Source organism: Nostoc edaphicum CCNP1411 (assembly GCF_014023275.1).
In the GTDB taxonomy this organism is placed as follows: domain Bacteria; phylum Cyanobacteriota; class Cyanobacteriia; order Cyanobacteriales; family Nostocaceae; genus Nostoc; species Nostoc edaphicum_A.
Genome location: NZ_CP054698.1, coordinates 2,767,098 through 2,824,768, shown reverse-complemented (window position 1 = coordinate 2,824,768; position 57,671 = coordinate 2,767,098). Strand labels below are relative to the sequence as shown.

Here is a 57,671-nt window from a genome sequence, read left to right as displayed (position 1 = left end):
GACCCGCGTCTTGCAGATACTGGATAACGTTATGAGAAGACAGTGATAATACCATGTATTATTTCCTACTTCATTAAATTACTTAAACTTATCTCTGTCAAATTTGCTTGGTTTTAGCAGCTTTCCGTAGATAGGAACTAGTGCAAGAAGGCAGGGGGCAGAAGGAATACTGGTGATTTCACCTATTTTTAGCCTTTTTCAACTGGATAGTTATTTATGCCAAGCTGCACTAATGTGTGAATAACAATAAAGATTTGTACAATCTACTAATATCCCATCTTTTGGATAAAAACCTGCCAAAATGGCACCAACTCCTTTATAATTGCTTTAAAATTTGCTCCCAAATCCAGTGACATCTTTACACTTTATCAGCATAGTTACTTAGACACTCTAGAGTAAGTTTTGTGGTAGAGCCGTTTGATGTAGCTCCATCCCCTTTTTGTGGCGGAGAAGCATCCCCAGCAAAAAACTGATTGGCAACAGATGTTGTTTGATGTTCAGTAGCCATTCTAAAAGCAGCGAAGAATTTCAGTAATCCTTCGCAGGACAAAGCATGGCATTCAACGCTATTACTTTTATTTATCATCACCAAGCCAAAAAAACCGGACTTTTTGGGCGGTTAGTAATTATTTTTTTATTTAAATTTGAGAATTTGTGCCTGAAATCCTTGTTATGACGTTATTTGTGTGACCTACAAATTGTAGATGACTATGAGCGATCGCAAACAAAGGCTACATGAGCGCATCTTATGGAACTGCACTTTTGTCAATGACTAATGAATAAATCGGTAGACGGCTATTCTCAGCCACTCTTTTTGTTGGGATGGTATTCTTGTTGATTTTCTTCGAGAATGCTGGAAGTTATCAGGCAAGGGTAACAAGTCATAGTAATATAAATGTACTAGTATAATTCAAGGCAAAGAAAGTCATGCCATGTCAAAAAAACAGGAGGGTGGTTATTACTTAGAGACTGATGCTACCTTAAAGCCACAATTTGATGCACCATCACCGCCAATGCCAGCATACCCAAAATCGTCATTAATCCCGCAGGCATAAACTTACGTGTTTTTGCAAGTCTAAATGCAAAGAATACTACTAAAACGGCAGTAACCAATACTGCTAAAATTGAACCCCAGGCTTGCCCTTGGAGTTGAAAGTAAGCGGCAAATATCAGTAATAAACCACTAATGCTGCCACTTAGGAGTGAAACTTTACTAGTAGCTTGAATGTATCCAATAATGCCACCAATAATCGATAATATGCCGTAGGCAAAAGCAGCAACTATACTTAAATTCATTGTTAAAACATCTATAGACTTTGACTTTACTGCCAGGGTCAGCAGACAATTTACCATAGCTATTTAGCTATACCACACAGTTGATTGATGGATAATCAAGCGATGCCAATGGCAAGTACTTCCTCATATACAAAGGTTCAATATCTCCAGCGCCAAGCAGCCTCACTTTTACTGCACCAATCTGTTCTGCAAGGCGAAGTGGGGGTGGCATTTCTGGAACTATTGCAATCTATACGTTACACTAACGTCGATGCACGAGGTTGTCTCCAAGCTTACGGAACTTACTTTCACGCTTTAGCCGCTAGAAATCAAAACTGGGAAGATTATTTAATTACTCAACTTCTCTTCTGTGAGAATCCTTTTACAAGGCTGGCTGGAGTGCGAGAATTTGAAGATTTACCCCCAGCTTTAGTAGCAGCAGTTCAGCATGATTTACAAATATTGCAAAGTCTCTACGAATGTAGTAGCGCTTCTTTGAGTGAGTGGGTACAAGGCGTTACTCAGATGCCGATTTCACCAGTAGTGTGGTATAAAGAGCAAGAATTTGTAGGAGTAGAGACAAAGTTCGCTAAATATCTACAAGAGTTAGATAATTGGGCTGATGCTGTAGAAGAGTTAGCAGCTTATTATCGGCAATGTGGCTCTGGTTTATTTGCAGAATATCGCGCTTTACGCTGGCAAGCTGGCCAGTTTATTGGTATTCGTTATTCTGACCCGGTTAAACTGAGTGCGCTTGTCGGTTACGAGTCTCAAAAAGATGCTTTGCTGAAAAATACAGAGTTTTTATTATCAGGAGAGATGGCACTGCACGTATTACTTTACGGTAGTCGCGGTTCTGGCAAATCTTCTTTGGTGAAATCTTTGTTGAATGAATATAGCAATCGCAGTCTTCGCTTGTTGGAAGTAGCAAAATCTGACTTAAAAGAACTACCAGAAATTGTGGAACATTTACGGGGCGTGTCACAAAAATTTATTATCTTTGTCGATGACCTTTCATTTGAAGAAGATGATGATGCTTTTAAAGCACTCAAGGTAGTTTTAGAAGGTAATTTAACCGCGCGGCCTCAAAATGTAGTGGTGTACGCTACTTCTAATCGCCGTCATTTGATTCGGGAGTTTTTTGTGGATAGACCTGCACCCAAGGATAACGAGGAAATCCATGCTTGGGATACGATGCAGGAGAAGCTTTCGTTTAGCGATCGCTTTGGTTTAACCTTGACCTTTGAACCAGCCAATCAGAAAACTTATTTAAAAATTGTACAACATCTAGCCGCACAAGCTGAAATTGATATTACCCAAGAAGATTTGGAATTTCAAGCATTACAATGGGCAACTCGCCATAATGGTCGTTCTGGACGGACAGCACGGCAGTTTGTTGATTTTTTAAAAGCAGATTTAAAACTTTTTAATGCAAATAACAATACATCCAACACCTAGTATTAAAATTATTTTATTAATGATTGCACTTTTTTATTATTTACACAACAATGTTATGTAATAGTAACTAGAACTACAGATTTCAGAACGACTATGTTACCAAATTTTGAAATTATTTCTTATTTCACAAAACAGAAAAACAGATTAAAAAGCATTTTTGTTAAGTATTTAATCTGGATGCATTTTTTTAATTACGAATTAGTATGAGAGCTACTTATTCTGATAATTTAACTACGTTAAAAAACAGCAATATGCAATCAGTAATGATCAGCAATCGATTTATACTAGTGATAGTTGCCTTTAGTGTGAGTTTTGGTCTTAGCCTTGTCCCAAGCTGGGATTTTAATAAAGCTTTTCTCACAGGTGTAATTACTGCCGCTACTATCTATACTACAGCATTATTCATAGATAAGCGACGCAGAAATTATGAAATGTTTGTCTTAGGTTCTCTCCGCAAGCGAATTAAAGATATGGAGGGATTAAAGGCTCGTATTGTCAGGGAAGTCAATCAAATCGAAGAACATCATAATTTATTGTACGCTGAATCACAACAACTGCAAAATCAAGTTATAGAAAGCCGCAACCAAAGGGATAGTCTACATCGAGAATTAAGAACATTTGCAGGACAAAAAAAGCAGTTAGAAACCGAAATTAGTAGCCTGCAAACTGAAATTAATAATTTGCAGAACAATCAAACAGAATTGAACAATGCTTTTTCTGTACTCACAGCTGAGAAGCGCCGTCTAGAGTCAAATTGTAATGTATCTCGCGCTGAAATCGCCCAGTTACAAAGTCAAATTTCCCAACTCCAACAGGAGAAACAAGAAGTTGAAAGCAATTTAACTCTTTTAGGCAGACTAAAACCCCAATTAGAAGAAAAACTATACGAACTACGAATTGCAATTCAAGAGCTAGAAGTTGAGACAACCCAAAAAAATCAATTGCTGATAGCGACAAAAACCGAAAGAGAAAATATCCAAGTTATCCTGAACTCTTCACAGACCCTAATAGCAGAACAAAAAACTGAATTACAGCAGTTGCAAGGGCAAATTTCATTATTGCAAGAAGAACGAGATTCATTGCAAAATCAAGTATGGGAATTACTCCAACAACTAGAAACCTTCAATCCAGAACCTTTGGCGGATAATTCCCAAGAAGAAGATACTGAATTGTTTCCTTTTTCTGAAATAATGGAAACTTCAGCAATCATAGAAAATTCGGATGTTGATACATCAGAGAATATACCTGAAGAATGGACTAATTTTTTAGAAAATCTCCCAGGATACGAACTACAAGTATTAAAAGCTATAGTCGATCAAGATAATCCCAATGCTGCTATTAAAAAAATTGCCGAAGCAAACATCACTATGCCAAATCTCTTAATCGATTCTATAAATGAACGAGCAAATGATACTATTGGTGAATTAATAATTAACACAGATTCGGAAAGTCTAGAGGTTTATCCTGAGAATATTATCCATGTCAAAAAAATGATTGCAATGCATGAAAGTCTCATGGCTAGACATGCTTCGTCAAATTAAATTATTATTGCCGTCGTCAGATTAGTATAAGGTGAATATGTATCTTATCTATCTACTGCGTGCTTCTGCGTTTAGAATAAAGTGAAATTTAAGACATGGCAAAGCTCAAAATCTCGAAAAAAATCTCCACTGCTTTAATCAATTCCCTTGGTGCGGGGGTAGTACCAAGAGTGGGAGTTGAATATATAGCAGTAGGTCGAGAAAAAGAACTAAAAAGCCTATTACAAAATCTTGATGATATTGCAGAAGGTGTCGCAGCATTTCGCTTCATAATTGGTAACTACGGTTCTGGGAAAAGTTTTTTACTACAACTAATTCGTAACCGAGCGATGGAGCAAGGTTTTGTAGTAGCTGATGCTGATTTATCCCCTGAACGCCGATTAGCTGGAAGCAACAATGAAGGTGTAGCTACCTATCGAGAATTAATGAGCCACCTAGCTACAAAAACTCGTCCTGATGGTGGTGCTTTAGTCTCGATTTTAGAAGGATGGATTAATAAAATTCAACAAGAAGTGGTTAAAGAAACTGAAATGCGTCCAAATGACGATGGTTTTGATGACCAAGTTGAATCGAAAATTAGGGAAGTAGTTCAGTATATTGAAGATTTAGTTCACGGTTTTGATTTTGGTAGCGTGATTATCGCTTATTGGCGTGGCTATCGAATGGATGATGATAATTTAAAAAATGCAGCGATGCGCTGGTTGCGGGGAGAATTTACTACTAAAGTTGAGGCGAAAGCAGCTTTAGGAGTGCGGGTCATTATTGATGATGATAGTTGGTATGACTATATAAAACTGTTTGCAAAGTTTGTCGCTGAGATTGGCTATAAAGGACTGTTAATTTTAGTTGATGAAGCTGTACACATATATCAAATATCTACTACAGTCACACGGGAAAAGAACTATAATCGACTCCTCGCAATGTTTAACGATACCATGCAATGTAAAGCAGAACATCTGGGTATTGTTGTTGGTGGAACAACTAAGTTTTTAGAAGACCCCAAACGGGGACTTTTTGCAGACCAAGCTTGGCAAAGACGCACAAAAGAAAGTCGTTTCGTAACACAAGCTAATGTTCAAGAACATTTAGGGCCAGTGATTCGGCTAAATCCGTTAAGTGAAGGAGAAATCTTGACGCTTCTGCAACGTTTAGCTGAGATTCATGCACTCAATTTTGGCTATGAACAGACTTTGACAAATCGTGAGTTGAAAGAGTTTGTGCAAGAAATTATTAATCGCTTGGGTGCAGAAGCATTAATGACACCAGGGGAAATTGTGCGAGATTTTATGAGTGTGCTGAATATTCTTCACCAAAATCCAGGGATTGTGTTTGGTGAATTAATTCACGGCTCTAAATTTAAACCTACTGCTATGGGTAAAGATGCAGATGTGGATGAGGATGGTGCAGCCGAATTTAGTCTGTAATTAATAATGAAGACACTAAGCCAAAAGAACAAGCAGATTGAAAAACTTTCTTGAGAATATTATTTAAATCTTTAGTTTTGGGTGACACTTTGCAAAGTTGGTAAGTTCTTCCACATTTAACTTGAGAGGGTTAACACGATTAAACTCTGGAAACTCGATACTACTTTGCTGATAACTCTAGCGACTAATATCGTCATCTGTGTGATGCCATTTCAAATACTAATGAGTAAAGCTTTAAAAAAAGTCGAAATTTCTCATCAAATTCATCTGTTTTCAGGATTGGTTAAAATAGCTTTTGGTTGATTAGCATTAAATAGAGAAGCAGACAACAGAATAATCGGTTTGTTTGTTTGGTTTTCTCCATAATGAACCATTCCGGCAGATTCACCTAAAGCATCTCCCACTGTAAGCTGTATAGTTTTCCCTTTTTGAAGAATGAATTCTGTGCCGTTAGCTTTCGTTACTTTAGCTTCTCCTTCCACAACAGCATAAGTTAAAGTTCCCGCCTCTACTCGTTCAATCTGCATTCCCGGATGAGTATGAGTAGGGAGTTTTGCCCTTGGTGCGATGGTATAGCGTACAAGCTCAAGAATCTGCTTTTTATCTTGAGTAGGATAACCACTCGCTAAAACTTCACGGGTAACAGATTGAGTGTAAGTATTGGGTGAGAACGTTTCTTGGTTATTAACAACTACACTGCCAAAAGCTAGAATAGCTAAGGGGAAAATCAGCGACAGTTTTCTCATATTAAAAGTTTTTTATTTGGGTAATACCTTTAATCAAATCATAATTTGGGATGAGTTAAACCGTGCAGATGGTACTCTGGTTGAGATTAAACTGACTGCGTTGTTTACCGCCGCAGGCATCGCAACAACTTAAATATTCATAAGTAACGTTAAAGCTATGAATTTTTGTAAGAAATCTATTGCAAACCAGTTGCGATCGCCTCAAATTGCTGCCAACAAAGGTACAATGCACGCGGTACGTGAAAACATCCTTTCCATTTGCCGCCTTTGAGGTTCAACAATACTTCCCCACGCCGATTGAGATAGCCAAACCATTCACCGTATTCTGCATCGGCAAAGTGTGACCAGGTGTAATCGTGCATTTTTTGATACCATTCCCAACACACCTCACGCCCGGTCAGGCGATAGCCCATTGCTAATGCAACCAATGACTCTAGATGAACCCACCACAGCTTTTGATCCCATTCCAGTTGTTGTGGAGGATGACCGTCTGCATCCATAAAGTAATACAATCCGCCGTACTCGCTATCCCAAGCAAAATTCAGGATATTTAGCACCACATCCACGGCTTGGTTAATAGTTTTGGTATCGTTTTTCCGACGCGCAATGTCCATGATAAACCACATAGCTTCGATACCGTGACCTGGATTAATCAGCCTTCCCTCAAAACAATCTATGTGGGAACCATCAGGGGCAACGTTTTCGTACATTAGTCCCCGTTTTGAGTCGAGAAAATCGGTCATCACTTCGTGGACAGTCTCAGCCAGGACATTTTCTAGTGTTTCCTTTGGCAGCAACCATTCCATTTCTAGAGTCAGGTTGGCTAAAATCATCGGTACAGCCAATGATTTCATAGGGCGTGTGTCAGGATAAGTTTTATTATATTTGCCTTTCGGGTTATCTTTGCGGCGTAATACGTTGTTATATGCTTGCATCGCCACATCCTTTGCCCATTCTTCGCCGCCAGCAAGTGCATATTGACTAAATGCCATCGCTGCAAAGCAGTCAGAAAAGATATTATAAGGTTGAACCAGTGGTTTTCCTTCACAAGTGAGGGCAAAGTACCAGTTACCATCACTATCTCTGCCATGTTGGGCGAGAAAATTAGCGCCGTTGCTGGCAATTTTTAGCCAGTTTTCGCGTTTTTCTAGCTGGTTGCAAAGCATAGAAAAAGTCCACACCTGGCGGTTTTGCAGCCAGATGAATTTGTCTGTATCATAAATTTTGCCTTCGCGATCGAGGCAGGTGAAATAGCCGCCTTGCTGCCAATCGAGAGAATATTTTTCCCAAAATGGGAGTACGTCGTTGAGGAGAGCGTTTTTGTAAAGTTCAGCGTAGGCGTAGCCAGCTGGAGGCATCGCTTGAAAGTCCTTCTCCATAAATTTCCTCCTCTTTTGTGCCAAAACCAACAGCTTAACAGTTATCACATTTTGGCTCAAACATGAAGCGTAGGCGTAGCCCGTCGTAGATATCGCCTCAGTCTCTTACAAGATTTAGCCAGCAGAAGCTATACTTCTATCTTGCGCCATTCTCAATAACCGTAGGGTAAGCATTATAGTATCAGCTCTACAAGTTTTTTAGATATGAGGTTGTTATGAGTCAGATTGAACGAGTTGCGATCGTTGGAGGAAACCACGGTAATGAGTTAACAGGAGTATATCTAGTCAAAAAGTTTCAGCAGTATCCTAATTTAATTAACAGAGGAAGTTTTGAAACTCTGGCATTACTTGGCAATCTCAAAGCTATTGAAGAAGGCAAGCGATACATTGAGAAAGATTTAAATCGTTGCTTCACTAATCAAAGCTTACAAAATACCCAACTCTCAAGTTACGAAGATACGCGGGCAAAAGAAATTCAACAGATATTGCAACCGCAAAATCTGCCTTTTGTGGATGTAATTATTGATTTGCACAGCACAACTGCCAACATGGGTTTAAGTCTGATTTTTTGTGATATGCACCCTTTCTTACTTCGGTTAGGCGCTTATTTGACTTCGATAAATCCGATGGTAAAGATTTTTATTAATCAACAATCTAGAGAAGGTGGTTTTCTCCGTTCTTTGTGCGAATTGGGTTTTGTGATAGAAGTTGGTGCTGTAGCTCAAAATATCTTAAACGCCGAATTATTTCAGCAAACAGAGCAACTTATGTATGCAATTTTAGACTATTTTGAAGGTTGCAACCAAGGTAATATTCCGCAGTCAAATAGTACGATTACATTCTATCAATACATTGAGACGATCGATTATCCTAGAAGCGATGCCTACGACGGGCTGCACCTACATGGAGAGATTCAAGCCATGATTCATCCCCAGCTTCAGTTTCGGGATTATGAACCTCTGCATCCAGGCGATCCAATGTTTCTGACTTTTGCAGGAAAAGATATTTTCTATGAGGGAGCGTCTACTGTTTATCCTGTTTTTATTAATGAAGCAGCTTACTACGAGAAAGGAATTGCGATGTATCTAAGCCAAAAACATCAAGAGGTAGTTTAATTTGTTCGCCCTTCTAACCAAGATTGCAAATCAGCCAAAGTAGTAAAATCAAGCAATGCCTCGCTCAAATCTACGAGAACAGGCAAAGATAAACCAGAAATGGAGGATCGCATTTCCTCAGACAGTTTTCCAAGCCGCTTAGTTAATTGTCGGGAAATAGCATTAGCCATCGCTTCTCGTCCTTCTTCTCGCCCTTCTTCTCGTCCTTCTTCTCGTCCTTCTTCTCGTCCTTCTTCCTTGATTTCTCGATAAACTCTCGTTTGCTGTAGTGTTATTCCTAGCATAGACTCTACCTCCGCTTGGCTCAATTGTTCAAATCTGTACATCATTATTGTCGTCACTATTTCTATTATGACGCGACCCTCTGCTAATGGTACTTCTTGATCAGTTCTTGTTAACAAATACCTTGCTTCTTCAGGTGCTTCTTCTTCCTCTATCGTAGTTAGTACCATCAGTGCTACCCATAAAGGTAATTGGCGAATATCCCCCAATTCATCCAAATACACCCGATGCACTTGGTTACTATTGAGCAATCCTCGATGAGGATAAATGTTACTTTGTTCGGTATTGCGAGATGGATAAATTACAACTGCTTGCCAGTCGTTAAATCTGGTGCGGTTGCGGTAGAAATATAGTGAAGATTCAGCAAATACTCTTTCATAAAGCTGTTCATCCTTTTGAAACTGTACTTCACAAAAATATACAACTCCAGGAGTCTCGCTTTCTGGTAGGAGAAATACCCCATCAATTTCAAATTTGGGTTCCTTGACAGCTACCGAATCAAATCGATAAGCATCTGCATTTGTTGGTGGATTTGTCAAGAGTTCAAATAAGAGAGTGGGGGATTGTTGAAACAGTTTGTAAAAAATTGAGTCTCGACGCATGGAGCATTTTATCTGATTAAATCTGCGATACATTTAATCACATATTCTTGTACATATAGCAATCCTGAATAAACAAGATCCCCGACTTCTTTTAGAAGTCGGGGATCTGTGGCTTGGTTAAGCTTACAGGTAATTGCTGTAAATACTCACCCCGCCAGCCGATACATAATCACTTTTCCTTTCCAATTTTCTTCCACAAATACTAAATACTCACCATTTGAACGACGAAAAGCCCGGATACCGTATGGTATATCAATCCAGCCACTTTCGCTGCCAACTTCTGGGCCTGGTTTTAACAGTTGTACTTGCACTCCCGTCTTGGCATTGTAGACATATACCTCTGCGGTTTTGACTGTCACGGCAAATACATAGTCTCCCGCCACACTCATAGCCGCCGTAGATACTTCGCGTTGGCCAGTGGTGTCGTAGGGAATCACAATTCGCCACTTGGGAGTACGATTTCCTTTACTCCAGTTGTCAAAACGGGCAATCTCAGATCCAGCAACTCCAGCATCGTCACCGAATGCAGGGTGATCTACTGTAAAGCCTGACAAATACATACTATCTGTTTCGGGGAAATATTCGATTCGCCGCAAGTCGTTAAATATGTTGGGAGTAGTTTGCTTTTCTATCGAACTATAGCTATAGATGGGGTTGCCTTTAGGATCTATTCCCTGTAAAGGATAGTGTCGAATGCCATCTTCGGTTCGCAAAGCTTTCCAAACATCTCCTTTGCTGTCTACCCACCAGCCGCCGATATAGGGATAATCTTTGCTGGTATCATATTCGTCCTTTTCAAATTTGCCATTTCCGTTGCGATCGCGCCAGATCCATTCCCCTTTTTCTGGTTGATGCGGTGGCCAATTTCCCTTGATAAATGGTTTATCGGCGCTATTTGTACCAACAAACATTCCGGCTGGGATGGCTACTTTGCCATCTGTGTCTGGGTTAAAACGATATATTTGCAGAAAGCTGTTATACATATCTGTGAGAAACAAAAACGGCTTCCCTTGGATGCGGCGAACAAAGGTTCCATCTGGCGATGTATGCAGACGTGGATCTTGAGGATATTTGAAAGCATTTAAAGTGTAGGCTTTGTAAGTCCATTGCTTACCAGCAGCCTTACTGTAATCCATCAGATAGTGTTCTTGTTTGGTGAATACATCTACACCATCAGTTTTAGGATCGGCATCTGCATTATCGACGAATATCAATCCTAGCGATCGCCACATGAGTTTTCCTGATGGCGAAAATTTCCGCAAATCTGTTCCTGATTTGTTGAAACCATTACTATTTATATAGATATTACCGGAAGCATCTACACCGACTCCGGTAAGTCCATAAAGTTTCAAATCTCGAACTTCACCAGCAACTCCTGCATAGATACCGCCTTTACAGCCGAAACTACCTGTTTGTACTGGCTGATCTTTGATGTCATAAATCAACATCTGCTGACGCGGCCCATTTTCTGCCACTAACAGCTTACCTTGATGATTAATTGCGATCGCAGATGGTTCAATGATATCTGCAATCTCTTGGGGTAATTGCTTTCCACTCTGGGAATAATGTAAAATTTTCGCAGGCTTACCACCATTTTTACTTTGAATAATCCACAGATTTTTTTGTGGATCAATAGTTATTGCTCCGGGATTCGCAACGGTAAAGCTGCGGAGTTCCTTCATCGTATCAGTATCATAAACACGAATCCGGTTAGCAGCAAAATCACTCACATACAACTCGCTTCCCAAAGTTGCTAATCCAGTAACTTCACTTTTAGTACTGGTAATCAACATACTTTTATCCCAACCACGCCCATTCGGAAACGGCGCAGGTTTTCCTGTCAAGTCATAACGCCTAACGGAATACCAAGTTGTTCCTTCTGGTGGGTAATCTTCTTTTGTATTGCCCCTCGAACCTTGAGTCATGGCAATGTAAATATATTTACTATTTGCTGTTACAGCTTTGCCACCACCACGACTCCAGCCGTGAGTATCCCCAAGAGCACCAATAACTTTACCATCTTTATAGATTCCTGCTTCTGTTCCTGCTTCATCCCAATGGCTGTTGGTATAAACTGTGCCATCAGGAGTAACATACATGCCCTCAATATTGTTTTGTATCCGCAGATTTCCACTGCCAATAGTATTACCTATCCACGATGTTTTATAGGTAAGCGTGGGTGTTCCGGTTGTTGCCCAATCTGTTGTAATACCAATGGTAGTAACAATGACTCCAACAGTCAGGCTGAGTAAAAAATTAAAAGTTTTACTTCTTTGTAAATATCTAGGTTTAGATAATTTTTTGATGTGCTGATTGAGCTTGCGACGGAGTTTTTCTAACTTCGTCAGTAATTTATTTATCATATATTTTTTCAGCTTTTAATTATTTATATACAATCAGTATTTATAAAATCCGTACAAAAATATAACTATTTTTAACTGGGTAAGATATAGATTATGTAAGGATATCGCATCTAAAAGTTTTGAATTAATCATTAATATTTATTCTTCGTATTATTTTTTACTTCTTTACAAGTAAAAATGGTAAACATTAATACAAAATTATTTGATATTAATTTATTCTAAGTGGTTTTTCCTTTCCCTATATACCTCTGACCTTCCTTGACTTCCAGGTATCATATATGTTGTAGTCGGTATTCTCTAGTTAATAAAAATACAGGCTTTAATTCCTTGTTGACGTTGGGATATAAATAGTTTATAAATTGGTGTTCTATAAAAAATATTATTGGTAATGTGGATTTGGAAGTTATTGTGATTTAGATTTTGATAAAAACTACTGTAGAGAAACATATCAATTTTTCTCTCTGCATCGAAAGTGTAAAGTTTTCATATTGTTATTCAAAAATGCTCAAGAATTATAGGATACAGATTAATGGAAAATAAGAAAGAGGATTTGGGTTCGGCATCTATTCTTACCCTTGGATTAGGCTGGTTTCCCAAAAGTCCTGGAGGATTAGAAAGGTATATTTATGAACTAACTCATAAATTAGCAGCAAATAAAGACCAGGTTGAATTATGTGGGGTCGGTTTACCAGAGGATGAAATAAATTCGCCAATTAAGCTGACTAACTTAGCTTCTGTTGATAGTCCTATTTGGCAAAGATTATGGTCAATTCGCAGTAATTTTCAGAAAACAAGAATAAGCAAACCAGATGCTATTAATTTGCACTTTGCATTATATAGCTTTCCTATTTTAGATATTTTGCCAAAGGGAGTACCAGTTACTTTTAACTTTCATGGCCCTTGGGCTTCTGAGAGTCAGCAAGAGGTTGTTAATAAAAACCTCAGTCTTTTGATCAAACACTGGCTAATAGAACAAAAGACTTATAATCGCTGCGATCGCTTCATAGTTTTGAGCAAAGCATTTGGTAAAATTCTACATGATAAATATCAAGTACCGTGGAGCAAAATTAATATTATTCCTGGTGGAGTTGATATTAACTGGTTTCAGCCAAATTTATCACCCCCGGAGGCTTGTACAAAGCTAGGCTGGCCAACTAATCGCCGGATAATATTTACATCCCGCCGCTTAGTACATCGAACCGGAGTTGACAAATTATTGCAAGCACTGGCTATAATTAAGCCCAGAATACCAGATGTTTGGCTAGCGATCGCAGGTCGTGGTCACATTCAAACCGCACTACAACAACAGGCTACAGAATTAGGACTAGATGACAACGTTAAATTTTTAGGTTTTCTACCTGATGAGCAATTACCTATAGCTTACCAAGCTGCTGAATTGACTATTATGCCTAGTCAATCTTTTGAAGGATTTGGATTAGTAATAGTTGAGTCTCTAGCCTGTGGTACTCCTGTTTTATGTACCCCAGTTGGAGGAATGCCAGAAATTTTATCAGAATTTTCACCAGATTTAATTACTACTTCAACAGAAGCCTCAGCTATTGCTGAAAAATTAGAGCAAGCACTTTTGGGAAATATCTCTATCCCTTCACGATCAGCCTGTCGCCAGTACGCAACTACACACTACGACTGGAATCAAATTGCCAAACAAGTACGCAATATTTTATTAGCTTAAACAAGTGATGGTAATAACTGACTTTTTAAGTTATGTGGAAAAATCCACGAAAAACCTAACCCCCTTCCCGACGCGGGAAAGGGGAAAATTCAAAGTCTCTCTCCTTTTAGGAGAGAGATTTAGAGAGAGGTTTTCCAGATGCCAGATTGTAATAGATATTAGCAACACTACGTGGATCAAACTAGATAAAATAGAGGTTAAATGAAAATTTTTTTCCTAGACCAAAGCGGTAAACCAGGCGGTGCCGAATTATGCTTAATAGATATTGCTAAACCTTATGGCGATCGCGCTTTAGTAGGTTTATTTGCAGATGGCCCATTTAAACATTTACTACAGCAAAATCATATTCCAGTAGAAGTTATCGCTACTCAAGTAATCCAAGTTCGCAAAGAAAGCAGTTTGGTACAAGGATTAAAGAGTTTGAGACAACTTGCACCTCTGATTACTAAGGTAGTCAAAAAAGCCCGTGAATACGATTTAATCTATGCCAATACTCAAAAAGCGTTAGTTGTAGGAGCATTAGCAAGTTTTTTCAGTCGTCGTCCTCTGGTTTATCATTTACATGATATTCTTTCCAAAGAACATTTTAGCCAAACTAATCTTCGCATTGCTGTTAACTTAGCTAATCGTTTTGCATCATTAATAATTGCTAATTCCCAAGCTAGTAAGATAGCCTTTGTGCAAGCAGGAGGACGCCCAGATATTATTGAGGTTGTCTATAACGGCTTTAATCCAAAAACTTATCAAACTGATGAGTCTGAAATTAAGCAACTACAGCAACAATTAGGATTACAAGGAAAATTTGTAGTCGGACACTTTAGCCGTCTTGCACCTTGGAAAGGGCAGCATATTTTAATTGATGCTCTTGCTAAATGCCCGTCAGAAGTGACAGCAATTTTAGTCGGTGATGCACTGTTTGGTGAACAAGATTACGTCCAAAAGTTACACCAACAAGTTGCCCAATTGGGATTAGAACACCGCGTCAAATTTTTAGGATTTCGTTCTGATATTCCCCAGCTAATGACAGCTTGTGACTTGGTGGCACATACTTCTACTTCGCCAGAACCCTTTGGTAGAGTGATTGTAGAGGCGATGCTATGTGGAAAACCTGTAGTTGCAGCAAAAGCTGGGGGTGCAACGGAATTGGTAGAACATGGACTTAATGGTTTTCTAGTGACACCAGGAGAACCCCAGGAACTTGCACAAGTAATTATCACCTGTCTTCAAGAGACAGAAATAACTGCAACTATAGCCAATAATGCTCGTACTATGGCTAGTGGGCGTTTTGATGTGGCAATTATTAATCAGCAAATTTCCCAACTGCTGTCCCACAGATTCTAGTGGTCTATCGCATTAATTTTGCTGGGCTAAGAACCCCGACTTCTTAAAGAAGTCGGGGTTCTGACCACCCTAAGCACTTCAGTGCTTAAAAATTCAGGACTGAAGTCCTGACTACGAACTTAGTAATGCAGATATTCTAGGCGATCGCATGCATCGCATCAAGCCGCTTCCCGCAGTTGTGGTTGTGACGGCACACTCACCTCTGGAAATGAAAGCGAGAGTTGTTCGGCTTGAGGTACTGCGGCTTGCTGCAAAACTTGAACTTCGATATTCACGCTCACCAAATAACTACCTGTATCAGCACCAACTGCTTCGGCAATTAGTTTAGCAATGTCTGGGCGTTTGGCAGTCAACGGGTCACGTAAAATACACCGATCCCATTCATGCTTGGCAGTCGGATTGAGGTTGAGAATATAATGCTTCATCATCGAACTAACCCTTGAATCCATCTTCCAGAAGGTTTTCACAGAGCCATTATGCATTTGGCTAGGCTTTGTGGACGCTCTCTCTATTATAGTATATTTGTACTAAGATGGGCGATATCTGAGTGAGAAAGTAGGGGATATAGACCAAAACACTTGTAGAGACGGAGATAAATCGCGTCTCGAAAACCCAAAATTTTTGCCAGTAGCCCTACACCATATTGGGAATAGACCATTAGTAGTAGTACAGAGGGGTGCATTAGCGATATTCCCGTGCTAGATCCCATCCCATTGTTTTGGAGGCTGTGTTTGAATTCAGAGGCGAATAATCAAAGCGCATCCTCTCCAACTTGGTAGCCAATTCCCAATCCCTAAAAATCTGCCCATAGGTAATTCCTAATAAAAAGCTATTGCAACTAAGCTTACAAAGCAACGCCTAATTTTTATATAAATCGCTATATGGTAGATATCTATATTATTGACCTATTTGTGATTGGTCTACTTTTGTTGATAGTCACATTAGCGTCAGGTTTAATTGCTCGCTTACCTCTTTCTTTTGCAATTATCTACCTACTTGTTGGCATTTTTCTAGGCCCTTATAGTTTAGGTCTAATTCAATTACGTCAAGATGAAGCTTTCAACGCCGAATTACTAGAGAAAATAACAGAACTTGTAGTAATTATTTCTGTATTTAGCTGCGGCTTAAAAATTGTTCGCCCATTAAGGTTAAAGGTTTGGGATATTACGGTGCGATTGATTGTCTTTCTGATGCCAATTTCAATTTTTGCTTTGGCTGGTGTAGGTAAATTGTTTTTAGGAATGAATTGGGGAGAAGCAATTTTATTAGGAGCAATTCTCGCACCAACAGATCCAGTCTTAGCATCAGAAGTACAACTGACCAATACAAGCGACCAAGATGAATTGAGATTTGGTTTAACTTCTGAAGGTGGGTTAAATGATGCTTTAGCTTTTCCCTTCGTTTATTTTGGCATTCATGCGTTAGAAGATGATAACTGGAGTAACTGGTTTAAACAGTGGATTACGGTTGATTTAATTTGGGCGATCGCAGTTGGTATTATTATGGGAATTGCTGTTGCTAAACCAATAGTTTGGATTGACGAAAAAATTCAAAAGCGTCTCCCTTCCGATAAAATAATGGAAGATTTTATTGCCATCAGCATAATTTTGCTAACTTATTCATTAACAGAAGTAGTTAATGGCTATGGATTTCTGGCAGTATTTGTAGCTGGGTTAGTCGTTCAACGCAGTTACAAAAATCCTGAAAAACCGCTAGCACAATTAGAATTTATAGAACGACTTGAAAAGCTGCTAGAAGTTGGAACAATTTTACTGTTGGGTTCAATATTATTATTGCAACCAATGCTCAATTATGCTGTGCAATCTTTGATAGTGATAATTTCATTATTTTTGATCATCAGACCTTTAGGAGTTTGGATTAGCACAATCGGTAAAAGCCCTCTAGAATCACGCCGTAGAAGTATGCATCCAGGAACTCGTTTGTTATTTGGATGGTTTGGGATTCGCGGTGTTGGCTCTTTATACTATCTCGCCTATGCCTTTGGTCATGGCTTAAAAGGTGAGGCTGCCGAAAAAATTGCTTGGATAACTTATACTACGATTGTAGTCTCTGTGATTGTGCATGGAATTAGTGCAACTCCATTAATGCAGTGGTATGAGCGCAATCTTTCCAATCAAACAAAAACCACTTCATAAATGTAGGGTGTGTTATGCCAATAACACACCCTACATTTATGTGGCCTACTATCGGCGATTACACAACCGACAATTTAATTTTATTAACTATTTACCTGTCACTTTTTCAATCACTTCTTTCGCTTTTTCACCAAAACTTTCTGGAGGATTTTGTTCTTTCTCAGCCTTCAAATTCCTTTCGTAAGCCTTCTCAATAGTATTAAGGTTGGTTGAATCTTTTTTTGCTTGCTCATAAGCTTTTTGTCGATCTTCTTCTCGAACGCCAACACCTGGGTCATATTCATAAGCACGATTAACTTTTTCTTCAGAATTTGGTTTGTAGTCTGGAGGTATTAGCTTCAATTCTTCAAGAGTAGTTGCATGACTAGCTTGCTGACCGACAATAAATGAACCTGACAAGCTGATGAAAACCATCAAGCCAACAACCAAAATACTAGAAAATGCTTGTTTGAAAGTTAATACAATTTTTTGCATTGAGAAATTCTCCTATTTTATTTTATGAGTCTTTTTAGTGTATAAATAGATTCGATACTCAAGACTCACAGGCATACTAAATGTTTGAGTACAGTTATTACTTCTACCGCAGGATATATTAATTTTTAGTTATAGTTCCTTTATTTTAGTTTAGTGGGATTTTACACCAATACGGTTCAGTTAGGCATGAAAACCTTAAGCTGCGTAAGTTGGGTTTCGCTATTGCTCAACCCAACCTACTATTTTTCTTAATCGGAGCGTATTAAGCTATAACCAACTGTAATTAATTTTAATGCCTCGGCTTTGCATTGCCTCTTCAAATAAATTTGTTGGTAGTGCTTCTTCCACAGCAAAAACACCTGGTTTATTGAGTTTGCCTTCTAGCAATAATTGGGCAATACTACCTGTACCGCAACCAGAAGCCATCGCTGTATTTTCATGCACTATAGTTGAACAATAAACAGCAGTTTTACCATTTTTTTGCCCTGTAACTTCTGAACGAACTGCTACACCAATTCCACTAAAATTATTAGTGACATCTGTCATTGAATGGCTGACATGAGACAGAAATTCAATCATGTAACGTCGCTGCATTAACCACTTGGGAAAAATGTGTGCTGCAATCCAAGTTAGATGATTGTAAAAATCGGGAACAGAGCCAAACTTAGTAATTACAGTTTTTACTGATGGGAAAGCATGGGGCAGTGTAAAGGTTTCTGGCATATCAAACCAGTAAACTCCGCTACGTCTATATGGGGATGGAAACTCAACTACTTCCCTTTCACTGTAAGGCTTGACTATTTCCCATTTTCCATCTATCCAAGCCTCAAAAGGATACTGCAACCCTAGAAAAGTTGTCCGCATCACTGTAATGCCAGCACCGCCAGAACCAGAAACTAAATAACTTAAATGGATCTTTTCTGGTTGATCAAATTGTTCAACTCCCTGACGTACCATGCTATTAGAAATACCAGGGAAAATACCAGTATTAATAATTGCTGTCACACCAGCAGCAGCAGCTTGTTCATGATAACTGAGAGCCTTGCTGGTATAGGAGCGATGATCGCTGACATCTAGATAATTAACGCCTTGAGCAATACAGGTTTCGAGAACATTAGTATCTCGATAGTGAAATGGACCAGCACAATGGATGACTAAGTTAGAGTTTGCGATCGCATCTCGCAGCTTGTCAACTTCTACTAAGTCCAATATCAAAAACTGTACTTGTCCTCCCGAAGACAAGCTAACAGCCCTTCCAAACTCCGCAGAACGTCCAGTAATTGTAATTTTTGCCTGCGTATGGGTAGCTAGATCCTGAGCAACACTGCTACCAATCCGCCCTCGTCCACCAAGAATTAAAACGCTGTCTGTCATTACTCCAAATTCGCAAGACTAACCTTATTTCATCAGTTTTGTGTCCTGTTTGCCATCGGTTATAAGTATGATTTATACAAGTTAACGAAATTTCTGCTACAAAGATGTTACCAAAGACGTACATTCAGTAAATCGCAAAGTTTTCCTCAAGAGCGATACTTGGAAAATGTTGTTTTTTAACTCTTAACTTTTTTGATAGCGCATTCCTGGTAGTTGCGAAACGAAACCCATAAGTTCCAGCTGTAACAAAGCACTGGAAACTGAGCCAGCAGCCATACTGGTTTGTTGGACAATAAAATCGAAGGGTAAAGCTTCACTTGCGATCGCATCCATTACCCTTTGTAGTTCTGGTGATAAAGTTGGCAAACTTAACTGTTCTGGTGTTGTGGAAACCTCGACTCCATCAAGTTGTGGTATTGCTCCTAGCATTGTTAACAGTTCATCTAGTTCCTTAAGAATGAAAGAAGCTCCCTGACTCAGTAACTTTAAGCACCCTTGCGAGGGGTAATCATCAAGTCTTCCAGGTAACGCATAGACATCTCTACCAAATTCATTTGCGTATGTGGCTGTTATTAAGGCACCAGATTTTAACGGCGCTTCCATGACCAAGATGGCGCGGCTTAAACCTGCAATAATTCTATTACGACGGGGAAAGTGCGTGCGATCGGGTGGGGTTTTTGTCGGGTACTCACTCACGACTAACCCCGCTGTCAAAATTTGCTGGTACAAATCCCGATTTTTATGTGGATAGATCACATCTACACCAGTTCCCAAAACTGCGATCGTGCGTCCGCCTGCTTTCATAGCAGCGCTGTGGCTTTCTGTGTCAATTCCCTCTGCCATTCCAGAAACAACTGTAAAGCCATTTTTAGCCAAAGCTGTGCTAATTTGGCGAGTCCAACGGATACCGTATTCTGAGGGTTGGCGTGTTCCAACAATTCCAACCAGCGGTTTTTGTCCGAGATTTTCTTGGAGTTCGACTTCACCGCGATAGTACAAAATCGGCGGCGGACTTGGAGTTTCCAGCAGTAAGCGGGGATAATCTGCATCTGCTGGTGTCCAGAAATGAGAGTTTTCCTGCTGGTGCTTGGTGAATAGTTGTTCTGGTTGCAAACGCGATCGCTGTTGTACTACTTTTTCTAATGTTTGCAAACCAAAACCTTCCACTTCTCCCAATTGTGCCTTGGTAGCGTTCCAAGCTGTTGCCAGCGTACCAAAATGCTGTTGCAGCCGTCGCAATAATACTGGGCCAATTCCAGAAATTTGTGCCCAAGCTAGCCAATATGCACCTTCTTCTACCACCGTTCCATCCTCACGCCTACTGGATTAAGTATTCCCAAATTTGACCTCATACCAATTCAATTAATAATTGCAACACATCCTTGGGTGAAGACGCGATGAATCGCGTCTCTACAAGATGGTTTATTTGTCGCATTCTATTTGCATACCTGCACCTCACCGGATTGAAAATGGCTATACCCTTGACCTTTTTTTAATTAAAAATTATTATTCTTAATTTTTAATTAATTAATTTGGGGTACAAGCCCCCACTGATAGCGCAGCGTTAGCGAGTCCGCGTACTCTTACAGAGAAGCAAGCTACGCGCAGCGTCTCGTAGAGAGCGTCTTGCAATTTTTAATTAATAATTTTTAATTTTTAATTGGAGCGAAGCGACTTGACTTTTGACCCTTGACTCTTGACTATTAACTATTGACTATCTATTTTTATATTTTGTGATGAAATATTTCTATCGTCTTCTAATAAGCCTATGTGGATGCCTAATATTTTTACTGCTGCATAGTGGACTTGGTTTGTTGCCTAGTTTGGCAGCCGAAAAAGTGACTGTCAGGTACGGATTGTTTGAGCAATCGATCCCGGTGGCAGATATACGCAACTATGACAAGACACAAAAGGCTTCTAGCGATTTGCAATCTTTCCTAGATTACCTAAGCGCTAAGGAGAAACAGAAGTTTCAAGATGCCCTTCAGGTGAAAATGTCTCTTGATATTGTGGCTTTAGATAAGCTGCTCAACACAGGAATGGGCAAGCAAATTTTATCTTTTGCTTCTAGTGCGATCGCTCGTCGCGATCAAGCCAGTACACAAGCACTACGATCTGCGCTGATTTTAGGATCAAAATCACCAGAAGGTCTAGGCATAACCAGCTTTCTAGAAGCTTATCCCAGTAATCAATTAGTTGTTGACGTGTCAAAAATTTCCCGGTTAGTTGGCATGGCAAACTCTTCTTCTAGTTCTGCTGATGCACCACCAAAGGACAATGTAAGTACTTCACCTTTAGGAAAAATTGCACTGCAATATCAGACACTCGCAGCCCAAGATAAACAATTTTCCGGTTGCTTGTTTGGCGATTCTATTTCGGCTGGACTTGGTAATACCCTTGGGAGTGGTACTTTTAATTTTGGGTTAAATGGTCTGAGTACAATCTCTTTATTGGAACAACTGAAAAGTTTAATTCCTACTAAGGTGAAATGCGAAAAAGCTATTATTGCCATAGGTGGAAATGATGCTTGGTATGGAATTAGTGATGAGTTGTTTAGCAAAAATCTCCAAGAGGCGATCGCACTTGTCCGAACAATGGGAAATAAAGAGATTTTTCTCATTCCGGCTTTTTATTCAACAGTTGCAGCAAGCTCAGATCCAACTGTAGCAGCCCCACTTTCTAGAGTTGAACAAATTAATGTTCTGATTAATCAAGTTGCTGAAACAGAAAAAGTGCCAGTTGCAGCAGCAGGACTAGCACCCTTGTATGAAAATAATGTTCTTAAAGAAAATTTGACCAGTGATGGCGACCATCTGAATGCAGAGGGTCTAAAAATTTATCGACAAGCATTATTAGAAATACTGGGTAAGTAAGTAAGTATGTCAACCTAGAAGCTTGTTTGAAAAGTGTTTCGCTGTGACTTTAGGCACTTTTCGATCCCCTCTAACCCCCCTTCAAAAGGCTACGGTGTACACACAAGTCTGAAGTAGTTTACGAATCTGGTTTTTACCCTACCCTAACCCTCCCCTTGCAAAGGGGAGGGAACTGGAATCAAAGACCCCCAACTTCTCAAATAAGTCGGGGAATTACGAATTACGAATTACAAATTACGAATTACGAATTATCACTATTAGGCTTTCCAGTCCAAAAAGCGTGCATAAACATAAGCGATCGCTTCATCAATAATTGTCCGCACACCTGCGCTAGAAGCCCACCATTTCTCTGGATCGTAATCTTGCGTTTTGGCAGCAATCACACCAACTTTGATATCAGGATTCAGTAATTTTTTGAAAATTAGCCAACTCCTACGGGTATGAACATCCAAAGAAAAAAGATTAATTGATTCTATCTGTAAATTTGAATTGGATAGCCAGCGATAAAATTCAGCAGCCGATGCATAACTACGATCCTTAACCACGAAAGGTGTCGGAACAGCTACCACTTTTTCTGTTTCTAAACCAAGTTTTATGAAGGTGGCGGCTGTCACCTCTGCAAAGTTCTTGTATCCGGTAAGATAACTTCCTTTTCCTAATGTGCCTCCAGTAGTAATTATTTGATAATAAGAACCGTTTTGAAATTCAGCCAAAGCTTCTTCTATAGCGTAATCTGGTAGCCATCCTTCAACAATTAATGCTTGTGCCGATTTGATTGGGGAAGTTACGGCGAGAAATGAGTGTACATGAGTAATAGTGAAAAATATTAAATAAGCAATCAAAGCGATCGCAATCGCCCACCCTTGAGCCGTAAGTGTCCACATTTCTTGGCGTTTGATTAGTTTGACTTTTGGAAATTTTTGACACCGACGATTTTTTACCTGCATTAAACCTTAGCTAAACGTTGTTCTTTTAAGTAGGTAAATACAGACTTATCTCCAATATCCGCAGGAATTTCTTGTACTGTCTTTCGCAGAGCAAACACTAAAAATAATGTCGCCCAAATTCCTAATAAAATACTTTCTCCTTGAGTTGGTAAGATTCCCACCAAATGTCCTAATAATAGTAGCGGTACTATTGGGGTTAATATTTTGGTTTCCAGGCGATTGAAGCAAAAAGCCTCTTTAAAATAAATACCTGTCAAAGCAACGAAGATAAAACCAACTCCGAATAAGGTAATCGGCTGATTATAAACAGTAAGAGCCAAAGGTTCACTACTAGAGATTGTCAATATCACTGATGCGATAGTACCGATCGCCCAAAAAACTTGCAAAGTTCGGTGCAGTGATGCCATGTAGATATGAATGGTAAATAAACTTACACCAAGGGCGAGACTAAAACAAGCATATAGAGGTGTCAGTATGGTGAAAACGGTCGGGTTATTGTTGAATAAAATCAAAGCGCTGCCGATGGCAAAGCTCAGTGCTGCTACCATTAACCCAGCGCGGTAGATAATTACGCCAGTGCGATCGCTCTGAGTAATTGTAAATTCTCCAAACTGGCCTTGATAAACTTCTGGTGCTGAGAGTGTTTGTGTAGTCATAGTTAAGAATATAATTATGATTCTCTAGTAGAGTACAACAAGAAATTGCTCAAGGGTTACTTTTATTATTATGAGCAATGAAACGAACTTAATGTCACCATTTCTAAACTTATGTCTTTCAGCAGTTGCTTTATTGCAATTAAAGTCTTATAAAAACAAGACTTGTAGAGCATCTTGTAAATTAATCTGTAACTGTGAGTGAGCATTGCCGCGATTAATGGCAATTTCTACCCAGCCGTGACTGCCAACTAAAGCTATTATCTCTCCCACCTTGACATCACTGTAAGTTTCACAGCCTGGTATATTCAACCCGGCGGCTTGCACACACCAAGTTTTGCCTTGGACGTAACTCTCTGGAATGTTGCTGACTAGGTTGCCAAAGTGGTCAATATATTGAATGCAACCCGCTACACCATTGGTTGTCTGCTTGCACTTATCTATATCTAGTTTGACCAAACTTGCTGGATCAATTTCTTTTCCTAGCTGTTTGAGGGACACACCACTAGCAAGATTAGCTCCCACTGATGCAAAGATATCCCTACCGTGAAAAGTCTTGCTTGGTTGAGGAGTTCGCCAATAGTTAAGATTTGTGAGTTCGACGGCTGCGATCGCTGGACTTTGACTGAGTACGCCGCTGAATATACCATTATCTGGGCCTACGAGAAACCCTTGAGCAAATTCTACTGCGATCGCTCGTCGTTTGCTTCCCACACCCGGATCTACTACTGCTACATGCACTGTCCCCACTGGGAAATAGGGATAAGCATTCATTAGGCTAAACCTGGCTGCTGCGACATCTTGCGGCGGAATTTGGTGTGTTAAGTCTACTACCCTCAGTCTGGAGTTGATTTGGGCTATGACTCCCTTCATTATGCCTACATAAACATCGCGATCGCCGAAATCGCTTAGTAAAGTCACGGGTGGTTGTTGATCTATCTGTCTATTAGACATATTTTGGTAAAATTATATAAAAAATATATTTTCTGTAGCAACAGCTACAAAATATATGTTATGTTAAGAAGACAAGACAATAAAGTGAAAAATTAAACCAGGTAATCACTATGAATCAAAATAGACTACAAAGTGTGAGCAAAGCACGAGAAACTCACAGAGCGAATATTCAAAAAAGCCTAGAGCATCGCTTAGAAATAGCCAGAGCAAAAGGCGACGAACAGCTGATTCGTCAACTGGAAGCTGAAATGAGATATTCCAGTTAAATCAAGTTTTCATTGTTCATAGTTTTGTTGTTTAACCCGCTACGGCGGGTTTTTTCTTTTCAAATCATGCCACTACTGCAATGGTAAAGCGTAATGGTAAAACTCTTCGTTCTTAATGTAATCTCGCGCTTCATAGAGTTTTTGCGCAGTTATGTTAGAAATTTGAGTAGCTAAAATTACTCGAATGGCTCCACTTTCTTGTGCATATTTTTCCGCAACACTCATCAATAACTTTGCAATTCCCTTGCGGCGATACGACTCTTCCACATACAAATCGTTCAATATCCATATTCGTTTCATTGACACTGAAGAAAAGCTGGGATAAAGCTGAGTAAATCCAACTAATTCTCCATTGTCATTAGCTGCAAATATTACCGAGTCATTATTCTGGAAACGTTCTTTGAGAAACTTTTTAGCAGCTTCAAGGTTTGATGGCTGATTGTAAAAAATACGATACCGATCAAATAGTACTGAAATACTTTCAATATGATTAATATTAGCTAAGAAAACTTCCATTGAGTGTCCTCATCACTTCAATGCAGTTTATACCCAATACTGCTAATTTAAGGGAAATGGGAGATGAAATCAAGAAAAATATTTGCTTTCTCAATCAAAGTAATTGGTGGGCATTGCCCACCCTACTTAGAGTATGTTTGAAAAGTCCTCTTGCTGGTAGCAAAACGTTCTAGATCCCCCTAAATCCCCCTTAAAAAGGGGGACTTTAATTCCGGTTCCCCCCTTTTTTAGGCTACGGTGTATACACAAGTCAAATTACCCCCCTTAATCCCCCCTTGCCAAGGGGGGAAACAAGAAAATTTAGTTCCCTCCCCTTTGCAAGGGGAGGGTTAGGGTGGGGTAAACCCTTGGTTAATCAGCTATTTCATACTTGTGTATACACCGTAGCTTTTTAAGGGGGGTTAGGGGGAATCAACAAGTGACTAAAATCACAGCTAACTACTTTTCAAACAACCTCTTATGATTTATGCTAGGACTTTGGCTAATGAGTGAAACATGGATGTAATTACAAATGAATTTAATAAACATTTTTCTAAATGGAAAATTACTTTGCCAGAAGAGAATATACAAAAGCGTCAGAAAGGTTCAATTTTTCAATCTGGTTGGAAGATAAATTTTATTTTTGGGATAAAAGATGATGCTGAGTACCTTGAGTTTTACGCTATGCATAGAATGACCAATGATCGTCACATCATAATTTATGAAAATGGAGAAAAAGAACACTTAGAGTGTTTAGAGACTCCATTAGAATACAGTTCAGCAATTGATGAAAGGCAAAGGGAGCATAATAAACATAACAGAATAGTTAGAGAGGAACTGAGCTATAAAGGCTTACTTTAACTTTCTGTGCTCCCCTTGCGCTTTGTTAAGACTTTGGTTTATAAGTCGAAGCAACGTGCAATTCCTTCAATTGTTTAGCATCTACACTCGAAGGTGCATCTGTTAACAAACAACGTGCTTGTTGTGTCTTCGGAAAAGCAATGACATCTCGAATAGATTCTTCTCCAGCTAGCAACATTACCAAACGATCTAAACCGTAGGCAATGCCACCATGCGGCGGTGTACCATATTCAAATGCTTCTAAGAGAAAGCCAAATTTACTTTGTGCTTCTTCAGGAGATAATCCAATTGCTTCAAATACTTGCTGTTGAATTTCTCGCTGATAAATCCGCAGACTTCCGCCGCCAACTTCTACGCCGTTAAGTACTAAGTCGTAAGCTTGGGCGCGTGCAGTCTTTAAGTCGCTCAAATCATCGGGATGCGGTGCTGTAAATGGGTGGTGCAATGCTTCTAGACGCTTTTCGTCAGCATTCCACTCAAACATTGGGAAATCTGTAATCCAGAGTAAGTTGATTTTTTCTGGATCAATTAAACCAAATTCTTTAGCGATCGCTTGTCGTAATCTATCTAAAGTTTTATTAACTGTAGCAGCATCACCAGCCCCAAACAACAGCAAATGTCCAGCTTTTGCACCTGTACGGCGCAAAATTTCTTGTTTTTGTTCTTCGCTGAGGTTGTCTTTAATAGCGCCAATGGTGTCAATTTCGCCATCATCCCTAACACGGATATAAGCTAAACCTCTAGCACCGGCTTCACTGGCTTCTTTGAATAAATCGCCACCTGGTTTAATTCGGACATTAGAAATTACATCGTTACCGTTGGGAATGGGTAAGATTTTGACGATACCACCATTGGTAACAGTGTCTCGAAAGACTTTGAAACCTGACTCTTTCACAATATCTGAGACATCAGCTAATTCCAAACCATAGCGGGTATCTGGTTTATCACTCCCATAGCGTTCCATTCCCTCAGCATAAGTGAGACGAGGGAAAGGACGCTGTAACTCAATGCCTTTAACTGTTTTGAAGATATGGCAAACTAAGTTCTCATTTAGTTCAATAATTTCTTCTTGGGACATGAAGCTCATTTCCATGTCCAACTGGGTGAATTCCGGTTGTCTGTCAGCGCGTAAATCTTCGTCACGAAAACAACGGGCAATTTGATAATATCTGTCTAAACCGGATACCATCAGCAATTGTTTAAATAGCTGGGGTGATTGCGGTAAAGCATACCACTCGCCAGGATTGACGCGACTGGGTAGAACGTAATCCCGCGCTCCTTCTGGGGTAGAACGGGTAAGTATTGGAGTTTCGACTTCGATAAAACCTTCTAAATCTTCTAGATAACGACGCATGGCTTTGACAATTTGATGACGCAGTTGCAAATTTTGCGCCATGCGTTCGCGTCGCAAATCTAAATAACGATATTTCAGCCGCAAGTCTTCGCGCACTGTCTCAGTGTCAGCTACGGAAACTTGGAAAGGTAACTGTTTGCGAACAGCATTGAGAAGTTTAATTTTATCGGCGTAGATTTCCACCTCGCCTGTTGGGATGCGGGTATTCAGCGATTCTTCAGGACGTTGTGTTACCCTACCAGTGATTTCAACAACATATTCATTTCGCAGGGCGTTTGCATGTTCGTAAGAATCTGGGGTGCGTTGCGGATCACTGACGATTTGGACGATTCCAGAGCGATCGCGTAAATCTAAAAATATCACACCACCGTGATCGCGGCGACGGTCTACCCATCCGTAAAAGGTAACTGTTTCTCCAATATGTTCTTTTCGGAGTTCGCCGCAATAATGAGTTCGCATAAGTGTTAATTATTGTTTCCTGGGCTAGATTGAGAAGAAAATGTCAAAGCCTTCCCATTATCTAGCATCAATAGTAATTGTAGTAGTTCTGGTGAAATAAAAAATCAAATAATTTCACACTATATATATAAAGGAAGCCATAACACCGGAAAGCTGGCTTTTGCATACACAGGGAGGTGAAAAACTATCACACAGATAGCAGCAATTACCAGCTTAATGAATGTCCATACTCGATTCTGTTTAGTCCGAATTGAAAAAGAGCAGTTTTTCCCAGAGTGGTCTGAGGGATTGCCTAAAATTACTGAAGCTGAAAAAAACCTCTCTGGATGTATTGCGGCGCAGATATCTATATCATCGCAGCGGAGGTGATTTGTTAGAAGGGACAGTGATGTTGTTGGTGGTGTCTCCTTAAAATTGCCGCAGAGTCATCAGTAAAGTTAGTGCTGAGTGTGGCGACAAATACTTCACCATGATTTACAAAAGCTTGAGTGTTTCTTCTTAATGTTGTAACATTGATGACTAACATTACAACATTAAGAAGAAACGCTGTAATGTTGATGACCAACGTTGTAACCTTAAAAAGAAACATCGTAATGTTAATTAACAATGTTGTAACATTAAGGACAAACATTGCCATGTTAATGACCAACGTTGTAATGTCAAGGACAAACATTGCAATGTTGGTGACCAATGTTATAATTTTGATAAGGAAAAAATAATTATTTTATTGATAACATTAATATTACTAATAATTGCTTGAATATTCAAAGATCAGGGCACAGAGTTATGCTCTTAAAGCTTTATTTCAAATTTTTTGGGTTTCGGGTGATCCGCTTGCAATTCTAAGCGCAGTAGGGGCGCACAGATATCACTGGTGTCAACTTAAGCCAAATATAGCGTACTGATTGGGTGTTGTTCACCCGCCAGCCAGGGATTGTAAATCCCTGACTAATTGCTCAAGTCTACTGAAGTAGACTGAAAATTTTTGCGCTATGAAGTCCTCTGAAGAGGACTTTAGCTATGAGACAGGGATTTACAATCCCTGGCGGACGTGTTGGCGGACGTGCGGTTTCGCGTTAAGTTGACACCAATGACAGATATACGCCCCTATCGCCGCACCCTTCGCATCCTCTTTAACGAGAGTAAGGGTGATTGAAGGTATCCCAAGCAGCAATAGCCGCCTTTTGCAGGCGAAAGCTGAAGTCTACTACATCTTTCATCAATAAGTGCCAGTTTCTCTCAGCTTCATCCTGAATTATCGCCCAAGAGTTTTCTAAGCGATCGCGTTCCATCAATTTCCTTCCTTCAATTAATGCCCGTGTTTGACGCACAACTTTCAAATATGTCTCACGGGTGAGAGTACCTGCGGAATCAGCCTCAGCTTGAGCGCGTCTTTTTAGAGCCTCAATCAGCGCTTTAGTTTCGCGCTTCACCTCATCAGTTTCACCAGCCATTTCAGTTTCCACTAATTCGTCGGTTTCAGAACTGATTTCTACAATTACGATAGATTCGGTAGATTCAATTACTGTAGTTTCAATGGATTCGATGTTGTTAGCATTCATAGTTAAAACATCCCTAATTGCAAAGTGTGTCCGTTGATGAAAACTGCACCCTGTAATAGTAGTAATAAGTCATTGCAAATCTCACAAATGACAAATGACAAATTAATAAGTTTTTGTTGGCAGTTGTTGCTCTAATTTGAGCAATGCTGCAACTCGCACTTCTGTAGCAGGATGACTGGAGAATAAATTACCCAGAAATTGTCCAGAGATAGAATTGATAATTAATAACGGCTCATAAGCTGGATTGGCATTTAAAGGTATCTGTTTTGCTGAGGCTTCTAACCGTTGCAATGCCCTAGCTAAGGCGCGGGGATTACCAGTTAATCTAGCAGAACCGGCATCAGCAGAGAATTCTCGTGTGCGCGAAATTGCTAGCTGAATAATTGTCGCCGCCACTGGTGCTAGTATGACTGTTAATAAAACTCCTATTGGATTTCCACCTCTGTTGTCATTTCGTGAACCACCGCCAAACCATAGGCTGTAACTAACCATTTGGGCTAGGAATGAGATAGCACCAGCAACAGTAGCAGCAACAGCTTGTGTGAGGGTGTCACGATTAATAATGTGGGTGAGTTTGTGGGCGATAACGCCTTCGAGTTCGTCCTCTGGCAATATATTTAAAATACCTTCGGTGACAGCCACAGCAGCGTGTTCGGGATCTCGCCCTGTAGCAAAGGCGTTTGCACCTTGACTAGGGACGATGTAAACTCTGGGCATGGGAATATTGGCGCGATCGCTCAATTTTTGCACCATCTGATAAAGTCCTGGTGCTTCCCTTTCACTCACAGGCTGGGCCCGATATACTGCTAACGCAATCTTATCTGATTGATACCAGGAAAACAGGTTTGTTACTGCTGCCAAGCCAATCCCAATAATCAAGCCACTAGAACCGCCAATTACCCAGTAACTAATTGCGATTAAAAGACCACTTAGCGCAGCAAGCATTGCAGCCGTTTTCAATTGATTTGTCATGTTTTCGCTCTCCTGCTAATGCTGTGTAACTTTTTGAAAAAACAGCATTACTTCAGCTACACTTCGATTGTATCCAGCTAAACTTAGATATATGGTACAGAAAACCTATCAGAGAAGTACGGTTTTCTCACTTAACTTTTAGAAATACTAATTTAGTTGTTTTTGATACTTATCTACTATTAATAAAATCACTCATTTATAAGTACCAAAATTACATCTATAGGAATCATATTTGATTTCTGAAAAAAACTACGAGATAATACGGACAGAATATTTGTCTAATAGCTAACAATGATAAACCAGCATCTACAAGCCGCGATCGCAGAACTACAAGAATTTATAGATGATCGCCCAGATGCGCGTGAGGTGAGGAAAGCGTTGGCAGTCAAATTGGTTTATCAAGGCTACAAGTATGAGGAAATTCAAACAATTTTAGATGTGTCACTGGGTTCGATAACAAGCTGGAAGCAAGCTTATGAGGAAGATGGAATTTCGGGACTGCGCCTGAACCACAAGGGAAAAAAAAGTTACTTAACTGCTCAACAACGAGAAGAAGTTTTAAGTTGGTTGCAAACAAAAGAATGTTGGGAACTTGGTGAACTCGAATATAAATTGGCTTTTTGAATATGATGTAACTTATGAGTCAAAGCGGAGCTATTATGACTTATTTGATGCGGCAGGAATTAGTTGGAAGAAAACTACTTCTTTAAATCCAAAAGCTGACGAGGACGCTGTTGCTGCAAAAAAAAAAGAGATTGAAACACTATTGGCAAGGCATCGGCAGGAAATTGAAGAAGGAAAGTTGAGAGTATTGCTGCTTGATGAGTGTCATTTAATGTGGGGAGATTTAAGTGGGTATGTCTGGGGAAAAACTGACCAAGAAATAGCAGTGAGAGTTGTTAATATACGAGACAAACAGACATACTACGGGGCAGTTGACTATCTGGAGGGAAGCTTACTACTAAAAGCGTATAACGCAGGTAACTCAGAAAATACAATTGATTATCTACGTTATTTATTAGATCAGTCCCCCAATCAAAGATTACTTCTTTTTTGGGATGGTGCTTCTTACCATCGTTCACATCTGGTTCAAAACTTTTTAGGCGAGGTAAACCAAGATTTGTCTCAAGAGGAGTGGAAAATTCACTGCGTCCGCTTTGCTCCTAATTGCCCGTCACAAAATCCAATTGAGGATATTTGGTTACAAGCTAAAACCTGGGTGCGGCGTTTCTGTGCCTTGATTCCTTCGTTCTCACATCTCAAATGGATGTTTGAGTGGTTTATCCGGCACACTACCTTTGATTTTGCGACTCTTCAAATGTACGGAGCTTTTTCAGAAATCAAATATTAGTCCTATATCTACAGAAGTAAATTGTTTGTCTAGGGAGAAATTATAAGTTAATTGCCATTAATTTAGATCCAGTTACTTATACAAGTTATAAAAATCATATTTGATTTCTGAAAAAATCTCGGTAGTCTTGAATGGACTGCTAGGCTAAAATGTTACAAAAAAATGTAGGTTGGGTGGAGGCTTTGCATAACCCAACCTCCTACTATATGTTGGGTTGCGCTCTACGTCTTGTGCCGAGCATCTCGACTACTTCAACTCCCTTCCTTACGCAAGGCTACGCGTAGCTTGACTGCGATACCTTGCTTTTTCCCCAATCCCCAGTTCAATTTGTATCTTGAATAAATGGTTTCAAGTAGGCTGTAACTCTTAATTTACTGAGTCTTCGCACTAGTAATAAAGCTTGTTGTTTATATAATGCTACTGGTAGCGGTGCAGGCAAATTATGCATTAACTCTCTAGCTACGCCGATGTTACATCCCGATATTATACTGATTTCATTTGCACCATCAAAAATAGCATCTTGAGCTAAAACTTTCTCAATTTGTACTTGCCAATTTCGAGGAAACATTTCACCTCGTTCAATCCGCTGGAGGCTATGACTATTTGCCAGAACAATCAGGCGATCGCCAATAGAAAGTTGTGTATGATCGGCAGGCATGAACTTAACAGGCGATCGCCTAAGACTTTGATATAAAATTGGTACAACTCCATAACCATAGGCAACCTCAGCCAATAGTAATCCATTCAGTGTATCTCCAGCTTCAATCATGTACTCTACTACCAAAATAGTTTGAGTATCGAAGTTAAATAAGCTGAGAATATTTTCTCCAAAAGCCGCAGCAGCAAATACTTCTGCTGAAATAGCAGAGGTACAAATAACTTGAGCATAAGGAAACAATCGTGCGACATTATCACGAAAGTATCGGTCGTAAGTCCGAATGACCACACGAGTTTTAGGACTTTTAGCGTATGCCATCAAAGCTATTTCCAAATTTTCCATGTCATCGTCCGTAACTACAACGACACTTTTACTATTAGCGAGATTTACCTTGTCTAAAGCATCGGTAATATTATCAATAATCAGTGGAATTTTGTTGATAAAATCGGCGTTAAGTGCTGTGCTACTAATACCCACTACAGGTTGCTTGAATTCTTGTAACAAAGCCGCGACTCGCTGACCAACTCTATTTAACCCAATAAGTACAACATGGTCTTTTTGGGGGATTGATGGCTGGTAATTATTAAAAAACTGGAACCTTGAACTTAACAGAGCATCAGTTAGCAACGCATATAAAACCCCAACAAAACCTATACCAGTTACAGTTAGTGCGAGGCTAAACAATCGCAACCATCCTGGCATATTTTCAGCCTGTTCTGGTGGCGTTTTAAAATTCACACCGCCAAAGACATCTCCATATCCTCCCAGAAGCAAGACAGCAATAGCATAAAATGCTTCTATTATGTTACTTTCAGGATAATTTAAGATATAAATAATTGTTCCAAAACACCAAAGAAAAAGTACTGTAATTCCACAGATAATTGCCACCCGCAAACTCTGATAACGAGAGAATGTCCGCAAAAGATATGCTATTTTATTTTTTAAATTTTTCCAGGTTCTACCTAATACAATCTCTTGCCATAACTGCTGCCAGTTGTATTTACGCACAGTAGCAATTTGTTTTAAACTTTTAAGCTGCTCTGTAACTTCGATATAAATAATCGTATCGCCTGGGTTTAATGTCGCTTCTGGTTCCCACTGATGAAACTCTTTAGGCAAAGGAGATGAATCATTAGCGTAATTTAATACCCGACGATATAAAGTATTTAGTTCATGTATATGCCATTTATTGGCCCAGTTATCACTTATTTTTATCTGACGCTTTACTACCCGAAATTGGCGTTCTTCCAGTTGGAAATATCCAAGATTGTCATCTCCAAGGGCTGCAAGAGCAAAGCCAGAAGCGGAAATTTGATTTGGCTCAAAGGCAATAAAATTACCAAGAGTCTGACTTAACAGTTCATTGAGATTTTGTTTGTCAGAACGTACAACCAGGCGAACTTGAGGATTTAAAAGCCTTGCGGCAAAGGCAGCTTCTATATTTACTCGTTCATTGCTAGTGACTAAAAGTACAGTTCGACACCGAGAAATGTTTGCCTGTTCTAAAACACTGCTCTGACGACAATCTCCGATGAATAAGTTTTCTAATAAACTTAATAAATTTGGTATTTCCAAATGTTGGGGTTGTTCTTGGTCAATAGCATTAACAACAGCACCATACTCTTTTAGGACTGCAACGCAATGCTGACCCAAACTTCCTAGCCCACAAACTAAAAACTGATCTAGTTTTGTCTGAGAATCTTTAACAGGTTGATAATTACTTTCTGATGATGGCAGCATATAATACCGCCAATGATATACATTATTTATCTATATCGTAGAATACCAAAGATATTGACTCACAGCAAAAATGGTATTATCAATTTAATGAAAAACTATTAATGGTGATGGAGCTCGCCAAAACCGCCTTTCCAAACGGATAAATTCTGATATGGAAGGCTGATGGCTCCTACTTTCTTCGCTAACTGCGGGAGAGTAGGGCTTGGCTAAATGCATTACCTGACTCCCCTGTAGAAAGTGTAAATCTACAAATCGCGCCTCAAGGAGTCATGGAATGCTAGCCAGTGTATTGTGGATTTTAATGATGGGCTTTTTTGTCGGTCAACTTGCCCGTCGTTTAGGCGCTCCGCCTTTAATTGGCATGATTTTAGTGGGGATTATCCTTGGGCCCCAAGTTCGGAATGTCATCAGTGAAGATGTGCTGGGTGCTGCTGATGAGTTAAGAACTTTGGCAGTAATGATTATTTTAATGAAAGCCGGATTGGGTTTAGATAGAGAAAAGCTAGCTCAACAGGGAACAGTGGCGCTGCGCTTAGGATTTTTGCCAGCAGCAACAGAAGCGATCGCGATCGCAATTACCGCTATGATAATTTTTAAATTTGACTTTCCCACTGGATTACTCTTGGGCTGTGTAATTGGCGCTGAATCTCCAGCTGTAATTGTCCCAGGAATGCTGAGGTTGAAAAGTTTAGGTTGGGGTGTCACAAAAGGAATTCCCGATGCAATTTTAACTGGTAGTGCTTTATCAGATGTACTGCTATTGCTAGTTTTCAGCCTACTGCTAAGTTTCTTAGGTGACGGAGGTGTTGAGCAGATTACCCTACCTGGGGGATTCACTTTGACTGCTCTGCAATTGCTGCCGTTCCAAATTATCATGCAAATATTGCTGGGAGTCTTGTTTGGCTATTTAGCAGCCCGTTTATTAGTTTTACTATTAACTAAACAAAACTGGACTCAGAATATTGTTCAAGATACTGTGATTGCTGCCAGTTTAGCTTTATTCCTGGTAATTGTCGCTCATGCTTTGCCTTATTTTTCTGGTTATTTAGCAGCAATGGCTATGGGTTTTTTCTTAATTGAATTAGATCCTCCCTTAGCCCGAAGATTACGCGGTGGATTTGACAGTTTATGGATAGTAGCTGAGATTTTTTTGTTTGTCTTGTTAGGGGCAACTATTCAACTGCAAGTATTAGAGAAAATTCTGTTACCCGGTATTGTAATTCTGGCAATCGGTTTACTCATTGGTAGGATGTTGGGCTGGTATCTTTCAACCTTGGGTAGTAATTGGAATTGGCGAGAAAAATTATTTCTGCTACCAGGAAACTCAGCCAAAGCCACAGTCCAAGCCGCCATTGGGGCAATACCCCTTTCCCAAGGAATTGCTGGAGGTGAGATAATTTTAGCGATCGCAGCTCTATCAATTTTAATCACAGCACCATTAGGCGCTTGGGCAACTATGACTTTTGCCCCGAAATTGCTCACCAAAGGCGAAGTTGACCCGACCAAGGTAACAGTTGCTACTCGTACAGTATTGCTGGCAGCCGTGGATACATCGAGTTTAGCCACAGAAGTTTTAACCAAAGTCGCAGATTTAGCACGTCGTAGCAACGGGGAAGCGATCGTCTTGCATGTAGTTAACACCTCAAACCAGCAAGACATCCAAAAAATAGAAGAACAAAGCAAACAGTTGTTATCTGATATCAGGTACGAGTTTTTGACTGTTACAGGCACGATACCAGAAGAGATTATTCGCATTGCTAAAGAGTATTCTGTCACTGCGATCGTTATGGGAAAACGCGGACATCAACCTTGGGAGCAAGTGTTAATTGGTTCAGTATCACAAGCAGTCTTAGAAGCCAGCCCAATACCTGTAATCTTGCTAGAAAACCGTGAAATAAACTCAATTTAATTACGAATTACGTTAGCGTAGCGGGGCGAAGCCCATTACGAATTAATATGAAAAAACTACGTCAATCTGAACCTTTTATTGCCTTACCCCACCTAATCAAATGGCTGCCTATTTCCGTTGTAGCTGGCATTCTTGCTGGAATGGCTTCTGCGGTTCTTTTAGCATCATTAGAATGGGCAACTAATTGGCGGGAATCACATCGGTGGATTATCGCCTTCCTTCCTCTTGGCGGCTTCTTGAGTGGTTGGATTTATCATCGATTTGGTCAAACTGTAGAAGCCGGAAATAACCTTTTACTTGAAGAAATCCATAACCCCAAAAAGATTATTCCCTTCCGTATGGCTCCTCTTGTGTTACTAGGAACAGACCTTACCCATTTTTTTGGTGGTTCAGCCGGTCGTGAAGGGACAGCATTACAAATGGGTGCTTCTTTGGCAGATCAGGTGACTAAAATACTACATTTTAAAGGGGCTAATCGGCGAATTTTGTTAACGGCGGGTATAAGTGGGGGATTCGCTTCAGTTTTCGGTACTCCCTTAGCTGGAACCGTATTTGGTCTAGAAGTTTTAGCAATTGGGAAGATTCATTACGACGCTCTTTTTCCTTCTTTAATTGCTGCGATCGTAGGGAATCAAGTCACCTTACTATTGGGTTTACATCATACCGCATACCGACACGCTCCGTTAATACCGACGCTCACAATTTGGGGACTAATTTCTGCAATTATTGCAGGTATAATATTTGGAATAGTCGCAAGATTTTTTGCTAAAGTAACTCACAAAATCAGTCATTTTTTTAAAACCAAAATATCCTATCCTCCAATGCGTCCTTTGATAGGTGGTGCAATAATAGCAGCAATTGTTGGATTGAGTGGAACAACCAAGTATATGGGGCTTGGTATCCCAACAATCGTTGATTCCTTCTATACTCAGCTACCTCCTTGGGATTTTGCAGCAAAATTAGGTCTGACTGCTTTAACTTTAGGTGCAGGTTTTAAGGGTGGAGAAGTGACACCTTTGTTTTTTATTGGTGCAACTTTAGGTAATGCTTTATCGTTGCTTTTAGCATTACCTGCACCACTGTTAGCAGGAATGGGATTTGTGGGTGTGTTTGCGGGTGCAGCAAATACACCTATAGCATCGACTTTAATGGGAATTGAATTATTTGGTTTGGAATCAGGGGTATTTATTGCTATTAGCTGTGTAGTGAGCTATTTATTTTCCGGTCATTCTGGAATTTATTCTGCGCAACGTATTGGGTTGAGTAAATACTCTACTGTATATTTAGAAGAAGGGGTGACTTTGGCTAATTATGGGCAACCGAAAATTGATTTACCTGATGATAGTGAAGAAGGAGGAAGTAATGCTCAGGAATAATTTATTGATGCATGAATGGATAATTGGGAAAGTGTATAGTTTACCGTTGTAGGCATCGCATAGTCAGAGTAGTCATATTTTATGTGCGATAACCGCTATGCTTAACTTATATATTTGCGATCGTTTCACAAATATGCTGTTTAGGATAAAAAGTTACTATGCTCATAGAGTTTAGTATTGGCAATTACCGCTCCTTTAAGGATAAAGTAACCTTTAGTATGGTTGCTGCCAATATTGTTGCCAAAGAAAATGAACTTGATGAAAACAACGTTTTTGCGATAGATGATGATCTAAAATTACTCAAAAGTGCTGCAATTTATGGTGCTAATGCGAGTGGCAAAAGTAATCTTGCGAAAGCTTTGAGCTTCATGAAGTGGTTTATGATTAATTCCTCTAAAGAAACTCAAAGTACAGAAAAAATAGGAGTTGAGCCATTTGAGCTAAGTACAGAAACTGAAGCACAACCATCTTTTTTTGAAATTGTATTTCTATTAGATGCTACAAAGTATCGATATGGATTTGAAGTTAATCAAAAAAGGGTTGTTTCTGAGTGGTTATCTGATGTTCCTAAAACAAATTTAACTCGTCTTTTTGAGCGAATTACTGATGGAAATTCACATAAGCTAAAATATCTATCTAAAAGGTTCAAAGCTGATGGTATTTACCCAAAAACTAGGAGCAATGCACTTTTCCTATCAGTAGCTGCTCAATTTAACGTTGAAATAGCTGAGAGAATACTAGATTTGCTCACAAAAAAAGTAAATATAGTTTCAGGTTTAGATGATCAAGAGCATTTGAGTTATACAGTAAGCTTTTTACTAAAAAATAATGACAATAAATCAGAAGTTATTCAATTAATTAAAAAATTAGATTTAGGTATTAAACAAATAAGAATAAAGGAAGCAGAGATTATTCCTATAGAACAAAGCTCTTATCATTTTAAAACAGACAATTCAATTAGAACTGGTCATGAAAAGTTTGGTAATAAAGGTAATATTTCTATTAAATTCTTTGATTTAGATAATCAAGAATCGGAAGGAACTAAAAAAATAATTTCTATTGCTGGACTTTTAGTAGATACTCTTAAATATGGCAAAGTTTTGATATTTGATGAATTTGATGCGAGACTTCACCCACTAATTGGCAAAGCAATTGTTGAATTATTTAACTCCAAAAAAACAAACTCTAATAATGCACAACTAATATTTATGACTCATGACACTAATTTGCTTAGTAATAAACTTTTTCGTAGAGATCAGATTTGGTTTACTGAGAAAAACAAATATGGTGCTACAGATTTATATTCATTAGTTGAATATAAAATACCACATGATGCTTCTTTTGAAAGTGATTATATCAAGGGTAGATATGGTGCTATTCCATTTATTGGTGACTTAAGTCAACTTCTTGGTGATCCTAATGCCTAGAAAGCGTGGCTATGCTGATAGAAAAGTTGAAACAAGAGAGCTTAGGCAAATATTTTTAATTATTTGTGAAGGGGAAAAAACCGAGCCAAATTACTTCATGAGTTTTCGCGTTTCCACGACTGTGAAGAAAATTGATGTTAGAGGGTTTGGATACAATCCAAGTAAACTAGTACAAGAAGCTAAAGAATTAAAAGCTCAAGGAGATTACGATCAAATTTGGTGTGTATTTGATAGGGATGATTGGCCTAAGCAAGATTTTAACAACGCCATTGCAAACGCTGAAAGAGAAGGATTTAAAGTTGCTTATTCTAATGAAGCTTTTGAATTATGGTATGTATTGCATTTTGAATTTTTAAATACTGGACTTCCTCGCAAAGATTACATCGATAAGTTAGAGAAAGAGAAATTGCTTGGACACAAATATAAAAAAATAGTGCAACAATCTATGAGGAAATAGAAAATAGGCAATCTACTGCCATCAAACACGCTAAAAGTTTTCTCAAGCAATATAACCCTTCTAATCCAGTAAGTGATAATCCTTCAACAACAGTACATCTTTTAGTTGAAGAACTAAACAAATTTATTCGATAATCTTTATCTTTTAGATTACGTCAATTATTATTTACATCATCCAGTGGCTACTTTATCATTTACTAAATCATTGCTTCCAATTCTTTCAAAGCTTGAAAACTTCCCACTTGCCAACTACGTTCCACAGCAGCAGGAATAATTTGAGTAATCGCTATATCTGCAAAATTAGGACTGGTGTTAGATTTTATATATTTCCCCTCTTTCAGCAAATAAATAGAAAGATTTCCGCTATCGTAAACCCATAATTCTGGGACTTCAATGGCTTCATAAGCATCAAGAGTAGTTTTCGATGTGACATCAGTCTCAATCGCTAAATCTGGGGGCGGATCATCAGGTTGTAAGCGACGATGACCAATCATTTGTTGATAATTTTGAATATAAAAGCAAGCATCAGGTTCAACTCCCGCTACACCTTGCCGTTTAAAAGTGGTGGAACCAAAAGGTTGGTATCTGATATCTTTAGCTTTCAGCAATATTTTGACAATATCAGAAATTAAATCTTTGGGAATTTCATGTTCTGGTAAAGGAGCCATAATTTCTAAAGTACCCTGGCTGTAGGCAATTCGTGTATTTCTTTTTTCTCCCAATTCTTCTAAAATAGATTCAAATTCTTGCCAGCTAACATCAGGAATTGTCACCGTGCTACCAGGTGCTAATTGCATCTGGCTAACAGCTTTAAAAACGGGGATAGCAGCAGTCATAACCAAAATACAAGTAAGCTGAATCTCAATAATTATCTATGAGGTTGCGGTGGATAATATAGCCCACCGTAACCTTTAGACTAATAGATTGAGTTTAACAAAAGCGATCGCTCTACACCTTAAACTTCTCAGCAATCCGCTTCATCGCCTCTTCCACATTCTCTCGGCTGTTAAATGCCGAAATTCGGAAGTAACCTTCACCCGCAGCACCAAAGCCAGAACCAGGTGTCCCCACAACGTTGACGGTTTGCAGCAACTTATCAAAGAATTCCCAACTGGATAAACCATTAGGAGTTTTTACCCAAACGTAAGGTGCATTCACGCCACCATAAACTGATAATGCGGCGGCTGTGAGTTTTTCGCGGATAATTTTGGCGTTTTCTAGATAGAAACTAACCAATGCTTTGATTTGTGCCTGTCCTTCTTCAGAGTAAACCGCTTCGGCTCCCCGTTGAACGATGTAAGAAACACCATTGAATTTGGTAGACTGGCGGCGATTCCAGAGTTTCCACAGTTCCACATCGGAACCATCGGCAGCTTTTCCTGTGAGTGTCTTCGGTACAACGGTTAAGGCGCAACGGGTTCCTGTAAAACCTGCATTCTTGGAAAAAGACCGAAATTCGATCGCAACATCTCTTGCACCTTCAATTTCATAAATTGAGTGCGGAATCGATGGATCGGTAATATAAGCTTCGTAGGCTGCATCAAAGAAAATAATCGAGCCATTAGCTTTGGCATAGTCCACCCATGCTTTGAGATATTCTTTGGTAGCAGTTGCGCCAGTGGGGTTATTGGGAAAGCAGAGATAAATTAAATCGACTTTCTTTGAGGGAATCTCTGCGGTGAAGTTGTTATCAGCCGTAATTGGTAGATAAACTAAACCTTCAAACTCGCCTTTATCGTTGGCATCTCCCGTATTACCCACCATAACGTTAGTGTCTACATACACGGGGTAAACTGGGTCAGTTACGGCAATTAGATTGTCATGACCAAAGATTTCTAGAATATTGCCCGTGTCGCATTTGGAACCGTCGGAGATAAAGATTTCGGAAGCATCAATATTGGCTCCCCGTGCTTGGAAATCTTGAGTAGCAATTTTTTCCCGTAACCAAGCGTAGCCTTGCTCTGGGCCGTAGCCTTTGAATGTATTGCGATCGCCCATTTCTTCCACAGCTTTAATCATCGCTGTGCGGCAAGCCTCCGGCAGAGGTTCGGTAACATCACCAATGCCCAGCCTGATAATTTTAGCATCAGGATTGGCTTCTGCAAAGGCATTCACCCGCCGAGCAATTTCTGGAAACAGATAACCCGCTTTCAGTTTCAGGTAGTTGTCGTTAATAGTTGCCATTATGTAGATATGAAAAAACGCCCTCAAATAGCTTACTGCTAATTTATGAGGGCGGGGAGTGGGGAGTGGGGAAGGGAATAGGGTAAAGGTTACAGGGTACAGATTATTCCCTATCACCTATCACCTATCACCTGTCACCTGTCACCTGTCACCTCTTCCCAATTAGACATTTACAGGCTGTTTATTATCGGAAATTACAAACTCCGTAATTGATTCTTTTCCTGTAATTAATCTTGCTCCGCGATTACGGGTGAAATAATTCCATGCCCACTGGATCATTACTACTAATTTGTTGTCAAATTCAATTAAGAAGTAGATGTGAATCACCAGCCAAAATAGCCATGCAAAGAAACCTTTTAGCTTCATAAAGCCCAAATCTACCACAGCAGAATTGTGTCCAATCATTGCTAAACTACCGTGATCAGTGTAAGCAAAGGGTGGCAAATTTTTACCTGCAAGCCGCTGTTGAACCAATGTTGCTACATATTCACCTTCTTGCTTGGCTACAGGTGCAACACCAGGTAGGGGTTTACCATTTTGATGAGAAAAATTTGCTAAGTCGCCAACTACAAAAATATTAGGATGTCCTTTAATACTCAAGTCGGGTTCGACAATAATCCGTCCAGCGCGATCGCACTCTGCACCTGTGTGTTCTGCTAGCACTTTACCCATTGCGGAAGCTTTCACACCTGCTGCCCATAATACCGTTTTTGAGGCAATCTCTTTAACTTCATCGCCTTGTTTGAGGGTAACTACATCATTTTCAATATTCGTTACCAATGTTTTTGTCTGGACAATTACCCCCAACCGCGTCAGGGATGCTTCCGCTTCTTGTGATAACTCTGGTGCAAAGGGTGGCAAAATCCGATCCAAACCTTCTAATAGCAAAATCTTGGCTTCTGAGGTGTCGATGTTGCGGAAGTCTTCTTTGAGGGTTTGATTTGCCAATTCTGCGATCGCACCTGCCAACTCTACACCTGTTGGCCCACCACCCACAATTACAAAAGTTAACCAAGCACGGCGTTTTTCTGGATCGGTTTCTTTTTCTGCGGCTTCAAAAGCCGAAAAAATCCGGCTACGCATTTCTATGGCATCTTCTACTGTTTTCAAGCCTGGGGCAAATTCTTCCCAGTTATCTTTGCCAAAGTAGGAATGCTTCGCACCTGTGGCAACAATTAACGTATCGTAAGCTATTGCTTCATCGCCCACAATCACTTTTTGCGCTTCTGGATCAATATTATTCACCTCTCCCAGCAGCACTTTCGTATTCTTGCTCTTGCTGAGTACAGAACGCAACGGTGAGGAAATATCAGCCGGAGATAGCGCACCTGTGGCGACTTGATATAAAAGGGGTTGAAATAGATGAAAGTTACGTTTATCAATCAGAGTAACGTTTACTGCCGCCTTGGCGAGTGTTTTTGCCGCATACAGTCCACCAAAACCACCGCCAACAATAACTACTTGATGTGGTGGATTATTGTCAAGTGAATTTACCATAAGAAATATTATCCGGGATGCCGACTATTGTAACTATTCTTAACAAATTTGTATCAAACTTGTCATCATATATTTTGTGTTTATTTTTACATTTGAAGAATGATTTAAGTAATCAAAACTACAGGATTAACAGAACTTTTCTAGATGGATGCTCAGTTAATAAGATTTGGCAATATTTGAATTACTTTTTGCTTATGTAAATTTATCAACCATAAATGTAGGATTTATGCAAGTTTACTCAGAACTAGTTGATTCTGGTATTTGTGTCAAACGTGGTGAATGAGTTCGCCGCCAACGAGTAAAACCATAAACAAGGGCAGCAAAAATTAACAAATAGGGGCTGTAAACAATTAACCAAATACCCAGCTTGAGTAAGCCAACCGAAAATGAACTAAGGGAGTGGGTAGATTTGTTCCAAGTCTCCTGAACTTGCAAACCCAAGGCAGGTTGTGAACTGGTGCTAGAAACTGCGGCTTCTAGGTTCAGCGTAATAGTGGAATAAGCAACTTGATTTTGTAGGCTTTTGAGTTGGGCATTAATTTGTTCTATTGTTTGTCGGACATTACTCAGTTCTTGAGCAACACTAAGCACATCTCTAACAGAACCCGCCCGATCCATAATTTTTTGTAAATTGGCTTCAGTCTTCTGTAGATTCGTTAGTCTGGCTTGGAAATCTACCAAGCGATCGCCTACATCTTCGGCAGTGATATTACGACTATCAACAGTGCCTAATTTGGCTAATTGTTCCAGGGTCGGTTCTAGCCGATTCTCTGGTATCCGCAATTGGATTGTTGCTGTGTAACGCGGGTTGTCGTTTCTAGGTTGTTGTTGTTTCAACCCGATTAAATCCCCTTGCTGTTGATTGATAATTTGCGAAACAGCATCAACAGTCTTATCTACAGAGTTGACAGTCAAAGAAATTGCTGCCTTTTTGATGAGTTGAGGACGAGAACGAACTATTGATGAAGCTTCTGCCTTTTGAGAAATACTGCTTTCACCAGCAGGTGCAGATGCTCGATTTGCCATCCCATCGGCGGCCATTTGAGGTAAAGCCGAATTTGTTGAGCGTTCAGAAGAAGCGCAACTGGTAAAAATCACCCCTCCAAGTAACGCACTTATAAACAAAGCAGATGTACGCGGGAATTTAGTCGAAGTATACATAATCTACCCCCAGATAGATGAAGTTAACCCCAGTATTACTGAATAAAAACTCAAAGCTTGTATTGTTGCGATTTATGTAACAGGGTTAGTCATTATTCTTTGGCACTTTCAGCAGCCTGTCTCAATGCCAAAAAAGCTTCTTTTAGAGGTTGGCTAACGGCACTGTCTGGTTCTGTTAGCACTAGCTGTTGGTAGGCTGACAAAAATTGCGATCGCAGCCGATGGAACAAATGCAGAAAGTGACGTACAAAACTGATACAATCCAAAACCACAATCTCTATACCATCTGTACGGTCGTACATACTTGAGGCATATTCCTGAATAGTTTCTTCGATCGCATCCGTCGTGATAAAAATATAGTTGTCAACCCGCTTGCCTGTGCTGTTGATTTTTTGCAAAGCACGGTCAATATCTGCTAACGTGACGCGTCGGGTCTTCATTTCATAGCTGGTAATCACCTTCTCATCATCAACTAAAGTAATTTCCAAATCTCCCAAAGCTCCAGTCTGCTCGTCTGCTGCATTGTGGGATTCTAGAGGTAAAAAACGCTCCCCAATATATTGTTCTGCTACTTGATAGGCAGCAGCAACAATTAGTACAGGAAGACGGCTTGAACCTCGGCAAGCCAAATGCTGTTTCAGGAGTGTGATAATTTCCTCTGCTGACAAAGGTATTGCGTCTTCCGACTTTTTCAGGTCGGCTAGTAGTGTTTCCATGCGCTGCCGCTTCTCGTTCCGAGCAATAATTAGACAGCGAATGGTTTGGGCTAGCAGTTCCTCAGCAGTTATTCTGCCTTCATGAACATCATCAAGTAATTGCAGGGCGACTTCGTAGAGTTTGGGCGGTCGTCCCACCAGATTCACTGCTGGGGTTAAGGTGATGTTACGGTTTCGCAGTGCAGGGGTGAGGAACGCAGTAGTGGGATTACAAGGCAACTCGTGCTGGTTAATGAATGCTGTGATGTAACTTTCATCGTAGTAGCGTCCAGAGTAAGCATCTGGTGTGCCTATTTCGGTGTAAGGCTTGCGAATATCAACATTTGCACGGTGAATTGCTGCCAAAGAGCAGGCCAGCAACAAACGAACTACAGCACGATTGCCTACATAGCGCGACACATAGTCAATTTTTTCGGCAATGCTGGGGTTGGTGACAATCGGTTGTGCTATCGATGCTTCGGCTTTTTGTAAAGCTACATCAAGGATAGCTGCTGGGGTTGTGGACATGGAGCGATTTCTTCAACAGTAAGTGTGGAAGCTTGCGGATCATAATTGAGCCAAAGTACTTCTTGCCGTAACTGCTTGATGGAATGGCAGTGTTTCGCGGGCGCTTTAATGCAGTTCCAGTCACCATATAGTTCTTGCATCAACGAACAATCATAGCCTGAAAGGGCAACTTTACCTTTGACTGAACGCAAAACATCCGCTAGCTGCCGATGCTGGTCGTCGGTCATTTCATAAGCGTAAGCCTTGCTATCCCCACGGGAATCGTGCGGGTAGGGAGGGTCACAGTAAAATAATGTTTCTGGACTATCGTACCGTCGAATAATATCAATTGCTCGGTCGTTCTCAATTTGCACGCGTAGCAACCGTTGCACGATTTCGGGCAGATCCTCAACACTACCAAGCCACCGGGAAACTGCACCAGCCATTCCAGCGCGGCTAGTAAGTTTGCAGTGCGCCCATCGTCCAACACTGGCGGTTTGTGCCAAGCCCGTCCTCACTTGTCGCGCCCGGACGAAAAATCGTCTAGCCCTTTCCAGGTCTGACAAACTCTCTTCCTCTTTAGCTATAGCAATCCGAAATTCTTCACGCGAAAATGGGGTTAACCCAATCGCCTCGATGAGTTGGTCTTTTTGGTCGCGTAGTACGCGAAAAAAGTTGACTACCTGGCCATCAATATCATTGTAGGTTTCTACAGGCGAAGGCTCTCGGTTCAACAACACGGCTGCTGAACCGCCAAAGGGTTCGCAGTAGTGGGTCGTTTTTGACAACAAGGGTAAAAGCCAGTCTAAATGACTGTACTTGCCGCCATACCAACCAAATGCAATTTTCTTTGCCATGAAAGCCAACCTCAAAGGGAGTGATTTACCCGAAACCGAGGATAAGGGTAAAACGCAATTTATTATATAGTGTTGAGAAATAAAGTATAAACAAACAAGAATACTTACATTATTTTTTCAGAGAATAATCTATCATTCTTTTTCGGTAAGGCGATCGCGGCATTGAGCCGAGATAAGAACGAAAACGGAAATAGTGGCTGAAAAGGCTTGATTTTTTGTTGCCTATAACGGTATTAAGTACAAACAAGTAGCAAATTACCAAATCTAAGCAGGATAATCGTTAAGAGTCTTAATTTCCGAATATGCAGCTATCTCGGCTCAATGTCCTTGTAGCGATCGCTCATATCGTTGCCGCCGCGTTCTCTGGTTGCAACCCTGTGAACTTTTATTTAAAAGGGTTAGGAATTGAGTACCAGTTTGAAAAGGGAGCTTGTCAACTTCCCCCAGATCAACAACAGAAGTAGGATGACGTAAATCAAGCCCAGTGATGCGATCGCCTCCGGCAGGCGGTTACGCCATCGCTGGGCATCTCAAGCAACAACCAATTTCTTAGAGGAAACAGGGTGAGCGATCACACTCAACAATAGAAGGAACAAGTGTGTATAATCAAACTCATTAATGTGCGGAAAAATAAATAAATGTTTAGTAAAAAAGTTTACTCGGCTGATTCTGTCTATGGTATTGCACGCGATCTTCCTTTAAATTATGTAAAAAGACAAGAAGTGGATCACAGACTTATAGAAAATTTGACAAAAAATAGGCACATTGTTATATACGGTAGTTCAAAACAAGGAAAAACATCTCTGCGGAAACATTGTCTGGACGCTGAGGAATATATTAATATCCAATGTTCCAATCGTTGGGAATTAGTAGATATACACTCTGCAATCCTTAAAGCAGTAGGTTACCAAATTACTCAATCAATTAAGAAAACTGCTGCTGGTAAGCAAAAAATTATGGCTTCCATTGAAGGTGGAATTAGCTTATTAAACTTTTTTAAAGGTAAAGGAACAGTTTCAGGTGATGCAGAAAAGACGAAATCTACTGAGATTACATTAGAAAGTTTGGAACTTGATGCAGAAGATGTAAATGATATTATCGCTGCATTGAAAGCGGTAAAATTTAAAAAATATATCGTTTTAGAAGATTTTCATTACCTTTCTACAGAAGCTCAAAAAGACTTTGCCGTTGCCTTAAAAGCATTCCATGAAGCATCTGAATTCTGCTTTATTATTATAGGTGTTTGGCTAGAAGAGAATAGATTAATTGTATATAATGGTGATTTAACTGGGCGTGTAATTGCAATAGATGCTGACAAGTGGAATAATAAAGAATTGCGTCAAGTCATTGACGATGGAGCTAAATTATTAAATATTGAATTTACAGAGCATTTTAAAAATACCCTGATATCCGAATCTTTTAATAGTGTTTATATAGTTCAAGAAGTTTGTGCTAAAGCATGTCGTGAATCAGGAGTTAGTGAAACGTTAGAGAAGTGTCGTTTAATTGGTAATAATTTATATGTACACGAATTAATCAAGTCAGTTGTTAACCAACAGAGTGGGCGTTATATGTCCTTTATAACTCAATTTTCTGAAGGTTTTCAAGATACCAGACTTGAAATGCATAAATGGCTTTTGTACCCTATTTTGACAGCAAATTTAAAAGAATTAGAGCAAGGACTTACTTATGCTCGAATACGTGAAATACTCCAATCACATCATCCACAAAAAAAAGATCTTAATCCTGGTAATCTAACTCAAGCTTTGCAATCAACAGCGTCACTTCAAGTGAAAAAAGATATTAAGCCTATAATTCTTGATTATGACCAAACAAATAGACGATTAAATGTTGTAGATAGATGGTTCTTTATCTGGCTTGCTAATCAAAATAGAAACGATCTGCTAATAGCAGGCGAGCTTTTTGATTAAGTAGGGATCGCCATGAACCTGCGCTTTGAGATGGGGATTTTGCTTTGCTAGTTAGGGTGATGGAGTGCGATCACCCACTCCATTCTTAGAGAAAACCCCAAGCATAGGCGTAGCCCGTCGCAAACATCGCATAAATCATACTGAGTGCAAAACATCTACCGCAGATACGATTGTGAATTACTTATCAAAATATCAGTATCCCTGACATAGAGTGGCACCATCATTTCCCTTTGCTCCAACAGTTCGGATAACCCAATATAAATTTCTTTCCCCTGATGAAATAATGCACGCGCTGCTTTTTCTACCATTTGTGCTAGTTCAGCACCGTTACAGTTGATCATTTTGTTGAGAATAATCCGCCATTCTTTTTCGGTAAGGCGATCGCCACCATTACAGTATCGCTCATCAACTTGGCCTTTTTCTCGATTATTGCCGTCGAAAACACTCCCCCTGAGTTCAAAGAGATAAATTCAATGATTGATAATTCATTTGTGTTACTCAATTTGAGGTACAATCGTAAGCCTGCCAATAAATGACAATGCTTGCTGACAGGAGATGCTTCTATGGCCCGGATGTATTATGACGAAGATGCCAATTTAGACCTTTTGGCTGGAAAAACTATTGCTATCATCGGCTATGGTTCCCAAGGTCATGCCCACGCTCTCAATCTCAAAGATAGTGGTTTGAATGTGATTGTGGGACTATATCCGGGTAGTAAGTCAGTTGCAAAAGCTGAAGCAGCTGGTTTAACTGTGAAAAATGTCGCAGATGCCGCTAATGCTGCTGACTTCATCATGATTTTGTTACCTGATGAAGTTCAAAAAACGATTTACAAAAACGAGATTGAACCGAATTTAGAAGAAGGAAATGTATTAGCCTTTGCCCACGGCTTCAATATTCACTTTGGGCAAGTTGTACCACCGGCTAACGTAGATGTGGTGATGGTAGCACCCAAAGGGCCAGGGCATTTGGTACGGCGGACTTATGAAGGTGGTGAAGGTGTACCAGCGTTATTTGCAGTTTATCAAGATGCTAGTGGTCAGGCACGCGATCGCGCCATGTCTTATGCTAAAGGTATCGGTGGTACTCGCGCCGGTGTTCTGGAAACTACTTTCCGCGAAGAAACCGAAACAGATTTATTTGGCGAACAAGCAGTATTATGCGGTGGTTTGAGCGCTTTAATCAAAGCCGGATTTGAAACTTTGGTAGAAGCTGGTTATCAACCAGAATTGGCTTATTTTGAATGTCTGCATGAAGTCAAGCTGATTGTTGACTTGGTTGTGGAAGGTGGTTTAGCCAAGATGCGCGATAGCATTTCTAACACTGCTGAGTATGGCGATTATACCCGTGGGCCAAGGATTGTTACCGAACAAACCAAAGCTGAAATGCAGAAGATTCTCAGCGAGATTCAATCTGGACAATTTGCACGAGAATTCGTTCTCGAAAACCAAGCTGGTAAACCAGGATTTACCGCTATGCGTCGTAAAGAATCTGAACACAAAATTGAGGAAGTTGGTAAAGATTTACGCGCTATGTTTAGCTGGTTGAAAAAGGCTTAATAAAAGAATGTAGAGACGCGAAATTGTACTTTGTCCCGCAGTGCTAACGCGTCTCTACAAGAGTTGATGCTCCCAGGATTTTGAAAAAATATATTTCTCAAAATAGATGTGGTTTAACAAACATTATTTGCTTTTAGTTTTGAGATAATCTGCAATATACTCTCCATAAGTATCACGCAACATTTGTTCCCGAAATTTGAATCCTAATGTTTTCCCTCGACAAGATAGAGATCCGCACAAGCATCGGCGGACAGCAATTGATTCATATTCAGTGGTTTCGTAGTCCCAGGTAATTTCCTCACCTATTTCGATATCCCCTAAAGCAACGAAGTCATATCCTCCAAACTGATTGTTTCTTACCCCAGTATTTGGATCACAAGAATGGTTAATGACGACAGCAGGCTCGTCTAGGTTGACATACAAATTAAAATCCATCTGAAAGGAATAAATTGTTCGTTCGGGAACTTCTTCAATTGAAATACCCACTACGACAGTTTCCCCTTGGAAAAATTTTTGTCTAGCAAATACTCCTCGTCCTTTTCCTGTTTGTTGAATCGTGATACGAGAATTGAGCTTTGAAGCTGAAATTACCTCTATTGTACTCATAAAAAAAGAACCATTTTATTTAAAAAAAACTTGGTTTAATTAGAGTTAAATCTACTATGTAAAGTGATTTTTTGTAAAGTAAATTTTTCTAATTTTACTGCTGCTTTTATGGCAAAATAAGTTTCAAATATATTTTTTTAATTCATGCATATTTGCAAGATTTTATGCTCTACAAAATTTAAATTCTCACTTCAGGCTGAACTACACTTTTTAGACTGAAGTATCAAATGTTTGGCTGGATTTCAGGCATTTAACCTTAATTTCTCGATACTTTTAAACAAAGAGATTAAAGAGCAATATGCTTGGGCAAAGGAGAATCTTAGGTTGAGTTTAGGAACGAAACCCAACCTAAGAAGTTTATGGTTCTAATAAGTTAATAGTCCGTTAACTGCTCTGTACCTCAACTTTTGCTTCCGCTTCCGGCTCAATTTTTTGAGGGATTTGACTTAGAAACAGAGCAACTAACACAAGAATCGCGCCAATGAAACCGCGTATTCCCAGATGTTCTCCAAGTAGCCAAAACGAGAAAATTGTGGCGAACAATGGCTCAAGTGTATAGAGTAAGGCGGTTTCGTCAGATGAAACCCATTGCTGTGCTAATGTTTGAAGCCAGATGACAGCAGCCGTCGCCAACAGCCCTAAGTAGACAATCGCTCCCCAGTGCTGGCGAATTGCCTCAAATTCGTTAAGGATTTGTGTGTTATTCCAGAGTATCCCTACTAACGCAATGAACAAAAGTTGAACACTAGTGAGTGTTAAAGTGGGGTGACGGGAGGCGACTCGCTCTAAAAAAAGTATGTATGCTGCATAGACAAAAGCATCAACAAACATCAATAGATCGCCAATTCCTAGTTCTCCCCCTTCCCAAAACATCACGCCAATACCAATCACAGCTACTCCAGCAGCAAGGAAACTTCTTAACAGCACGCGTTGACCACTCAGCCATCCTAGTAGAGGGACAATGAGTGCATTCAAACTGCCAATGAATGCCGCCCGGTTTGCTGGTATCGTCTTGAGTGCAACTGTTTCTATAGCTAAGAAAAAGAAAAGCAAAAGCCCTAGTACTGTACCATCACGAAATAAAAGTGCATTAATATTACGTAAATTTAAGGTAAAAACCCCTGCCGCTATGACAAAGCGGCTGACAATCAATGCACTTGGTGAAAGACTACTAACGATGTCTTTAGTCAATGGAAAGGTTGTAGCGCTAATTACATTAACAAGGATAAGCAGTATTATTCCTTTTAAATGTAATGAATTTTTAGTTTCCATTAAACTAATTTATTGAATAATGTTTCTTTACATCCATAGAGAATGCGATCGCATAGAGAATGTTGATTTTGTCCCGTTCTGTCAGTGCCTTCAGAATCTAGGATTTTTAGTTGGCAAAGTTCTACTAATCCGGTTAGCATAATTTCATATTTTTTCCCATACTGCAATTAAAGGTAAAAGAAGTTCAGATTAATTCAATCTAAACTGTACCATTAACTGTGTTTCAGGAAGCAAAATTTAAGCTTGACAAAGAACTAACCCAAACCACTCCTTGGGATCTGTCCAAGTCTTCAGTGTCTTAAATCCGTATGTCTCCAGTTGTTTCTGCATAATTCCTAAATCAAACTTGCGAGAAATTTGGGTAAGAATGCTTTCTCCATCTGCAAACAAAACTTGTAAATCTAACGCTTCTAGAGAGACTTTATGACTCTTTTGGCAATGTAGATACGTCTCAATTTGAGCATTATTTTGATTATAAATAACTTGAGGAGTGAATAAATTGAGGTCAAAATTGCCTTGAAAACGCCAATTTAAATGAGAAAGTATATTCAAGTCAAAAGCAGCCGTAACTCCTTGACTATCGTTATAAGCTTGCTCCAAAATTTCCTTGGGTTTTTGTAAGTCAATCCCCAAAAGAAAGTAATCACCTACTTGTAAAGTCCTAGTAATTTGTCTTAATAAATCATCACATTCTTGCAGGTTAAAATTACCAAGAGAACTACCCAAGAAAAAAATCATCCGTGATTGTGTAAAGGTTGATTCTAATTTTATCAATGCTTGTTGGTATGTTCCTATTAATCCCTCAATAAAGAAAGCAGGATATTTTTGCTGTAGCTTTATTACGCTAGATTTAAGAATTCCCCCACTAATATCAATGGCTATATACCTACAAGAACTGGCAAATTTTTGGTAAGCATCTAACAAAAACAGAGTTTTTGTAGAACTACCACTGCCTAATTCTACAAGTTCACAAGCTCCTGTTATCTGAGCGATTTCATGGGCATATTTGTGCAAAATCCCTGCTTCTGTTCGTGTTAGGTAATATTCTGGTAATTCACATATTTGTTCAAATAACTCTGAACCGTAATCATCATAAAAATATTTTTGAGGTAAAGTTTTGGGACTTTGAGTTAATCCTTGAATGACATCTTCACCCTCATTGTTGAGAGATTGGTAATTCTCATTCATAATTTTTAGAGATGTCATAATGTCAATATTTGTAGTTTGAAATTTCATTTTTAAATATGAAAGATTTAGTATTTAATGGCAAGACTTATTTGTCAGTAATCAATAGATATTCTTATACTAAAGTTCGATAGTTTTACTGTAGGTTTTGGCTTATTTTATTTAGTAATTGAATATTTATTAAATTATTAAATGTTTGAAATAGTGGCAATTTATGAATTGACACTACTTAGGCATAATTAAATATAAAATAAAATCCTAGTTCGTAGTGAGATAAATTGCTCAAAACAAGGGTTATCAGGAATAAGTTTCATTGATTCGATTCCGATTACTCTTTGTTATAAATGTTGTACAACTAAATAGAGAAGCATACGGCGATGCCTTCACAATAGGCATCGCGGATTTTAGATTTAATTGATCTAAAATCCCAAATCGATTTAACGATTTACCGCCGCAGCTTCTCGTGCTGCTGCTGCTTGATCTGGGTGAATACCCAAGCGGGTGAGATTGATGCGACCTTTGTTATCAATTTCGCGCACTTTGATAATTACTTCATCGCCCACCGCTACTTCATCCTCAACTTTGCCAACGCGGTAGTCAGCTAGTTGAGAAATGTGGATCATACCTTCTTTCCCAGGTAAAAATTCCACAAATGCACCTATCGGTATAATCCGAGTAATGCGTCCTGCATAGACATCCCCTTCGTGCAACTTGCGGGTCATGCCTTGGATGATATTTCTAGCTCTCTTGGCCTTGTTCTCATCCACAGCAGAAATTGTCACGGTGCCATCATCTTCGATGTCAATTTTTGCACCAGTTTCCTCTGTGATCCCCTTAATAGTCTTGCCTCCAGGCCCGATGATCAGACCAATCATGTCTGAATCAATTTTGATTGTTAACAGACGTGGGGCATAAGGTGAGGTTTCAGTCCGCGGTGTGTCAATACAGGCGAGCATTTTCTCCAGAATATGCAATCTGGCTGCTTTGGCTTGGTGGACGGCTTGGGCTATCACCTCCAAAGACAAACCGGAGATTTTCATATCCATTTGCAAGGCGGTAATCCCGGTATCCGTCCCGGCAACTTTGAAGTCCATGTCGCCCAAAAAGTCTTCAATACCTTGGATGTCCGTCAGGACTCGTACTTCGTCCCCTTCCTTAATCAGACCCATTGCCGCGCCACTGACGGGTTTGAGAATTGGTACACCAGCATCCATCAGGGCGAGGGTGGAACCGCAGACTGAACCCATTGAGGTAGAACCGTTGGAAGAAAGTACTTCCGAGACGATGCGAATCACGTAGGGAAATTGTTCTTTTGACGGTAGCACAGGTAGGAGCGCTCGTTCTGCCAATGCCCCGTGACCAATTTCACGCCTTCCTGGAGAACGCATTGGTTTGGTTTCTCCGACTGAGAACGGCGGGAAGTTGTAATGATGCAGGTAACGCTTGTGCTGATCTAGCTGCATGTCATCGTTGAGGTTTTGAGCATCTCCAGGTGTACCCAGAGTACAAGTGGATAATACCTGAGTTAGTTCCCGGTTAAATAAACCGCTGCCGTGGACTCGCTTTGGTAAGACATCAACTAAACAAGAAACCGGACGCACTTGATCGAGTTTACGACCATCAACGCGGACGTTATCTTCGATGATTTGTCGCCGCATGAAGTGTTTGGTAATATCTTTAAAAGTGTTACCAAGTGCCTTCTTATTTGCAGTTGCGGCAACTCGAATGGGATCTTCTTCTGGCAGTTCGCTAATCGTCGCGGCAATTTCATCCTTGACGACATCTAAAGCTGCATCGCGTTCCGGTTTGGTGAAACTAAATTGCGACAGAATTTTCTTAATCTGACCGTTGGCGCGATCGCGGATATAATTTTCTAGCGTCTGGTCTACTTCTGGTGGTGCTTCTTGCACTATTACCAGACCCAGTTCTGCTAATAAATCTTGCTGCGCTTTGATTAAGTCCCGTACTGCTTCATAACCAAAGTCAATCGCCTCAAGAATATCTCGCTCTGGCAACTGATTGGCTCCCGCTTCCACCATGATTACGCCATGTGGTGAACCTGCTACTACCAGATCCAAGTCTCCAGCTTCAGTTTCGGCATAAGTGGGGTTAATGATAAAATCATCTCCCACTAAACCAACCCGCACTGCTGCCATTGGCCCATTAAAAGGAATCTGGGCAATCAGGGTAGCGATGGAAGCGCCTGTAACTGCTAACACATCGGGTGGAACTAACTCGTCCATCGATAGCGTTAAGGCGATAATTTGTAGGTCATCCCGCAACCATGACGGGAACAAGGGACGCATGGGACGGTCTATAAGACGGCTGGTGAGAATTGTTTTTTCTGGTGGACGACCTTCGCGGCGCATGATCCCGCCGGGAATCCGACCAGCGGCATATAGCCTTTCTTCATAATCTACAGTAAGGGGAAGAAAATCAATGCCTTCTCTGGCTTGCGATCGCGTAGCCGTTACTAAAACGGATGTGTCCCCTGATTCTATCAAAACCGATCCACCAGCCTGGGGAGCTAATAGGCCTACTTTCAGTCGAATATCCCTTCCATCGAAGGATATTGACTTATCAACTTCTGCCATTCAGTTTTTTTTCCTTCTCTTTCGCTATTCTCTTTCTGTGGCAATCCTAACATTTATGCCATATAGCTGACTTCTAGTACATACAAAGATAGACAAGTCATTCAACCCAAAGTGTGATACAAGATTAGCGCGTCTACTACCTGCTCATTCTCTAGCTTCACCGCACCCGGAATTCGCCCAATAATCTCAAATCCTAACGACTGCCAAAGTGTAATTGAAGGTATATTAGTCTCAAAGACCAAATTAAACATCACTGCTTCGTAGCCCAGGTGTGCTGCTATCGAAAGCATCGCCTCTCCCATGAACCGTCCTAAACCCTGACCGCGTAACTCAGGTTGTACAATAAAACCAGCGTTGCAAATATGGCTACACCGACCGGGAAAGTTTGGCTTTAAATAAAACGCCCCTAATATTTCTTTTGGCTTGTGTGTAGGATCTACAACAGATGGTCTGACAACAAAGGCATCCTTGCTTAACCAGTAAGTTGAAAATTCTGTAGGAGATAGAGGTTGCTTTTGGGGATAGGTTTTACCTTCAACAATTACAAGATTGAGTAATGCTCTTACAACCTCATGATCTTGAGGATGTATATAATCTAGTTCCACTAATATTCCATTTTTTAAAACTTTAATTAGGGGAAATTTCATTATTAACTATGTGGAATAATTACTTAAATATCTATTATTATATGGAAATTTTGGTCAAAAATCTTATTTATAAGATGTAAAAAGTAGAATAATTGCAATTTTCATTATTGAGTTTTGGGAAAATATAAGTAGTTAGCAAATGGTGATTTTACACTGTAATTGGTTACTAAAAAATAAAAATAGTAGTTTATTTATTTGGGGGGAAACTTGGCGATCGCCACGAGTGAATTTCGAGTCTAGTGGATCTGGAGATATAGCACTACATCCATTGGCAATGACATCGGTTGAGTTGAGTGAGTGGTTGCGATCGCAGAACATGGCAATTACTAACTTCATTCAAAAACCCCAAGTAGCCATCGCAACTACTGGGCGAACCCGCAAAGCCGCCAGTGCCCCTGAGATAAGTTTACCAACGCACTCCCAAATCATTGCCTTACCAACTTATATCCCAGAAGGAAGTGATAAAGGAACAACAGCGATTTTCCCTGTACATTCTGCCAGCTTGGGGGAAAATACAGATTCACCACAATATTTACAACCGTGGCGAGTTGAGGGTTTTCGTCTCAACCCCAGCGAAGCAATAAAATTTCTCGCTGCTGTTCCTTTAAATGCTGCTAAAGGGGAAGATGCCTTTTTAGGTGGAGATTTACGCTTTTGGTCGCAGGTTGCCCGCTGGAGTTTAGATTTAATCTCACGGTGTAAGTTTTTACCAGCAATTAACCGACAATCAGATGGTGCATTTGCTGCTAAGTGGCGAGTACTTCTAGATAGTGCTGTAGATGGAACCCGCCTAGAAAAATATTCTGCGAATATGCCGTTGGTTTGTCGTACTTATCAAGAGGGACTGGGTGGAGAAGAATTAATAACTAATGCCCCATGCCCCATGCCCCATGCCCAATGCCCAATCTATATAAACTTCCCAGCCGAACCTCAAGAATTACTTTTGGGATTTCTAAACAGTACGATAGATGCCCAAGTGCGAGAAATGGTAGGTTCTCAACCTCCAATTGAAGCTAAGGCGATGTCTACGACGGGCAACGCCTACGCATCTTTACCAGCTGGGGTGCGACAGTGGTTGCAAGGCTTAACTAGTACATCTGGCACAGTCAATGCAGATGCCATTGAAATAGAACGACTGGAAGCGGCACTGAAGGCTTGGACTATGCCGCTACAATACCAATTAACTCTTAAAACTCTATTTCGTACCTGTTTTCAACTGCGTTCTCCAGAGTTTGGCGAAACAGATTGGACATTAGCATATTTCCTACAAGCGGCTGACGATCCTGAGTTTTTGGTGGATGCGGCAACTATTTGGAACAATCCGGTTGAACGATTGGTTTATGAAAATCGGACAATTGAGCAACCACAAGAAACATTTTTGCGAGGTTTGGGGGTAGCTTCCCGATTATATCCAGCGATCGCACCCAGCTTTGAAACCGA

Annotated in this window: 52 protein-coding genes, 1 pseudogene and 1 riboswitch (2 of these 54 cut by a window edge); of the genes and pseudogenes, 19 read left to right on the top strand and 34 right to left on the bottom strand. The window is 40.0% G+C overall.

Annotated elements, in window-relative coordinates; all coding sequences use genetic code 11:
- From HUN01_RS14200 to HUN01_RS14190, 3 genes are all read right to left on the bottom strand, one after another.
- Window positions 1-55, bottom strand: the 5' portion of a protein-coding gene (locus HUN01_RS14200) for a phosphotransferase family protein (RefSeq protein ID WP_181931819.1). The gene continues 1,187 nt to the left of window position 1, outside the view; the window shows 55 of its 1,242 coding nt (coding positions 1-55); the start codon lies at window positions 53-55; the stop codon falls past the left edge of the window.
- Window positions 56-358: 303 nt separating this feature from the next.
- Window positions 359-508 carry a hypothetical protein gene (locus HUN01_RS14195; RefSeq protein WP_176727009.1) on the bottom strand — a complete coding sequence of 50 codons (150 nt, stop codon included), beginning with the start codon at window positions 506-508 and terminating at the stop codon, window positions 359-361.
- A 467-nt stretch (window positions 509-975) separates the two neighbouring features.
- Window positions 976-1,296 carry a TMEM14 family protein gene (locus tag HUN01_RS14190; protein WP_181931818.1) on the bottom strand — a complete coding sequence of 107 codons (321 nt, stop codon included), beginning with the start codon at window positions 1,294-1,296 and terminating at the stop codon, window positions 976-978.
- A gap of 87 nt (window positions 1,297-1,383) precedes the next feature.
- Here HUN01_RS14190 and HUN01_RS14185 point away from each other — a divergent pair, with 87 nt between their 5' ends.
- The 3 genes from HUN01_RS14185 to HUN01_RS14175 all read left to right on the top strand — a co-directional run bounded on the left by HUN01_RS14185 (window position 1,384) and on the right by HUN01_RS14175 (window position 5,698).
- Window positions 1,384-2,733 (top strand): ATP-binding protein, encoded by a 1,350-nt coding sequence (locus HUN01_RS14185; protein ID WP_181931817.1) that lies wholly within the window; start codon window positions 1,384-1,386, stop codon window positions 2,731-2,733.
- A 251-nt stretch (window positions 2,734-2,984) separates the two neighbouring features.
- Window positions 2,985-4,274 carry a tellurite resistance TerB C-terminal domain-containing protein gene (locus HUN01_RS14180; protein ID WP_181931816.1) on the top strand — a complete coding sequence of 430 codons (1,290 nt, stop codon included), beginning with the start codon at window positions 2,985-2,987 and terminating at the stop codon, window positions 4,272-4,274.
- A 95-nt stretch (window positions 4,275-4,369) separates the two neighbouring features.
- The gene (locus HUN01_RS14175) at window positions 4,370-5,698 is read left to right on the top strand and encodes an ATP-binding protein (protein ID WP_181931815.1); all 1,329 of its coding nucleotides are present in this window, start codon (window positions 4,370-4,372) and stop codon (window positions 5,696-5,698) included.
- A gap of 263 nt (window positions 5,699-5,961) precedes the next feature.
- Here HUN01_RS14175 and HUN01_RS14170 read toward each other — a convergent pair whose 3' ends face one another.
- Window positions 5,962-6,444, bottom strand: coding sequence for a cupin domain-containing protein (locus tag HUN01_RS14170; protein WP_181931814.1), 483 nt, complete (start codon window positions 6,442-6,444; stop codon window positions 5,962-5,964).
- A 176-nt stretch (window positions 6,445-6,620) separates the two neighbouring features.
- The gene (locus HUN01_RS14165; protein ID WP_181931813.1) at window positions 6,621-7,823 is read right to left on the bottom strand and encodes a n-acyl-d-glucosamine 2-epimerase; all 1,203 of its coding nucleotides are present in this window, start codon (window positions 7,821-7,823) and stop codon (window positions 6,621-6,623) included.
- Between the two features lie 215 nt (window positions 7,824-8,038).
- On the opposite strand from HUN01_RS14165, the gene HUN01_RS14160 reads away from it, so the two are divergent.
- On the top strand, window positions 8,039-8,938 hold the full coding sequence (locus HUN01_RS14160) for an aspartoacylase (RefSeq protein ID WP_181931812.1): 900 nt from the start codon (window positions 8,039-8,041) through the stop codon (window positions 8,936-8,938).
- Here the strand turns inward: HUN01_RS14160 and HUN01_RS14155 are convergent.
- Together HUN01_RS14155 and HUN01_RS14150 are read right to left on the bottom strand one after the other, a co-directional pair.
- Complete coding sequence (locus HUN01_RS14155; RefSeq protein ID WP_181931811.1) at window positions 8,935-9,822, bottom strand: Rpn family recombination-promoting nuclease/putative transposase; 888 nt, start codon at window positions 9,820-9,822, stop codon at window positions 8,935-8,937. The two genes, HUN01_RS14160 and HUN01_RS14155, sit on opposite strands and share 4 nt — an antisense overlap.
- Window positions 9,823-9,968: 146 nt before the next feature.
- Window positions 9,969-12,185: an NHL repeat-containing protein gene (locus HUN01_RS14150; RefSeq protein WP_181931810.1), complete on the bottom strand. Its 2,217-nt coding sequence runs from the start codon at window positions 12,183-12,185 to the stop codon at window positions 9,969-9,971.
- 529 nt (window positions 12,186-12,714) lie between these two features.
- Between HUN01_RS14150 and HUN01_RS14145 the strand changes: the two genes are divergently transcribed.
- Together HUN01_RS14145 and HUN01_RS14140 are read left to right on the top strand one after the other, a co-directional pair.
- Entirely contained in the window at window positions 12,715-13,878 is a 1,164-nt protein-coding gene (locus HUN01_RS14145; RefSeq protein WP_181931809.1) for a glycosyltransferase family 4 protein, read from the top strand.
- 201 nt (window positions 13,879-14,079) lie between these two features.
- Window positions 14,080-15,219, top strand: a complete 1,140-nt coding sequence (locus HUN01_RS14140) for a glycosyltransferase (RefSeq protein ID WP_181931808.1) — start codon at window positions 14,080-14,082, stop codon at window positions 15,217-15,219.
- Window positions 15,220-15,377: 158 nt separating this feature from the next.
- Here the strand turns inward: HUN01_RS14140 and HUN01_RS14135 are convergent, their stop codons facing one another.
- Window positions 15,378-15,647 (bottom strand): hypothetical protein, encoded by a 270-nt coding sequence (locus HUN01_RS14135; protein ID WP_069069307.1) that lies wholly within the window; start codon window positions 15,645-15,647, stop codon window positions 15,378-15,380.
- Window positions 15,648-16,100: 453 nt separating this feature from the next.
- On the opposite strand from HUN01_RS14135, the gene HUN01_RS14130 reads away from it, so the two are divergent.
- Window positions 16,101-17,375, top strand: a complete 1,275-nt coding sequence (locus HUN01_RS14130; RefSeq protein ID WP_181931807.1) for a cation:proton antiporter — start codon at window positions 16,101-16,103, stop codon at window positions 17,373-17,375.
- Window positions 17,376-17,462: 87 nt separating this feature from the next.
- Here the strand turns inward: HUN01_RS14130 and HUN01_RS14125 are convergent, their stop codons facing one another.
- The 3 genes from HUN01_RS14125 to dprA form a co-directional block, all read right to left on the bottom strand.
- The gene (locus HUN01_RS14125; protein ID WP_181931806.1) at window positions 17,463-17,849 is read right to left on the bottom strand and encodes a hypothetical protein; all 387 of its coding nucleotides are present in this window, start codon (window positions 17,847-17,849) and stop codon (window positions 17,463-17,465) included.
- Between the two features lie 267 nt (window positions 17,850-18,116).
- Entirely contained in the window at window positions 18,117-19,223 is a 1,107-nt protein-coding gene (locus HUN01_RS14120) for a saccharopine dehydrogenase family protein (protein WP_181931805.1), read from the bottom strand.
- Between the two features lie 183 nt (window positions 19,224-19,406).
- Window positions 19,407-20,525: a DNA-processing protein DprA gene (dprA, locus tag HUN01_RS14115; RefSeq protein ID WP_181931804.1), complete on the bottom strand. Its 1,119-nt coding sequence runs from the start codon at window positions 20,523-20,525 to the stop codon at window positions 19,407-19,409.
- A gap of 434 nt (window positions 20,526-20,959) precedes the next feature.
- Here dprA and HUN01_RS14110 point away from each other — a divergent pair, with 434 nt between their 5' ends.
- A complete protein-coding gene (locus HUN01_RS14110) occupies window positions 20,960-22,096 on the top strand; it encodes an SGNH/GDSL hydrolase family protein (protein WP_181931803.1) in 1,137 nt (378 codons plus the stop codon).
- A 257-nt stretch (window positions 22,097-22,353) separates the two neighbouring features.
- Here HUN01_RS14110 and HUN01_RS14105 read toward each other — a convergent pair whose 3' ends face one another.
- The 3 genes from HUN01_RS14105 to HUN01_RS14095 all read right to left on the bottom strand — a co-directional run bounded on the left by HUN01_RS14105 (window position 22,354) and on the right by HUN01_RS14095 (window position 24,650).
- Window positions 22,354-23,043 carry a YdcF family protein gene (locus HUN01_RS14105; protein WP_181931802.1) on the bottom strand — a complete coding sequence of 230 codons (690 nt, stop codon included), beginning with the start codon at window positions 23,041-23,043 and terminating at the stop codon, window positions 22,354-22,356.
- Window positions 23,043-23,699, bottom strand: coding sequence for a DUF2301 domain-containing membrane protein (locus HUN01_RS14100; protein ID WP_181931801.1), 657 nt, complete (start codon window positions 23,697-23,699; stop codon window positions 23,043-23,045). The genes HUN01_RS14105 and HUN01_RS14100 overlap by 1 nt, the downstream gene beginning before the upstream one ends.
- Before the next feature lie 147 nt (window positions 23,700-23,846).
- Entirely contained in the window at window positions 23,847-24,650 is an 804-nt protein-coding gene (locus HUN01_RS14095) for an SAM hydrolase/SAM-dependent halogenase family protein (protein ID WP_181931800.1), read from the bottom strand.
- 110 nt (window positions 24,651-24,760) lie between these two features.
- Here HUN01_RS14095 and pirA point away from each other — a divergent pair, with 110 nt between their 5' ends.
- Entirely contained in the window at window positions 24,761-24,916 is a 156-nt protein-coding gene (pirA, locus tag HUN01_RS14090) for an arginine synthesis PII-interacting regulator PirA (protein WP_176727237.1), read from the top strand.
- Between the two features lie 72 nt (window positions 24,917-24,988).
- On the opposite strand, the gene HUN01_RS14085 is transcribed toward pirA, so the two are convergent.
- Window positions 24,989-25,432, bottom strand: coding sequence for a GNAT family N-acetyltransferase (locus HUN01_RS14085; RefSeq protein ID WP_181931799.1), 444 nt, complete (start codon window positions 25,430-25,432; stop codon window positions 24,989-24,991).
- A 495-nt stretch (window positions 25,433-25,927) separates the two neighbouring features.
- On the opposite strand from HUN01_RS14085, the gene HUN01_RS14080 reads away from it, so the two are divergent.
- On the top strand, window positions 25,928-26,272 hold the full coding sequence (locus HUN01_RS14080) for a hypothetical protein (protein ID WP_181931798.1): 345 nt from the start codon (window positions 25,928-25,930) through the stop codon (window positions 26,270-26,272).
- 25 nt (window positions 26,273-26,297) lie between these two features.
- Here HUN01_RS14080 and aspS read toward each other — a convergent pair whose 3' ends face one another.
- From aspS to HUN01_RS14060, 4 genes are all read right to left on the bottom strand, one after another.
- A complete protein-coding gene (aspS, locus tag HUN01_RS14075; protein ID WP_181931797.1) occupies window positions 26,298-28,085 on the bottom strand; it encodes an aspartate--tRNA ligase in 1,788 nt (595 codons plus the stop codon).
- A 373-nt stretch (window positions 28,086-28,458) separates the two neighbouring features.
- Entirely contained in the window at window positions 28,459-28,650 is a 192-nt protein-coding gene (locus HUN01_RS14070) for a hypothetical protein (protein ID WP_181931796.1), read from the bottom strand.
- Between the two features lie 568 nt (window positions 28,651-29,218).
- Window positions 29,219-29,647 carry a hypothetical protein gene (locus tag HUN01_RS14065; protein ID WP_181931795.1) on the bottom strand — a complete coding sequence of 143 codons (429 nt, stop codon included), beginning with the start codon at window positions 29,645-29,647 and terminating at the stop codon, window positions 29,219-29,221.
- 102 nt (window positions 29,648-29,749) lie between these two features.
- Window positions 29,750-30,619: a zinc metalloprotease HtpX gene (locus HUN01_RS14060; RefSeq protein ID WP_181931794.1), complete on the bottom strand. Its 870-nt coding sequence runs from the start codon at window positions 30,617-30,619 to the stop codon at window positions 29,750-29,752.
- Window positions 30,620-30,934: 315 nt separating this feature from the next.
- On the opposite strand from HUN01_RS14060, the pseudogene HUN01_RS14055 reads away from it, so the two are divergent.
- Window positions 30,935-31,970 (top strand): annotated as a pseudogene (locus HUN01_RS14055) (IS630 family transposase); the annotation flags it as partial.
- Window positions 31,971-32,292: 322 nt separating this feature from the next.
- Here the strand turns inward: HUN01_RS14055 and HUN01_RS14050 are convergent.
- Entirely contained in the window at window positions 32,293-34,368 is a 2,076-nt protein-coding gene (locus HUN01_RS14050) for a potassium channel family protein (protein WP_181931793.1), read from the bottom strand.
- Between the two features lie 94 nt (window positions 34,369-34,462).
- Window positions 34,463-34,547, top strand: a riboswitch (Fluoride riboswitch).
- A gap of 95 nt (window positions 34,548-34,642) precedes the next feature.
- Between HUN01_RS14050 and HUN01_RS14045 the strand changes: the two genes are divergently transcribed.
- From HUN01_RS14045 to HUN01_RS14030, 4 genes are all read left to right on the top strand, one after another.
- Window positions 34,643-36,277, top strand: a complete 1,635-nt coding sequence (locus HUN01_RS14045; protein WP_181931792.1) for a cation:proton antiporter — start codon at window positions 34,643-34,645, stop codon at window positions 36,275-36,277.
- A gap of 47 nt (window positions 36,278-36,324) precedes the next feature.
- Entirely contained in the window at window positions 36,325-37,653 is a 1,329-nt protein-coding gene (locus tag HUN01_RS14040; RefSeq protein WP_181931791.1) for a voltage-gated chloride channel family protein, read from the top strand.
- 158 nt (window positions 37,654-37,811) lie between these two features.
- Entirely contained in the window at window positions 37,812-39,080 is a 1,269-nt protein-coding gene (locus HUN01_RS14035) for an AAA family ATPase (protein WP_181931790.1), read from the top strand.
- Window positions 39,073-39,537, top strand: a complete 465-nt coding sequence (locus HUN01_RS14030) for an RloB family protein (RefSeq protein ID WP_238846260.1) — start codon at window positions 39,073-39,075, stop codon at window positions 39,535-39,537. The genes HUN01_RS14035 and HUN01_RS14030 overlap by 8 nt, the downstream gene beginning before the upstream one ends.
- A 196-nt stretch (window positions 39,538-39,733) precedes the next feature.
- Here HUN01_RS14030 and HUN01_RS14025 read toward each other — a convergent pair whose 3' ends face one another.
- The 6 genes from HUN01_RS14025 to HUN01_RS14000 form a co-directional block, all read right to left on the bottom strand.
- Window positions 39,734-40,372 carry a Uma2 family endonuclease gene (locus HUN01_RS14025; RefSeq protein ID WP_181931789.1) on the bottom strand — a complete coding sequence of 213 codons (639 nt, stop codon included), beginning with the start codon at window positions 40,370-40,372 and terminating at the stop codon, window positions 39,734-39,736.
- A 112-nt stretch (window positions 40,373-40,484) separates the two neighbouring features.
- Window positions 40,485-41,720: an LL-diaminopimelate aminotransferase gene (locus tag HUN01_RS14020; protein ID WP_181931788.1), complete on the bottom strand. Its 1,236-nt coding sequence runs from the start codon at window positions 41,718-41,720 to the stop codon at window positions 40,485-40,487.
- A 162-nt stretch (window positions 41,721-41,882) separates the two neighbouring features.
- Window positions 41,883-43,217 (bottom strand): NAD(P)/FAD-dependent oxidoreductase, encoded by a 1,335-nt coding sequence (locus tag HUN01_RS14015; RefSeq protein WP_181931787.1) that lies wholly within the window; start codon window positions 43,215-43,217, stop codon window positions 41,883-41,885.
- A 234-nt stretch (window positions 43,218-43,451) separates the two neighbouring features.
- A complete protein-coding gene (locus HUN01_RS14010; protein ID WP_181931786.1) occupies window positions 43,452-44,378 on the bottom strand; it encodes a DUF4349 domain-containing protein in 927 nt (308 codons plus the stop codon).
- 92 nt (window positions 44,379-44,470) lie between these two features.
- Window positions 44,471-45,601: a restriction endonuclease, SacI family gene (locus HUN01_RS14005; RefSeq protein WP_181931785.1), complete on the bottom strand. Its 1,131-nt coding sequence runs from the start codon at window positions 45,599-45,601 to the stop codon at window positions 44,471-44,473.
- Window positions 45,568-46,437, bottom strand: coding sequence for a DNA adenine methylase (locus tag HUN01_RS14000; protein ID WP_181931784.1), 870 nt, complete (start codon window positions 46,435-46,437; stop codon window positions 45,568-45,570). The genes HUN01_RS14005 and HUN01_RS14000 overlap by 34 nt, the downstream gene beginning before the upstream one ends.
- A 302-nt stretch (window positions 46,438-46,739) precedes the next feature.
- Between HUN01_RS14000 and HUN01_RS13995 the strand changes: the two genes are divergently transcribed.
- Window positions 46,740-46,901, top strand: a complete 162-nt coding sequence (locus HUN01_RS13995; protein WP_181931783.1) for a hypothetical protein — start codon at window positions 46,740-46,742, stop codon at window positions 46,899-46,901.
- 174 nt (window positions 46,902-47,075) lie between these two features.
- Window positions 47,076-48,368: a hypothetical protein gene (locus HUN01_RS13990; RefSeq protein ID WP_181931782.1), complete on the top strand. Its 1,293-nt coding sequence runs from the start codon at window positions 47,076-47,078 to the stop codon at window positions 48,366-48,368.
- Window positions 48,369-48,523: 155 nt separating this feature from the next.
- Here HUN01_RS13990 and HUN01_RS13985 read toward each other — a convergent pair whose 3' ends face one another.
- A complete protein-coding gene (locus tag HUN01_RS13985; protein ID WP_238846258.1) occupies window positions 48,524-48,709 on the bottom strand; it encodes a hypothetical protein in 186 nt (61 codons plus the stop codon).
- Complete coding sequence (locus tag HUN01_RS13980; protein ID WP_181931781.1) at window positions 48,706-48,870, bottom strand: hypothetical protein; 165 nt, start codon at window positions 48,868-48,870, stop codon at window positions 48,706-48,708. Before HUN01_RS13980 ends, HUN01_RS13985 begins: the two co-directional genes overlap by 4 nt.
- Window positions 48,871-48,931: 61 nt before the next feature.
- Here HUN01_RS13980 and ilvC point away from each other — a divergent pair, with 61 nt between their 5' ends.
- Window positions 48,932-49,927, top strand: coding sequence for a ketol-acid reductoisomerase (ilvC, locus tag HUN01_RS13975; protein WP_069070300.1), 996 nt, complete (start codon window positions 48,932-48,934; stop codon window positions 49,925-49,927).
- A gap of 123 nt (window positions 49,928-50,050) precedes the next feature.
- Here the strand turns inward: ilvC and HUN01_RS13970 are convergent, their stop codons facing one another.
- The 6 genes from HUN01_RS13970 to HUN01_RS13945 form a co-directional block, all read right to left on the bottom strand.
- Entirely contained in the window at window positions 50,051-50,533 is a 483-nt protein-coding gene (locus tag HUN01_RS13970; RefSeq protein WP_181931780.1) for an SET domain-containing protein, read from the bottom strand.
- Between the two features lie 384 nt (window positions 50,534-50,917).
- Window positions 50,918-51,724, bottom strand: a complete 807-nt coding sequence (locus HUN01_RS13965; protein ID WP_238846256.1) for a DMT family transporter — start codon at window positions 51,722-51,724, stop codon at window positions 50,918-50,920.
- Between the two features lie 80 nt (window positions 51,725-51,804).
- Window positions 51,805-51,945, bottom strand: a complete 141-nt coding sequence (locus HUN01_RS13960) for a hypothetical protein (protein ID WP_181931778.1) — start codon at window positions 51,943-51,945, stop codon at window positions 51,805-51,807.
- Between the two features lie 97 nt (window positions 51,946-52,042).
- The gene (gene egtD, locus HUN01_RS13955) at window positions 52,043-53,011 is read right to left on the bottom strand and encodes an L-histidine N(alpha)-methyltransferase (protein ID WP_181931777.1); all 969 of its coding nucleotides are present in this window, start codon (window positions 53,009-53,011) and stop codon (window positions 52,043-52,045) included.
- 416 nt (window positions 53,012-53,427) lie between these two features.
- Window positions 53,428-55,584 (bottom strand): polyribonucleotide nucleotidyltransferase, encoded by a 2,157-nt coding sequence (locus HUN01_RS13950; protein WP_181931776.1) that lies wholly within the window; start codon window positions 55,582-55,584, stop codon window positions 53,428-53,430.
- A gap of 101 nt (window positions 55,585-55,685) precedes the next feature.
- Window positions 55,686-56,231 (bottom strand): GNAT family N-acetyltransferase, encoded by a 546-nt coding sequence (locus tag HUN01_RS13945; protein ID WP_181931775.1) that lies wholly within the window; start codon window positions 56,229-56,231, stop codon window positions 55,686-55,688.
- A gap of 139 nt (window positions 56,232-56,370) precedes the next feature.
- On the opposite strand from HUN01_RS13945, the gene HUN01_RS13940 reads away from it, so the two are divergent.
- A protein-coding gene (locus HUN01_RS13940) for a DEAD/DEAH box helicase (protein ID WP_181931774.1) crosses the window boundary here: on the top strand, window positions 56,371-57,671 show its start. 1,990 nt of this gene lie beyond the right edge of the window; only the first 1,301 of its 3,291 coding nucleotides appear in the window; it begins with the start codon at window positions 56,371-56,373; its stop codon lies beyond the right edge, outside the window.

What these genes read in the sequence shown, in the direction of transcription:
- HUN01_RS14085 (WP_181931799.1), bottom strand. Translation starts at nt 25,432, where the DNA reads ATGGAAGTTTTCTTAGCTAATATTAATCATATTGAAAGTATTTCAGTA.
- HUN01_RS14185 (WP_181931817.1), top strand. Translation starts at nt 1,384, where the DNA reads ATGGATAATCAAGCGATGCCAATGGCAAGTACTTCCTCATATACAAAG.
- HUN01_RS14125 (WP_181931806.1), bottom strand. Translation starts at nt 17,849, where the DNA reads ATGCAAAAAATTGTATTAACTTTCAAACAAGCATTTTCTAGTATTTTG.
- HUN01_RS14155 (WP_181931811.1), bottom strand. Translation starts at nt 9,822, where the DNA reads ATGCGTCGAGACTCAATTTTTTACAAACTGTTTCAACAATCCCCCACT.
- pirA (WP_176727237.1), top strand. Translation starts at nt 24,761, where the DNA reads ATGAATCAAAATAGACTACAAAGTGTGAGCAAAGCACGAGAAACTCAC.
- HUN01_RS14030 (WP_238846260.1), top strand. Translation starts at nt 39,073, where the DNA reads ATGCCTAGAAAGCGTGGCTATGCTGATAGAAAAGTTGAAACAAGAGAG.
- HUN01_RS14180 (WP_181931816.1), top strand. Translation starts at nt 2,985, where the DNA reads ATGCAATCAGTAATGATCAGCAATCGATTTATACTAGTGATAGTTGCC.
- HUN01_RS14130 (WP_181931807.1), top strand. Translation starts at nt 16,101, where the DNA reads ATGGTAGATATCTATATTATTGACCTATTTGTGATTGGTCTACTTTTG.
- HUN01_RS13960 (WP_181931778.1), bottom strand. Translation starts at nt 51,945, where the DNA reads ATGCTAACCGGATTAGTAGAACTTTGCCAACTAAAAATCCTAGATTCT.
- HUN01_RS14120 (WP_181931805.1), bottom strand. Translation starts at nt 19,223, where the DNA reads ATGACAGACAGCGTTTTAATTCTTGGTGGACGAGGGCGGATTGGTAGC.
- HUN01_RS14045 (WP_181931792.1), top strand. Translation starts at nt 34,643, where the DNA reads ATGCTAGCCAGTGTATTGTGGATTTTAATGATGGGCTTTTTTGTCGGT.
- HUN01_RS14145 (WP_181931809.1), top strand. Translation starts at nt 12,715, where the DNA reads ATGGAAAATAAGAAAGAGGATTTGGGTTCGGCATCTATTCTTACCCTT.
- HUN01_RS14020 (WP_181931788.1), bottom strand. Translation starts at nt 41,720, where the DNA reads ATGGCAACTATTAACGACAACTACCTGAAACTGAAAGCGGGTTATCTG.
- HUN01_RS13945 (WP_181931775.1), bottom strand. Translation starts at nt 56,231, where the DNA reads ATGAAATTTCCCCTAATTAAAGTTTTAAAAAATGGAATATTAGTGGAA.
- HUN01_RS14010 (WP_181931786.1), bottom strand. Translation starts at nt 44,378, where the DNA reads ATGTATACTTCGACTAAATTCCCGCGTACATCTGCTTTGTTTATAAGT.
- ilvC (WP_069070300.1), top strand. Translation starts at nt 48,932, where the DNA reads ATGGCCCGGATGTATTATGACGAAGATGCCAATTTAGACCTTTTGGCT.
- HUN01_RS14170 (WP_181931814.1), bottom strand. Translation starts at nt 6,444, where the DNA reads ATGAGAAAACTGTCGCTGATTTTCCCCTTAGCTATTCTAGCTTTTGGC.
- HUN01_RS14190 (WP_181931818.1), bottom strand. Translation starts at nt 1,296, where the DNA reads ATGAATTTAAGTATAGTTGCTGCTTTTGCCTACGGCATATTATCGATT.
- HUN01_RS14135 (WP_069069307.1), bottom strand. Translation starts at nt 15,647, where the DNA reads ATGATGAAGCATTATATTCTCAACCTCAATCCGACTGCCAAGCATGAA.
- HUN01_RS14160 (WP_181931812.1), top strand. Translation starts at nt 8,039, where the DNA reads ATGAGTCAGATTGAACGAGTTGCGATCGTTGGAGGAAACCACGGTAAT.
- HUN01_RS14065 (WP_181931795.1), bottom strand. Translation starts at nt 29,647, where the DNA reads ATGAATGCTAACAACATCGAATCCATTGAAACTACAGTAATTGAATCT.
- HUN01_RS14025 (WP_181931789.1), bottom strand. Translation starts at nt 40,372, where the DNA reads ATGACTGCTGCTATCCCCGTTTTTAAAGCTGTTAGCCAGATGCAATTA.
- HUN01_RS14050 (WP_181931793.1), bottom strand. Translation starts at nt 34,368, where the DNA reads ATGCTGCCATCATCAGAAAGTAATTATCAACCTGTTAAAGATTCTCAG.
- HUN01_RS14000 (WP_181931784.1), bottom strand. Translation starts at nt 46,437, where the DNA reads ATGGCAAAGAAAATTGCATTTGGTTGGTATGGCGGCAAGTACAGTCAT.
- HUN01_RS14060 (WP_181931794.1), bottom strand. Translation starts at nt 30,619, where the DNA reads ATGACAAATCAATTGAAAACGGCTGCAATGCTTGCTGCGCTAAGTGGT.
- HUN01_RS14080 (WP_181931798.1), top strand. Translation starts at nt 25,928, where the DNA reads ATGGATGTAATTACAAATGAATTTAATAAACATTTTTCTAAATGGAAA.
- HUN01_RS13985 (WP_238846258.1), bottom strand. Translation starts at nt 48,709, where the DNA reads ATGATCAACTGTAACGGTGCTGAACTAGCACAAATGGTAGAAAAAGCA.
- aspS (WP_181931797.1), bottom strand. Translation starts at nt 28,085, where the DNA reads ATGCGAACTCATTATTGCGGCGAACTCCGAAAAGAACATATTGGAGAA.
- HUN01_RS14040 (WP_181931791.1), top strand. Translation starts at nt 36,325, where the DNA reads ATGAAAAAACTACGTCAATCTGAACCTTTTATTGCCTTACCCCACCTA.
- HUN01_RS14015 (WP_181931787.1), bottom strand. Translation starts at nt 43,217, where the DNA reads ATGGTAAATTCACTTGACAATAATCCACCACATCAAGTAGTTATTGTT.
- HUN01_RS14175 (WP_181931815.1), top strand. Translation starts at nt 4,370, where the DNA reads ATGGCAAAGCTCAAAATCTCGAAAAAAATCTCCACTGCTTTAATCAAT.
- HUN01_RS14165 (WP_181931813.1), bottom strand. Translation starts at nt 7,823, where the DNA reads ATGGAGAAGGACTTTCAAGCGATGCCTCCAGCTGGCTACGCCTACGCT.
- HUN01_RS13990 (WP_181931782.1), top strand. Translation starts at nt 47,076, where the DNA reads ATGTTTAGTAAAAAAGTTTACTCGGCTGATTCTGTCTATGGTATTGCA.
- HUN01_RS14095 (WP_181931800.1), bottom strand. Translation starts at nt 24,650, where the DNA reads ATGTCTAATAGACAGATAGATCAACAACCACCCGTGACTTTACTAAGC.
- HUN01_RS14140 (WP_181931808.1), top strand. Translation starts at nt 14,080, where the DNA reads ATGAAAATTTTTTTCCTAGACCAAAGCGGTAAACCAGGCGGTGCCGAA.
- egtD (WP_181931777.1), bottom strand. Translation starts at nt 53,011, where the DNA reads ATGACATCTCTAAAAATTATGAATGAGAATTACCAATCTCTCAACAAT.
- HUN01_RS14100 (WP_181931801.1), bottom strand. Translation starts at nt 23,699, where the DNA reads ATGACTACACAAACACTCTCAGCACCAGAAGTTTATCAAGGCCAGTTT.
- HUN01_RS13995 (WP_181931783.1), top strand. Translation starts at nt 46,740, where the DNA reads ATGCAGCTATCTCGGCTCAATGTCCTTGTAGCGATCGCTCATATCGTT.
- HUN01_RS14035 (WP_181931790.1), top strand. Translation starts at nt 37,812, where the DNA reads ATGCTCATAGAGTTTAGTATTGGCAATTACCGCTCCTTTAAGGATAAA.
- HUN01_RS14005 (WP_181931785.1), bottom strand. Translation starts at nt 45,601, where the DNA reads ATGTCCACAACCCCAGCAGCTATCCTTGATGTAGCTTTACAAAAAGCC.
- HUN01_RS13970 (WP_181931780.1), bottom strand. Translation starts at nt 50,533, where the DNA reads ATGAGTACAATAGAGGTAATTTCAGCTTCAAAGCTCAATTCTCGTATC.
- HUN01_RS14110 (WP_181931803.1), top strand. Translation starts at nt 20,960, where the DNA reads ATGAAATATTTCTATCGTCTTCTAATAAGCCTATGTGGATGCCTAATA.
- HUN01_RS14150 (WP_181931810.1), bottom strand. Translation starts at nt 12,185, where the DNA reads ATGATAAATAAATTACTGACGAAGTTAGAAAAACTCCGTCGCAAGCTC.
- HUN01_RS14195 (WP_176727009.1), bottom strand. Translation starts at nt 508, where the DNA reads ATGGCTACTGAACATCAAACAACATCTGTTGCCAATCAGTTTTTTGCT.
- HUN01_RS13950 (WP_181931776.1), bottom strand. Translation starts at nt 55,584, where the DNA reads ATGGCAGAAGTTGATAAGTCAATATCCTTCGATGGAAGGGATATTCGA.
- HUN01_RS14105 (WP_181931802.1), bottom strand. Translation starts at nt 23,043, where the DNA reads ATGCAGGTAAAAAATCGTCGGTGTCAAAAATTTCCAAAAGTCAAACTA.